At 54.7% G+C, this 57,671-nt stretch carries 52 protein-coding genes and 1 pseudogene (1 of these 53 running past the window's edge); 33 read left to right on the forward strand and 20 right to left on the reverse strand.

Annotation, left to right across the window (positions count from 1 at the left end; translation table 11 throughout):
* The first annotated feature begins 236 nt into the window (after positions 1-236).
* The 7 genes from C4520_13185 (at position 237) to C4520_13215 (ending at position 8,173) form a co-directional block, all read left to right on the forward strand.
* Positions 237-1,598, forward strand: a complete 1,362-nt coding sequence (locus tag C4520_13185) for a DUF362 domain-containing protein (GenBank protein RJP19138.1) — start codon at positions 237-239, stop codon at positions 1,596-1,598.
* Entirely contained in the window at positions 1,552-3,405 is a 1,854-nt protein-coding gene (locus tag C4520_13190; protein RJP19139.1) for an aldehyde ferredoxin oxidoreductase, read from the forward strand. The genes C4520_13185 and C4520_13190 overlap by 47 nt, the downstream gene beginning before the upstream one ends.
* Before the next feature lie 305 nt (positions 3,406-3,710).
* Positions 3,711-4,025: a hypothetical protein gene (locus C4520_13195; protein RJP19140.1), complete on the forward strand. Its 315-nt coding sequence runs from the start codon at positions 3,711-3,713 to the stop codon at positions 4,023-4,025.
* Entirely contained in the window at positions 3,946-4,908 is a 963-nt protein-coding gene (locus C4520_13200) for an NAD(P)-dependent oxidoreductase (GenBank protein ID RJP19141.1), read from the forward strand. Before C4520_13195 ends, C4520_13200 begins: the two co-directional genes overlap by 80 nt.
* Before the next feature lie 79 nt (positions 4,909-4,987).
* Positions 4,988-5,344, forward strand: coding sequence for a hypothetical protein (locus tag C4520_13205; GenBank protein RJP19142.1), 357 nt, complete (start codon positions 4,988-4,990; stop codon positions 5,342-5,344).
* Positions 5,345-5,570: 226 nt separating this feature from the next.
* Positions 5,571-6,728: an acyl-CoA dehydrogenase gene (locus tag C4520_13210; GenBank protein ID RJP19143.1), complete on the forward strand. Its 1,158-nt coding sequence runs from the start codon at positions 5,571-5,573 to the stop codon at positions 6,726-6,728.
* 488 nt (positions 6,729-7,216) lie between these two features.
* Positions 7,217-8,173, forward strand: a complete 957-nt coding sequence (locus tag C4520_13215) for a hypothetical protein (protein ID RJP19144.1) — start codon at positions 7,217-7,219, stop codon at positions 8,171-8,173.
* A 275-nt stretch (positions 8,174-8,448) separates the two neighbouring features.
* Here C4520_13215 and C4520_13220 read toward each other — a convergent pair whose 3' ends face one another.
* The 4 genes from C4520_13220 to C4520_13235 all read right to left on the reverse strand — a co-directional run bounded on the left by C4520_13220 (position 8,449) and on the right by C4520_13235 (position 14,012).
* Positions 8,449-9,879 carry a hypothetical protein gene (locus C4520_13220; protein ID RJP19145.1) on the reverse strand — a complete coding sequence of 477 codons (1,431 nt, stop codon included), beginning with the start codon at positions 9,877-9,879 and terminating at the stop codon, positions 8,449-8,451.
* A 101-nt stretch (positions 9,880-9,980) separates the two neighbouring features.
* Positions 9,981-11,120, reverse strand: coding sequence for a hypothetical protein (locus C4520_13225; protein RJP19146.1), 1,140 nt, complete (start codon positions 11,118-11,120; stop codon positions 9,981-9,983).
* Between the two features lie 67 nt (positions 11,121-11,187).
* The gene (locus C4520_13230; GenBank protein RJP19147.1) at positions 11,188-12,720 is read right to left on the reverse strand and encodes a sodium-dependent transporter; all 1,533 of its coding nucleotides are present in this window, start codon (positions 12,718-12,720) and stop codon (positions 11,188-11,190) included.
* Between the two features lie 98 nt (positions 12,721-12,818).
* A complete protein-coding gene (locus C4520_13235) occupies positions 12,819-14,012 on the reverse strand; it encodes a DUF362 domain-containing protein (GenBank protein ID RJP19148.1) in 1,194 nt (397 codons plus the stop codon).
* Between the two features lie 433 nt (positions 14,013-14,445).
* Here C4520_13235 and C4520_13240 point away from each other — a divergent pair, with 433 nt between their 5' ends.
* The gene (locus C4520_13240; GenBank protein ID RJP19149.1) at positions 14,446-15,294 is read left to right on the forward strand and encodes an HDOD domain-containing protein; all 849 of its coding nucleotides are present in this window, start codon (positions 14,446-14,448) and stop codon (positions 15,292-15,294) included.
* Positions 15,295-15,310: 16 nt separating this feature from the next.
* Entirely contained in the window at positions 15,311-17,137 is a 1,827-nt protein-coding gene (locus C4520_13245; protein ID RJP19150.1) for a PAS domain S-box protein, read from the forward strand.
* A gap of 24 nt (positions 17,138-17,161) precedes the next feature.
* On the opposite strand, the gene C4520_13250 is transcribed toward C4520_13245, so the two are convergent.
* The 7 genes from C4520_13250 to C4520_13280 all read right to left on the reverse strand — a co-directional run bounded on the left by C4520_13250 (position 17,162) and on the right by C4520_13280 (position 22,352).
* Entirely contained in the window at positions 17,162-18,013 is an 852-nt protein-coding gene (locus C4520_13250; GenBank protein ID RJP19151.1) for a 4Fe-4S binding protein, read from the reverse strand.
* On the reverse strand, positions 18,010-18,153 hold the full coding sequence (locus C4520_13255; GenBank protein ID RJP19152.1) for a thioredoxin: 144 nt from the start codon (positions 18,151-18,153) through the stop codon (positions 18,010-18,012). The genes C4520_13250 and C4520_13255 overlap by 4 nt, the downstream gene beginning before the upstream one ends.
* Positions 18,154-18,188: 35 nt before the next feature.
* A complete protein-coding gene (locus C4520_13260; protein RJP19153.1) occupies positions 18,189-19,139 on the reverse strand; it encodes a hypothetical protein in 951 nt (316 codons plus the stop codon).
* Positions 19,132-20,178 carry a DUF362 domain-containing protein gene (locus tag C4520_13265; GenBank protein RJP19154.1) on the reverse strand — a complete coding sequence of 349 codons (1,047 nt, stop codon included), beginning with the start codon at positions 20,176-20,178 and terminating at the stop codon, positions 19,132-19,134. Before C4520_13265 ends, C4520_13260 begins: the two co-directional genes overlap by 8 nt.
* 123 nt (positions 20,179-20,301) lie before the next feature.
* Positions 20,302-20,895: a hypothetical protein gene (locus C4520_13270; GenBank protein RJP19155.1), complete on the reverse strand. Its 594-nt coding sequence runs from the start codon at positions 20,893-20,895 to the stop codon at positions 20,302-20,304.
* Positions 20,896-21,027: 132 nt separating this feature from the next.
* Positions 21,028-21,576 carry a hypothetical protein gene (locus C4520_13275; protein RJP19156.1) on the reverse strand — a complete coding sequence of 183 codons (549 nt, stop codon included), beginning with the start codon at positions 21,574-21,576 and terminating at the stop codon, positions 21,028-21,030.
* Complete coding sequence (locus C4520_13280; GenBank protein ID RJP19157.1) at positions 21,573-22,352, reverse strand: alpha/beta hydrolase; 780 nt, start codon at positions 22,350-22,352, stop codon at positions 21,573-21,575. The genes C4520_13275 and C4520_13280 overlap by 4 nt, the downstream gene beginning before the upstream one ends.
* Before the next feature lie 215 nt (positions 22,353-22,567).
* On the opposite strand from C4520_13280, the gene C4520_13285 reads away from it, so the two are divergent.
* The 12 genes from C4520_13285 to C4520_13340 all read left to right on the forward strand — a co-directional run bounded on the left by C4520_13285 (position 22,568) and on the right by C4520_13340 (position 34,850).
* Entirely contained in the window at positions 22,568-22,966 is a 399-nt protein-coding gene (locus C4520_13285; protein RJP19158.1) for a hypothetical protein, read from the forward strand.
* Between the two features lie 167 nt (positions 22,967-23,133).
* A complete protein-coding gene (locus tag C4520_13290; GenBank protein RJP19159.1) occupies positions 23,134-24,105 on the forward strand; it encodes a PhoH family protein in 972 nt (323 codons plus the stop codon).
* Positions 24,102-26,402 carry an HDIG domain-containing protein gene (locus C4520_13295; protein ID RJP19160.1) on the forward strand — a complete coding sequence of 767 codons (2,301 nt, stop codon included), beginning with the start codon at positions 24,102-24,104 and terminating at the stop codon, positions 26,400-26,402. Before C4520_13290 ends, C4520_13295 begins: the two co-directional genes overlap by 4 nt.
* The gene (ybeY, locus tag C4520_13300; GenBank protein RJP19161.1) at positions 26,293-26,772 is read left to right on the forward strand and encodes an rRNA maturation RNase YbeY; all 480 of its coding nucleotides are present in this window, start codon (positions 26,293-26,295) and stop codon (positions 26,770-26,772) included. Before C4520_13295 ends, ybeY begins: the two co-directional genes overlap by 110 nt.
* A 22-nt stretch (positions 26,773-26,794) precedes the next feature.
* Complete coding sequence (locus tag C4520_13305; protein RJP19162.1) at positions 26,795-28,096, forward strand: HlyC/CorC family transporter; 1,302 nt, start codon at positions 26,795-26,797, stop codon at positions 28,094-28,096.
* Positions 28,093-29,415 carry an HlyC/CorC family transporter gene (locus C4520_13310; GenBank protein ID RJP19163.1) on the forward strand — a complete coding sequence of 441 codons (1,323 nt, stop codon included), beginning with the start codon at positions 28,093-28,095 and terminating at the stop codon, positions 29,413-29,415. The genes C4520_13305 and C4520_13310 overlap by 4 nt, the downstream gene beginning before the upstream one ends.
* The gene (locus C4520_13315) at positions 29,273-30,076 is read left to right on the forward strand and encodes a DUF502 domain-containing protein (GenBank protein RJP19164.1); all 804 of its coding nucleotides are present in this window, start codon (positions 29,273-29,275) and stop codon (positions 30,074-30,076) included. Before C4520_13310 ends, C4520_13315 begins: the two co-directional genes overlap by 143 nt.
* A 247-nt stretch (positions 30,077-30,323) precedes the next feature.
* On the forward strand, positions 30,324-30,842 hold the full coding sequence (locus tag C4520_13320) for a 50S ribosomal protein L10 (GenBank protein RJP19165.1): 519 nt from the start codon (positions 30,324-30,326) through the stop codon (positions 30,840-30,842).
* A 47-nt stretch (positions 30,843-30,889) separates the two neighbouring features.
* The gene (locus C4520_13325; protein ID RJP19192.1) at positions 30,890-31,267 is read left to right on the forward strand and encodes a 50S ribosomal protein L7/L12; all 378 of its coding nucleotides are present in this window, start codon (positions 30,890-30,892) and stop codon (positions 31,265-31,267) included.
* A 132-nt stretch (positions 31,268-31,399) separates the two neighbouring features.
* The gene (locus tag C4520_13330) at positions 31,400-32,833 is read left to right on the forward strand and encodes a cysteine--tRNA ligase (protein ID RJP19193.1); all 1,434 of its coding nucleotides are present in this window, start codon (positions 31,400-31,402) and stop codon (positions 32,831-32,833) included.
* A 153-nt stretch (positions 32,834-32,986) separates the two neighbouring features.
* On the forward strand, positions 32,987-34,141 hold the full coding sequence (gene nifS, locus C4520_13335; protein ID RJP19166.1) for a cysteine desulfurase NifS: 1,155 nt from the start codon (positions 32,987-32,989) through the stop codon (positions 34,139-34,141).
* 55 nt (positions 34,142-34,196) lie between these two features.
* The gene (locus C4520_13340) at positions 34,197-34,850 is read left to right on the forward strand and encodes a hypothetical protein (protein RJP19167.1); all 654 of its coding nucleotides are present in this window, start codon (positions 34,197-34,199) and stop codon (positions 34,848-34,850) included.
* On the opposite strand, the gene C4520_13345 is transcribed toward C4520_13340, so the two are convergent.
* From C4520_13345 to C4520_13365, 5 genes are all read right to left on the reverse strand, one after another.
* The gene (locus C4520_13345; GenBank protein RJP19168.1) at positions 34,807-35,307 is read right to left on the reverse strand and encodes a hypothetical protein; all 501 of its coding nucleotides are present in this window, start codon (positions 35,305-35,307) and stop codon (positions 34,807-34,809) included. The two genes, C4520_13340 and C4520_13345, sit on opposite strands and share 44 nt — an antisense overlap.
* Positions 35,308-35,445: 138 nt before the next feature.
* On the reverse strand, positions 35,446-35,991 hold the full coding sequence (locus C4520_13350) for a protease complex subunit PrcB family protein (protein ID RJP19169.1): 546 nt from the start codon (positions 35,989-35,991) through the stop codon (positions 35,446-35,448).
* A 202-nt stretch (positions 35,992-36,193) separates the two neighbouring features.
* On the reverse strand, positions 36,194-37,492 hold the full coding sequence (locus C4520_13355) for a radical SAM protein (protein ID RJP19170.1): 1,299 nt from the start codon (positions 37,490-37,492) through the stop codon (positions 36,194-36,196).
* Positions 37,493-37,505: 13 nt separating this feature from the next.
* Positions 37,506-38,372 (reverse strand): AEC family transporter, encoded by an 867-nt coding sequence (locus tag C4520_13360; GenBank protein ID RJP19171.1) that lies wholly within the window; start codon positions 38,370-38,372, stop codon positions 37,506-37,508.
* Between the two features lie 199 nt (positions 38,373-38,571).
* Positions 38,572-39,903, reverse strand: coding sequence for a replication-associated recombination protein A (locus tag C4520_13365; protein RJP19172.1), 1,332 nt, complete (start codon positions 39,901-39,903; stop codon positions 38,572-38,574).
* A 280-nt stretch (positions 39,904-40,183) separates the two neighbouring features.
* Here C4520_13365 and C4520_13370 point away from each other — a divergent pair, with 280 nt between their 5' ends.
* Positions 40,184-41,287, forward strand: coding sequence for a hypothetical protein (locus C4520_13370; protein ID RJP19173.1), 1,104 nt, complete (start codon positions 40,184-40,186; stop codon positions 41,285-41,287).
* A 211-nt stretch (positions 41,288-41,498) separates the two neighbouring features.
* Positions 41,499-41,938 (forward strand): annotated as a pseudogene (locus tag C4520_13375) (hypothetical protein).
* A gap of 26 nt (positions 41,939-41,964) precedes the next feature.
* On the opposite strand, the gene C4520_13380 reads toward C4520_13375, so the two are convergent.
* Positions 41,965-42,714: a 3-oxoacyl-ACP reductase FabG gene (locus tag C4520_13380; GenBank protein RJP19174.1), complete on the reverse strand. Its 750-nt coding sequence runs from the start codon at positions 42,712-42,714 to the stop codon at positions 41,965-41,967.
* A gap of 14 nt (positions 42,715-42,728) precedes the next feature.
* Positions 42,729-43,955 carry a radical SAM protein gene (locus C4520_13385; GenBank protein RJP19175.1) on the reverse strand — a complete coding sequence of 409 codons (1,227 nt, stop codon included), beginning with the start codon at positions 43,953-43,955 and terminating at the stop codon, positions 42,729-42,731.
* A gap of 545 nt (positions 43,956-44,500) precedes the next feature.
* On the opposite strand from C4520_13385, the gene C4520_13390 reads away from it, so the two are divergent.
* The 5 genes from C4520_13390 (at position 44,501) to C4520_13410 (ending at position 48,595) form a co-directional block, all read left to right on the forward strand.
* Positions 44,501-45,679 carry a type IV pilus twitching motility protein PilT gene (locus tag C4520_13390; GenBank protein RJP19176.1) on the forward strand — a complete coding sequence of 393 codons (1,179 nt, stop codon included), beginning with the start codon at positions 44,501-44,503 and terminating at the stop codon, positions 45,677-45,679.
* A gap of 28 nt (positions 45,680-45,707) precedes the next feature.
* Entirely contained in the window at positions 45,708-46,673 is a 966-nt protein-coding gene (locus C4520_13395) for a GAF domain-containing protein (protein ID RJP19177.1), read from the forward strand.
* Between the two features lie 38 nt (positions 46,674-46,711).
* Positions 46,712-47,221 (forward strand): GNAT family N-acetyltransferase, encoded by a 510-nt coding sequence (locus C4520_13400; protein RJP19178.1) that lies wholly within the window; start codon positions 46,712-46,714, stop codon positions 47,219-47,221.
* 74 nt (positions 47,222-47,295) lie between these two features.
* On the forward strand, positions 47,296-47,877 hold the full coding sequence (locus C4520_13405; GenBank protein RJP19179.1) for a flavodoxin family protein: 582 nt from the start codon (positions 47,296-47,298) through the stop codon (positions 47,875-47,877).
* Positions 47,878-47,935: 58 nt separating this feature from the next.
* A complete protein-coding gene (locus C4520_13410; GenBank protein ID RJP19180.1) occupies positions 47,936-48,595 on the forward strand; it encodes a hypothetical protein in 660 nt (219 codons plus the stop codon).
* A 112-nt stretch (positions 48,596-48,707) separates the two neighbouring features.
* Here the strand turns inward: C4520_13410 and C4520_13415 are convergent, their stop codons facing one another.
* Both C4520_13415 and C4520_13420 read right to left on the reverse strand, forming a co-directional pair.
* Complete coding sequence (locus tag C4520_13415) at positions 48,708-50,336, reverse strand: L-aspartate oxidase (GenBank protein ID RJP19181.1); 1,629 nt, start codon at positions 50,334-50,336, stop codon at positions 48,708-48,710.
* A gap of 166 nt (positions 50,337-50,502) precedes the next feature.
* A complete protein-coding gene (locus C4520_13420; GenBank protein RJP19182.1) occupies positions 50,503-51,417 on the reverse strand; it encodes a phenol degradation protein meta in 915 nt (304 codons plus the stop codon).
* Positions 51,418-51,678: 261 nt separating this feature from the next.
* Between C4520_13420 and C4520_13425 the strand changes: the two genes are divergently transcribed.
* The 5 genes from C4520_13425 to C4520_13445 all read left to right on the forward strand — a co-directional run.
* The gene (locus C4520_13425) at positions 51,679-53,034 is read left to right on the forward strand and encodes a TrpB-like pyridoxal phosphate-dependent enzyme (protein RJP19183.1); all 1,356 of its coding nucleotides are present in this window, start codon (positions 51,679-51,681) and stop codon (positions 53,032-53,034) included.
* Between the two features lie 150 nt (positions 53,035-53,184).
* Positions 53,185-54,645, forward strand: coding sequence for a hypothetical protein (locus C4520_13430; protein RJP19184.1), 1,461 nt, complete (start codon positions 53,185-53,187; stop codon positions 54,643-54,645).
* Positions 54,646-54,784: 139 nt separating this feature from the next.
* The gene (locus C4520_13435; protein RJP19185.1) at positions 54,785-55,669 is read left to right on the forward strand and encodes a type II secretion system protein; all 885 of its coding nucleotides are present in this window, start codon (positions 54,785-54,787) and stop codon (positions 55,667-55,669) included.
* A 125-nt stretch (positions 55,670-55,794) separates the two neighbouring features.
* Positions 55,795-56,622: an SDR family NAD(P)-dependent oxidoreductase gene (locus C4520_13440; GenBank protein ID RJP19186.1), complete on the forward strand. Its 828-nt coding sequence runs from the start codon at positions 55,795-55,797 to the stop codon at positions 56,620-56,622.
* Between the two features lie 124 nt (positions 56,623-56,746).
* A protein-coding gene (locus C4520_13445) for a phospholipid carrier-dependent glycosyltransferase (GenBank protein RJP19187.1) crosses the window boundary here: on the forward strand, positions 56,747-57,671 show its 5' portion. Its footprint extends 842 nt past the window's final position; 925 of the gene's 1,767 nt are visible here — the first part of the coding sequence; it begins with the start codon at positions 56,747-56,749; its stop codon lies off the right edge, out of view.

A 57,671-nucleotide genomic window follows, 5' to 3' on the forward strand; every position in this document is an offset into this window, starting at 1 on the left:
AATACCCTCTGCGACATTGCTCTATTCCTCTTTCACCATAAAAACCCTGTCTTTGTGCCCTTTCACTCACTTCCGAATGTCGGGTTGCGGAATCGCTGATCGGGGGCTGAATGAATTGCAATTAGTCAGTGAATCTGATATAGTGACACTGCGGTTTTTCCTGCCGATGGTAAAAACTGTCTCAACCAACTGTGGCGTTACTGGAAATAGATTCTCTTAATCTACGGAGGCGGGCTATGGCTTCAAAGGTTTACTTCATGGACGATCGCGCCAAGGCGATCCAGGACAGCCTCGTCGCTAAAATGCTGACTGTCTTCGAGGCCGCCGGATTGCAGAACATCGTCTCGCCCGGCGATATCGTCGCTATCAAGCTCCACATGGGCGAATACAATAATACCGCCTATCTTCGGCCGGTGTACGCGCGAGCTCTGGTGGACAAGGTGAAAGAGCTTGGGGGCGAGCCGATGGTTGTCGATACGACCACGTTGCCCTATACCCCCTTTGCCAGCCGAATCACCGCCCTCGATCACCTCAATACCATTCACCGCAACGGCTATACAAGCGCTTGCCTCGGGTGCCCAATCATCATCGGTGACGGGTTTCTCGGCTCCGACGACGTCAGAATCGACCTGCCCGAGGGCTTTATCCTGAAGGAACAATACGTCGCAAGCGCCATCGCCATGGCCGACTCCATGATCGTGCTCAGCCATTTCAAAGGACACCCGATGGGCGTGTATGGCGGCGCCATCAAGAACATCGGAGTCGGCTGCGCCTCCAAACGCGGAAAATACAATCTCCACATGGGCGGCCACCCCAAGTATGGGTTTAATGCCCGCCCGTTCTACCCGCAATTGTGCAAGGGCGCCGAGTGCCCGACCATGACGCTGTGCAATACCGTCTGTCCCGAAGACGCCCTTCACGTCAACGCCGAAGGAATCGTTTGGGAAGAGAAGAAATGCACCGGATGCCAGGCCTGCTTCGGCATTCTGGTCATCTGCGGCGTCGGCTTCATCCAGGACGATTACTTTGATTCCCAGGCCGCCGCCATGGCCGACAGCGCGCTCGCCGTTATGAAGACCTTCAAACCGGGCAAAGTGGGCTGCCTCAGTCTGGCAATCGACATGTCGCCCTGGTGCGACTGCGTCAGCTTCAGCGATCGCTCGTTCCTGCCGAACATGGGCGTGTTCGCGTCGATGGATCCCGTTGCGCTCGATGTGGCCTGCCTTGATAAGGCCACAGCCTCCTACGGAGTCCCCGGCTCGGCCGCCGAGGACAAGGGCGTGATGGAACCCGGCATGCGCAAAATGTCCCCCTGCGGTTCGGTCGTCGGCGTCGACGAAATGATTCAGCCGAATACGGCCGAAAAAATCGGACTCGGCACCAAGGAATACGAGTTGATCACCGTGCCGCAACCCGAAAATGTGCTCCCGTTCCTGCCCTCGATGAAGCCCGTGGGAATGAAGCTTCGCCCCCTGTACGGCCTGCAGCATGTGCTACCCGAAGGCGGTTTCAAACGAATGGAAGAAGTGAATCTAGAGGAGGTAAGAGGAAATGGCGTTGGGATACATGGGAAAACTCATTCGCACAAAGCTGACTGAGGGAAAGGTCGTAAGCGAACCCCTCAATATGGATGATGCCCGCGCCTTCATCGGAGGCGCCGGCCTCGGCACCAAAATCGTGTACGACGAGGTGCCTGCCTCCGCAGACCCGCTCGGCCCCGAAAATAAAATCCTGTTCATGACCGGTCCGGTTACAGCCACCAAATTCCCCACCAGCGGCCGCTACGAAGTCTGCACCAAGTCGCCCGCCACCGGCATGTGGGTCGACGCCAGTTCCGCAGGCTATTGGGCCGCCGAATTCAAGAAAACCGGCTTCGACGGCATCATCGCCGAAGGCGCCTCTTCAAAACCGGTGTACCTCTGGATATCCGACGGCAAAGCCGAACTGCGTGATGCCTCCCATCTCTGGGGCAAAGACAGCGTCCAGACTCAGGAAATCATCCAGAAAGAACTCGGCGATTCCAAAATCTGCGTCCTCTGCATAGGAGAGGCGGGCGAAAAAAAGGTGCTGATGTCCGCCGTCATGAACGACGAGGGCCGGGCCGCCGGGCGCGCTGGAGTGGGCGCCGTCATGGGCTCGAAAAACCTGAAAGCGATTGCTGTCCGCGGCAAACAGAACCCCAAACTCGCAAATCCTGAATTCGTTGGCGAGATGGCAAAAAAATTCTCGCACGAGCTCTCCACCAATCCGCTGCTCGAGCCGATGCGCGCTTACGGCACCGCCGGCAGCATGGATACCGCCTGGATCACCGGCGACATCCCCGTCCAGAACTGGCGCAAAGGCCTGTGGAAGGAAGGCTGCATAAGCATCGGCGGAAAAAAGATGGCCGATACCATCCTGAAACCGCACAAGGCATGCTATAACTGTCCCATCAGGTGCTCGCGCTGGATCAAAATCGATGAGGGAAAATTCAAAATGGAAGGGCCGGGCCCCGAGTACGAAACCCTCGGCAGCTTCGGCTCAATGTTGCTGAACGACGATCTCGAGTCCATTTGCCACATAAATGAGCTGTGCAACAGGTACGGGATCGATACAATCTCTGCCGGCTGCGCGGTCGCATTTGCGATGGAAGCATATGAAAATGGCGTCATCACGAAACAGGATACCGGCGGCGTCGAGCTGAAATGGGGCAACGTGGACGCCATCATCGAAATGACCCATCAGATCGGACAGGCCAAAGGGCTGGGCGCTTTGCTCGGACAGGGTGTCAAGCGTGCGGCAAAGCAACTTGGCAAAGGCTCCGAAAAATACGCCATTCATGTCAAAGGGCTTGAAGTCCCGATGCATGACCCGCGCGCGTTCCATGGCATGGCCGTAAATTATGCAACCTCTCCCCGCGGTGCGTGCCATTTGCACGGCGCCGCATTCATTTACGATATGGGCCTCATTGCGCCCGGCTTCGGCGTCAATTACAAGCAGGGCCGCTTCGACAAGAAAGGCAAGGGGCTCAATACGAAGGCGGCGCAGGATCAGGCTTCCTTCATCAATTCGCTTGTTGTATGCCAGTTCTGCGGACTCGGCCTCTCGCCGTTCCACGCCGTGCACCTGCTCGGCGCTATCACCGGGTTCGCCTATCAGTCAAAGGAAATCCCGCTCATTGCCGAGCGGATCACGAACCTGCAGCGCGTGTTCAGTCTCAAATGCGGAGTGACCGCAAAGGACGACGTGCTCCCGGAACGGCTGCTCACTCCGCTGAAAGAGGGAGGACATGCTGGTAAGGCCGCCGACCTCGAGTCGCAACTCGTCGAATACTACGATGTTCGCGGATGGAATAAGGAAGGCGTTCCCACAAAGGCAAAACTCGAACAGCTCGGCCTCGAATACGCGATTAAAGACTTGTACTGAGATCAATCGGCATCAGAGAATCCGAGTCACGACCGCATTGGGACTGTCCCAGAATTAGGGGTTGTGCCCTTGGGCTGCAGATTCGGGACTGTCACTCAATCCAACGGTCTCGACGCGCACTTCCCAGTGCGACGGGGACTGATTCCACTTACGGAATTCGCGTCTTTTTAGGCGAACGGGACTGACTCCATTTACGAAATTCACGTCTTTTTGAATTCGGAGAATGGTGTCTGTCCCCGTCGCAATGACCAAGCGACTCAATAGTGGACAGTCTCACTGTCCTCAGAACAGACAGCCAGCGGGGGATGACTGATCTGATACCAAACTGTTTCTCTATGAAAATCACCGTCAATTTTCTCGGGACCCTCTCCAGATATACCGGCGCCGAATCAATCGAAGTCAAACTGAAAGACGGCGCTCGGTTTGGCGATCTTCTCGACGAACTCAACAAGCGTTACGGGAAAAAACTCCCCCCAAAATGTTGGAACAAAGAGAAGGCCGAATTCATAAAACCGGTTTCCGCCATCGGGTCCGCCGGCGATCTCGAGGCGCGAGAAACCCCCCTTGCGGCCAACGAGGAAATACACATTCTCATCCCGATCTCCGGCGGAACTGCATAGTGAGGAGGAACCTGTGGCTACAATATTGGTAACCGGCGGTGCGGGCCGACTCGGCGCCAACCTCGCCTACGGGCTTCGTGAGAAGGGCCATCACGTGAGGGTGATGGATATCGAAGCGGCCGACTTCTCGCCATTCGAGGAACAAGACGATTTCGAGATCCTGAAGGGAGATATTCGCAATTTCAGCCTGGTGAAGAGAGGCGCCACCGGCTGCGCCTGCATCTATCACCTGGCCGCGCTTCTGCCGCCGGTGAGCGAGCGCGACAAAAAGGAAACGATGTCCATCAATGTCGACGGCACGAGCATCCTGCTCAAAGCCAGCCAGGAAGCCGGTTCTATCCCCGTCTTCTTCTCCTCCTCAGTCTCGACGTACGGCGATACCTCAAGAGAAGCTCCGCCGGTTCGGGTCGATCATATACAGCAGGCGCTGAACATCTATCCCGAAAGCAAGATCCATGCTGAAAAACTCGTCATCAATTCCGGCCTCCCTTATACAATCCTTCGGATCGCGGGGATTGCGGTGCCCGCTTTCCTCGATCCACCCGACCCGTGGCCGTTCATGCCTGAGCAACGCGTCGAATTCATTGCGCTCGGAGACCTGGTCACCGCCCTCGTGAACCTGGTCGATAATCGGGCCGCTCAGGGCAAAACTTTCAATCTTGCCGGCGGCCCCTCCTGGCAAATGCTCGGAAAGGATTACGCCCGCCGGTATTGCCAAACACTCGAGATTTCATTCGAGTCGCAACATTTCTCCGAAAAACCGGGATGGCTCGATTGGTACGATACCACCCAGTCTCAATCGATCCTGAAGTATCAGAATACCAGCTTCGACCAGTTCCATAAGATGCTGCGTTCGGCGATGGAGGCCGCACTCGAAGAATGAAAGACTTTTCGGCCGAACGTGTGATAAAATATGAGAAACTCACAAATATGATCGAATCCGGTAAAGGGGGTTTTTAGCAGTGAGTGAACCTGAAGCAAAACAGTATCTGCTGGACGCTATCGAGCATTGCCGTAAGGCGATATCTGCCTTGACGGCCGCGGGAGATTCAAAGGGAGACGCGCTGAAGAAAAGCCTCGAGGAAACTGTCCAACTCCTCGAAGGCCTTCAGGAAAAAGTCTTCTTTAAAACGAAGAAGGCCGTCGCTCCGACGTTCCAGGTCTGTGAATCGAGCCAGGCAGTCGCCGAACGCGCGGAAGACATGGAGGACGCTGACGACGAAGCGATAACCGAATTGAAAGACTTGGTCGGACAACTGAAAGACAGCGTCGCCACCCTGCAGGCGGCCTCGAAAACGCAGTCGGTTATCGTGACGTAAGGCGACGGGCGCGCCTCCAAAAACAACGGTGACCATGACTGCATCCATTCAGCGATCCTTTCCACTGAGAAAGGTGAGAGCCGGTCGTCGAGAAATGCAGGTCTGGCTATACAGAATGTAGGGGCGACCCGGCGGGTCGCCCGAACTTCTTTACGGAGCCGGTACGGTTTTCGCCAGCGCCCAAGATTATTCAGCACAACAAGTAGGCACTCCAGGAGAAGGCATAATGGACTTCAACATTCCCGAAGAAATCGAAATGCTCCGCCAAAGCTTGCGCAAATTCATCGAAAAAGAAGTGATCCCGATGGAGGAGAAAGCGCGCTTCGACCCCGACGACGGCGTTCCGCAAGAGCTTCTTAAGAAAGTTCGCAAGCGCTCCCACGAACTCGGCTTCTGGGCAATCGATCTGCCCGAGGAATACGGCGGCGGCGGCCTGAATATGCTCGGCACTGTCGTTCTCCGCGAGGAAGTCTCCAAATATTTCAGCTCGCTCACACAGGCCATCTTCGGCGGTCCCGAAGGCCCATCGAAAATCCTTCTCGCCGGTACGCCCGACCAGATACAAAAGTATCTTGTCCCGGTCATTAAGGCCGAACAGACCTGCTGTTTCGCCTTGACCGAACCCAATGCCGGCTCCGACGCCGCCAGCATCGAGACATCCGCCGTGCAGGACGGTGATCACTGGGTAATCAACGGACTGAAGCACTTTATCACCAACGGCCCGTATGCCGATTACGCCATCGTCTTTGCGGTCACCGACAGGGAAAAACGGGCGCGCGGCGGAATCACCTGCTTTCTGGTCGATCGAGGAACTCCCGGCTTCTCCGTCGGAATGCATCAGAAAACAATGGGCGGCGGCGATAATCAGTCCGAATTGGTCTTCGAGGATTGCCGCGTGCCCAGGGAAAACGTGCTCGGCCAGGTCGGCATGGGCTTTGTCACCGCCATGACCTTCCTCGGCGGCGGCCGCCTCAGCATCGCGGCGGGGGCCGTCGGCATGACCGAAAAATTGTTGAAGGCTTCAACCGAATACGCCAAGCAACGCGTCCAGTTCGGAAAACCCATCGCGACAAAACAAGCCGTTCAATGGATGCTCGCCGATATTGCCACCGAGCTCTTCGCCGCTCGAAACATGGTCTACAACACCGCCTGGCGTATCGACCAGGGCGAGATGGCCGTCAAGGAAATGGCCATGTGCAAGCTGTACGCGACCGAACTGGTGAATCGCGCCGCCGATGTCGCCGTACAAATACACGGCGGCATGGGTTACATGAAAGAACTTCCCATCGAACGTGTCTATCGCGGAGTTCGCGCCCTCAGAATCGTCGAGGGCACCTCGGAGATACAGCGCTACATCATTGCCCGCACCCTCATGGCGGAGTGACAAATGTCATCGAAATCTGTCACCTTGCAGCGAGCATGTCTCTTCCGTCCGTCCGACGGTCGCGATGGGGACTGTCTCGGTGCGATGGCTGACACATTTACTGAATTCACGTTTCAGTGACTTTTCCAAGTCTCGCTGACCGCGCGTTTCGCGCGTGAAATCCCGCGCCTCGCGGGATAGAATCGTGTCTGTACCCAGAGCAAGAACCAGCGAATTAATCGTCAAAGAGTCTTTCTGTCCCCCAATAAACATTCGCTCAATGTATATTGGGGCGTATCAGTTTCGTGAAGCGCCTGCTCTGCATGCGGATAGCAATGTGGCGCAGGCATCCTGCCTGCAACAAATGGTCATTTACGAGGTCCGCCGCCTGACTGAATGTATTGTGTACGCGTGGCTTTTCTTCCTGAACTGTTTAACCTCCCTCGTTTATTGCCCCACCACAATTACGATGTCAAAATTTAGAGAGAAAAAGTGCAGGAGCATTCAACATGAGCATAACCCTTCATAGGCCGGAAATCGTCGGGGACATGTGGATCAACTCGGCCCCGCTGAAACCGCATGATCTCGACAACAAACTCGTTCTCATCCACTTCTGGGCCTTCTCATGCACCCAATGCCGGAGCGCGATCCCATATCTTCAGAAATGGTGGCGCCGGTACAGGGATTTGGATTTCTTGATCATCGGAATTCATACTCCGCAGCTCGATTTCGAGAAGGAGCCGGGCGGCTTGAGGCAAGCCGTCAGCGAATTGGGGGTGCAATGGCCGGTCGTGGCCGATAACGATTACCTTAATTGGACCAATTACGCCGCCAACTCCTGGCCCGCATATTACCTCTTCGGCAGGGACGGCGGCTTGCTTTTCCACCAATTAGGCGCTGGATCATTGGACGAGATCGAGGTGGTTGTCCAGGGAAACCTGAGGCAGACGTTCGGCGACATCGTCCTCCCTACCGTTGACTCCGATGGGCATCTGCACGATGATTCCTGTTTTGTGCCGACTCCTGAAATCCATTGCGGTTACGCAAGAGGACGACTCGATAACTCCGAAGGCTACAACTTCGATATGCCCTTCAGATACCGCACATCCAACGGCCTCAAAAAAGACTCTATCGCGCTCCTGGGAACTTTTGTTGCCAAACCGGAATACGTTGAGTCGGCAGGGGAGGGGGCAACTGTGTTTCTGCAATTTCGAGCGACCGAAGTAAACCTCGTGTTGAAACCGGTCGAAGCTGAAGCAAAGGTGAAGCTGACGTTCAACGGGAAAACACTTCCGAAGCAAATCGCGGGACGCGACGTGAGCGAGAGCGGGGAAGTGCTGATTACAAAATCGACCGTTTATAACCTCATACTCAGCGATCATCCTCTCGATGGAATTCTGGGAATCACCAGAGAAAGCGGCGATTTCCAAGCCTACACGTTCACGTTCTCCGGCTGCAGAAGCTAGCCAGAGACTCCTTTCACCGGCAGGTGCGAATTCATTCGCACAATCGCAGCCGCAACATCTCACCGGCAGGTGCGATTCATTCGCACAGGCTCCGCCGCAATAACCCTACCGGTAGGTGCGAATTCATTCGCGCAGTCTCACTTAAGCAGCGCATCCTCACAACAGTGTCATTCTGACCCCGCGCTTCTCAGGGGAAGAATCTCTCTTCAGCCCTGACACTCTCACATCAGTCGCTGCAATATCTCTCTGTCAAGGCCAGGTAAGGTAGTCGGCCCCTACTTCCCGAAAAAACGCGGCAGATAATCCTTTGTCGCCTCGATCATCTCGTTCAGCATCTTTTCCGTATCGTCCAGATCTCTTACCAGCGGGTCGTTCAGGAGAATCTGCAGCGCCAGCTTTCTGTCTCCCTTCATCGCGACGTCAATTATCAGCTCCTGGTTCGCAATGTGGCGCCCCAGCAGGTTCTCGATTGAGGCCGGCAGCCGCATCTCGACAGGATGAATCCCGTTCGAATCGACATTCGCCATCGTTTCGACGACGCAATCCCTCGGCAGATTCGCTATCTGGCCGGTGTTCGGCCTGTTCACGATCGCCTGTACGGGCTTGCCTCCGCTGAGCGCTACCACAATATCAGACGCAAGTTCCTCGGACCTGTCGAGGTGCAGTGGCATCACGCCGGTGTTCCACCAATTCATCCAATTCTTGTACATGGCCCGGCTGTCGCGTTGCCACTCGATTGTATACGGGCTCATTCCGAAACGTTCGGCGGCATATTTCTCATCATGAAGCAGGTACGGATAAAATTCCGCAACATGTTTGTCACCTGCAGCCGGCAGGCAATCGTATATCCTGAACAGATCGAGCTTCAGCCGGTGGTTTTGCATCATCATGGACAGGCTGCCGGACTCGCGCTCTTTTTTCCCGGGAGGAGGAGGCATCGTCCGAACGAACTGCTCCGGGTCCGCCAGGAACCGCCGGAGTAAAGGGAAACCGTCCTGCCCGCGTACTCTGAGCTCACTCATCCAGATACAGTGATTGATTCCGCCCGCCTTGACCGACATCTCTCGCTGCCACAGGTGAGAGCCCGAGGCATCCAGCATCCGCTCTACGCCCATCATGCTCTCCGCAGCCAGATTCCTCTGGTCTTCGAGTCCAAAAACTTCCAACAGCAATTCCATTGTCCCGAAGAGCTCGTGACAAAGACCGACGGTTTTGATCGAGGTCTCGCGGAGGAACGTGCGCGTGAGGACCGACATTGGGTTCGAAAGATTGAGCATCCACGCCTTCGGGCAGTGCTTCTCCATCAAGCGCCCGATCTCCACGATTACCGGGATGTTTCGCAATGCGCGAACTAATCCGCCCGGGCCAACCGTATCACCCACTGTTTGGAAAATGCCGTACTTAGCCGGAATCGCAAGGTCGTGCTCCATCACGTCGTAGCCGCCCGTAGTGATCGACAGAATCGCAAAATCGGCGCCTTCAAAAGCGGCGCGCGCATCCGTCGTCGCGCTTACTTCAAATCCTGTTCCTGTCGCCTTCGCAATCTTCTGCATCAATTCGCACATGACAGGCAGCGGCTGCGGATCGATATCATACAGCACGAAGGTGCTGCCCCGCAGGTGCTCGTGCACCATCAAATCGCGTCCGATCACCGGAGTCCATTGATAACTGCCGCCGCCGACCATGACTATCTTCAGTTTCGGCAATCGTCCCTCCTTCTCTCATCTCACAAAGGAATCAATGGCAGGGATTGTATCAGACGCGCTTCAGTTCTTTCAACTGCGGATTGCCGCGGAACGGAGTGTCTTCAAAAAAGTCCTCTGAAAACGTGGACGAAGATGATATTTCTCAGGATATTCTGGAGATACCCGGCGCCCAAAGCGAGTAAGATCGCACTGTACCAGTCATACCCGTATGCGCTCATCAGAACGAAGATATTCAGGCACGCTCTCCAGATGAAGAAAGCGCCGAATAAGAGAGCCACAACGACCACCATCTGCGGGACAACCGCGGCCATGATTCCCGCCACGGCCGCAAGAAATACCAGCGAATAGATAAGGATTCGGGCAATGCCCTCGACGAAACCGAAGTAAACCAGCAACGTGAGAAAGTTCGCATCGTCGGCGAAAAAGTAGTTCACGATCGCGATGCTGGAGGTGTAGAGAAGCAAGCCCAACAAAATATTTAGGAGAACCGCCGCGATGTCTCCCTGCGCAAACATGCTTGCCCCAATGGCCGACCACAGCAGGCCGTCCGGCATCCGCAAAACTATCTCTTCCCCCACCAGCATGAAACCAATAACGGGCAGAAGACTCATAACATAGAAGAGGCCAACCTTCACCACTCCCGCCGGTGAATTCAGATAATCGTCGAATTCCTCGAGCGCCCGTATCGGATGTAACATCAGATTCAGCGCGTGATAAAGAAAACTCTTGCCTTCCTCCTTATCAACCAGCACCTTATCCGCCGCTGCCGTATCCTCGTCGGCCGCCTTCGGCGACTCACCGATCGGAAACATATCGGCCTCTCCAATGGGCATTTGCAGTTCTTTGGCGTCGCTGTCTTCTTTATCTTCATACACAAATGCTTCTTCCGGACGGAACCCCGGACTGTGCTCGATCCTGAATTCGGCATCGGCTGGGGGTTGAGGAACGGCTTGATCCAATCGCGCCTGCGAGGGTTCGGCCGGTTTGTCGGCTGACTCCTTTTGCGCAAGCGCCAGCTCTCGTTTGCGGCTCCTGAATTCCTCCTTCGCCAGGCTCATCAGAATGAGCTTCTCCTCGCTCACTTCGCGCCGATATTTGCGGCGCTTTTCGTGAAGCGGAATCTTCTCCTTTTTGATACGGGCCTTGATCTCCCTCTTGCGCAGGTCGAGTTTTCGCTGCATCCGCTCTTTGATCTGCTGCCGGATTTCCTTCCGCTGTGCTTGCAACTCTTTCTCGTCCATTGGCTCCCCGCTTTTTTCCGCCCGCCCGTAAATTAAATCAGATTTCATTAGGTGAAGAGATCACGTGCTACGGCAGGCTGCTTTCCGACTCGGCCAGAGATTCTTCACGGTGCGCCGTTTCCAGTCGCCTCCGAAAGATCCTCGAGAAAAAAATTCCGGCGCCGAGAGAGAAAGCCACGGCCCCCCATCCTCCAATGAGCAAAACCCACTGCGGATAATTCTCGTATGGCGCCCGCAGACTCTCGATCAGAACACTCACAATAATGGTCAAAAGAGCCGCGGGTGTTATAAACTTGATGCAGACATCCCACCACCGCCCGATCGCGACCTGCGAGACGCTGTTGATATAGCGCCGCATCTTGTCGGCGCCGAACAACCATCCGATCGCAATGCACTCAAAGAGCCCGAACAGGGTAAGCCCGAAATAGTTGATGTAGCGATCAACGACATCGAGCCAGTACAGCCCGGCCTGGGTCATATACAGCCAGCCGCCAACCAGCGCGATAAAGCAGGCGATAAAGCTCATTGTCTCGTGGCGCCACGGCAGGAAATCGCGGAATCCGGCAACAACTCCCTCGACAAGAGAAAACGCAGAGTCGATCGCAAGTGTCAGCAGCATCAAAAAGAAAAGCACCCCGAACAGGTTCGCCATGAACGGCATCAAACTGATCGCCGTGGGATAGGTGACAAATGCCAGTCCCGGCCCACTCGCAACGACTTCGGATACGGAAACTCCTTTTTGCATCGCGAGAAAACCAAGCACCGTGAAAACCGCAAATCCGGCTGTAAAGCTGATTGCGGCATCAAGCGCGGTAACCCATAGTGCATTTGCGTTGATATCCGAATTCTTGGGAAGATAACTGGCGTAAACGGGCATCACCCCAAATGCCAGGGTCAGACTGAAAAACACCTGCGAATATGCGGAAAGCCACACGTTCGGCTCGAGCAGCTTCCCCCACTCCGGCCGCAGGTAAAAGGCCAGTCCTTCGAAAGACCCGGGAAGGGTGAGACCGCGAATAATAAAAATGATGATGAGCATGATGGGCAGCGGAACCGTCCACATTACAATCTTGCCGACCAGCTTGGTCCCCTTGAAAATCGCAAAATAGATACTCAGCCACGCTATCAGCGCGCCGAGCATCACGACTGGAACGATCCCCCCTAGAGAGCCGGGACCTGAAGAAAGACGAAGCACATCTTTGAAAAAATATGCTTCCGCATCATTTCCCCAGCCAAGCCTGAATGACTTTGCCAGGTAAACGTAGGCCCACGCCATTACAATCGCGTAATAGCATACAATGATGAAGGCATTTGCAAGCGTCCCCCATCCAATCCAGCTCCAGCCCGGGTGTAACTTCCCGAATGAGGAAGGAGCGCCGCTGACATCCCAATGATCTCTTCCCCAGCAGCCGACCGCCATCTCCAGAATCAGCAACGGAAGACCCGCGGTAAGCAAGGCGATAAGCCAGGGAATAAGAAAGACCGCTCCTCCGCTGTCATAGACCACGTAGGGGAATCTCCAGAGATTCCCAAGGCCGACAGCGCTGCCGACCGCGGCGAGAACAAACGTTGTTCGGCTGCTCCATCGCTCCGTAGTCATAAGATAAAAATGCCTCCAACGCTACGGGAAGGTTACCACGAATTTACCTGAGAGTCAAATAAAAAACAAGACTGCGCCCGCCCAAATTCGGGCCCGCTTCACAGGCGAAGCAGTTTCGCCAGGGGACCGCTGCCTACGGTTATGGCTCCATGCGGGCACATCTCCTGGCAGCAAAAGCAGCGGATGCAGCCTTTGAGATCAAACACCATTGTATCATTGCGGCGGGTTATCACTTTCGCCGGACAGTTTTCCATGCAGACGAGACAAACCTGACATCTGTTTTTATCAAGGACGGGCCGGGTCGTCAGCCAGTTCCGAAAGGGCGCGCGAAGCGGTTGCGGAAGAAAATTCATCAGCTCGCTCGTTTCCGGGAAAATGAAATCGCCGACCCTGCTGTCATCAAGTTGTTCACCCGCAACAACGATCTTGTTCATGTTTGTCCGCCCGATTCCCATCTCTTCGGCTGCTAACAGCGTCGGCATCCGCTCCTTCCGCAGCCCCACAACTTCACATATGAGCGTATCAAGCGCGACCGCATCTTCGGACGCCAAAATAAGTCCTACTTTCTTAGGGACTCCATTCTGTGGACCATTACCGTGCATTGCAATCACGCCGTCCATGACGGTCAGGCTCGGTGAAACCTTGTGGTATAGGTCCACGAGCATACGAGCAAAATTCAGCCTGTCCGTTCCGGCAGCCAGGTGCCACTGCGATTTCCTGGTGCCGGGAATAACGCCAAACATGTTTTTCACGCCGAGCGTGAGCGTCATCTGCCCATGAGTCTTCAACTTTGGCAAATTGATGACCACGTCGGATTCGAGGACTGCACGATCTATTTTGAACTTCTTGAAGGTCGCCCCGGAACGATTGTCGACATCGACCGGCCGATTAAAGTTGATGATATCCACTCGCTCGGCCCGCGCAACTTCGCCGATCCCACATTTGGCGGCAACTTTTTCTGCACTTCCCATCGCCGGACCGTCGCCTATCACCGGGATGCCGCCGGCCTTCTTTACCAGGCGGATAACGGCGCGGACAACTTCCGGATCCGTGGTGACGTATTTGTCCCGCGTGCGCGCAATGAGCAGGTTCGCTTTCAAGAGCACCCGGTCGCCTTTTCTTACATAACGATCGATCCCACCGAGTTCATCAACGCAACTCCCGACAGACTTTGCAATCCTGTCCCCATCATAGTCCTTGCATCGGGATATGCCGACCCTCGAGATGGATTCGCTGTCGCTTTCCTTTATTCTTGCCAAACCGTATCCTCCGATTCTGCCAAATATGAACATTGCTGTGCGTCCTTCCGCCGCTGTGGCGCATCCTTTGCGTCAACGCCCGGCGAAATTCGGCTCCCCCGCCAGAGGGAACTCCTGAAACACTTCAGGAAAACCCGCACGCATACCAGGAAATACAGACTGATCGAACCGAAAAGAAGAATCTTCGACAACCACTGTAGGAAGACACTATCCATTGAGACAGAATATGTTACGCAGATCCTCGGGAGTCGGAACCTTTTGTTTCAGTTCTCATTATAGCATGTTGTAAAACGTACATGCGAAAATTTTTTTGTCGATTGCGATCCAATCGACGATAAGAGGCTATGGGAGCAGGCGATTACCATTATTGGCACGAAATTTTCATCTCTTTCCTCCGGGAATATGTGCCTGGAGCGCGGGACCTTCCGGAAAAAGCACTTTCTGCATAGCCGCATGAGGCACAAGAGTGAATCTTTCCATTAACCAATTCAAAAAGAAGTTGATGGAGATCCATGAGATCTCCACGTTGCCACAGGTCATGGCGAGGATTATCGAAATCGTCACCGATGAAAATTCCTGTGCCACCGATCTGGCCGCTGAGATCACCAAAGATAAATCGCTGACGGCCAAAATTCTCAAAATCGTGAACTCCGCCTATTATGGGTTCTATCGCGAAATCGTAAAAGTCTCAGACGCGGTCGTCGTCCTCGGATTCAATGAAATCAAACGGCTTTCGCTCGCCATGTCCGTTCTCGACATGTTCAGGAAGGATAAGCGAACCCAGCACCGCATCTCTCTGTGGAACCACTCCCTTGCCTGCGCGGCCATGAGCGACATAATCGAGAGGGAGCGAGGCCTCCGCAATCGAGGAGCATTCACCGCAGGCCTGCTCCACGATATCGGCAAAGCCGTGCTCGATCAATATTTCCCCCCCATGTTCGCCGCAGTCCAGGTCCTGGTGCATGAGCAGTCACTGCAATTCTATGAGGCGGAACGGCAGCTTTTCGGATTCGATCATTCGGACATCGGCTGCTGGCTGACGGAAAAGTGGAACCTCCCTCAGAACCTCATCGAGGCGATTCGGTGTCACCATCGACCGGAGACCGCACAAACCGAGCCCGAGCTCGCCAGAATTGTCTACCTGGCGAATCGCCTTTCAAACGAATTCGTCAGGATGAAAAACTCCGGCCTGACGGTCCAAAACGTCGCCCTCGAAGGCGACCCGGATTTCGCGCCCGAAAAAAAGGTCCAATTGTTGCTTGAACTGGAACAACGAGTAGCGGGATCAACCGCTGCAGATCTTATAGGATACTAGAAGGAGAACTCGGTCGGTGAAGCAGAAAAAAATGACTACCCACACCGACGGATTAAAGAAAGCTCTTGCGATACTTGACCGCTTTAGTCCGAAAGAACTCTATGCCGAGACCGGCGCCAAGAATGCCCTCAGCGATCAACTCCTCCAGCGGCTGAACTTTCTGCTCGACGACCGAAGAAACATGATTTCCCGCCTGGAGCGAATGGAAAAGGAACTGGCCGTCTTTCGAAATGTCAATGCGGAAGCAAGCCGCATGCTCGAAAAGAAAATCGAGGAGTTGTCGTTGCTCCGCCTCATAACCGACACAACCGGCCGCGCCATAATGGCCCACGACCCGTTCAAGCCTATACTCGATAAAGTAATCACCATCGTCGGCGCCGATGCAGGCCTTTTGTGCATTCTGAATCCCGAGAGCGGACGCTTCGAACTGCAAACCGCAAGCGCTGCAGGATTGTCATACCCAGAAGATATTCTGGTACAGATCATGGAAGACGTTGCAGGCCGAATTGCACCGGAGGCTATCCCCCTCCTTGTCGACGATCTACGGGCCGATGCCCGCTTCAGCGATTTGTTCTCCCGGCCCGAAACGCTGCGTTCGTTCGCCTCGTTCCCGCTCGTCGTCGAGCATAAAAGCATCGGCATCCTCATCGTGGCGAATCAGCATGCCAACGCATTCGACGCGGAAACCGACCGAATCATGCACATCATCGCCGGACAGATCGGCGTCACCGTCCAAAATGCTTTGCTTTATGCGGAAGTCAAGAAAACAAAAGAGTATCTGGAGAACCTGGTGGAACGCGCGGGAGACGCAATCTTCACCCTGGATCGCTCCCATATGATCGTGTCGTGGAACAACGGAGCACAAACCATTTTCAGGCGGGACAAGAAATCTGCGATAGGACGCTCCCTCTCTGACGTGATCTCGGCTGATTCCGCTTCGCTCCTGAAGCAGCACATCGAGAGCATCATGAACTCGGAAAATATTGTGACGACAGAGATCGACGTCGCCGGCGACAACGGGAAAGCGGCTCAAATCGCGCTGACGCTTTCTCCTATTCGTGGAGCCGACGGCGAAGTCATAGGAGTATCCGGTATCGCCAAGGATATATCCGAACAGAAACGAGTGGAAGAAGAGTTGCGGCGATTGAACGATGCAAAATCCCAATTCGTTTCAACCGTATCTCACGAACTGCGGACCCCGCTAACCTCCATCAAGAGCTACGTCGAAATTCTTCTCCATGAGATGAACGCTCTGCCCGAAGATACCATTTTCCGGTATCTCACCATCATGAATGAGGAATGCGACCGGCTGTCCACCCTGATAACGAACGTGCTTGACCTCCAGAAACTGGAGGCCGGACGGCTGCAGGCAAGACTCGAACCGCTCCTCTTCGCGGATGTCGTCCGGGTCGCGAGGGAACTCTTTCACGGGGTCGCCGTCCCCAACCGGATCGAGCTTTCGAGTGAATTCATCGTGCCCGACCACATGACTCGCGTGCGCGGAGACCGAAAGCGCCTGATGCAGGTGCTCTCGAATCTGCTTTCAAACGCCTTCAAGTTCGCAAAGGTCGGCGGACATGTAGGCATCTGCCTCAATAAGGATGAAGAAGGCGTCCATTTGGTTGTGACAGATGACGGGATCGGGATACCGGCAAGCGAAACAGAGAAGGTCTTCGAAAAATTCTATCAGGTGGACAATGAAATAACCCGCACCAAGGGCGGCACAGGCCTGGGTCTGTCGATCACCAGAGATTTGATTCAACTGCATGGCGGCCGTATCTGGGTCGAGAGCAAGGAGGGCGAAGGTTGCGCTTTCCACGTCGTCCTCCCGCCCGACGAGTAACCGCCGAACCTGCGCGCAAAGCCTCTACGAAAGTTTCTCGACAACAGCCGGGGGACGATGCAGTTTTCGATGGGAGTATGCTATCGAGCCGGTCGGACAGTTATCCCGGCATTTGAGACAGCGAATACAGTTGAGTGAATTCGGCTCCTCATATACCTTCAGCCCCATCGGGCACTGCTTGTAACACTCGTCGCACTTCGTGCAGGTGACTGCGTTCCAGCTCATGCTGTACAGACTGAAGCGGTTGAACAGTGAATAAATAGCGCCGAGCGGGCATGTCGTGCGACAGAAAGCCCGGTGGCTGACGATCATCCACCCAACAAAAAAGACCAGAATCGACATCTTCAACATGTAGATGCCGCCTAACTGATCTCTGATGGCCGGCTCGAGCAGCGGAATCGGAATCCCGCCTTCCAGCGTGCCCGCCGGGCAGATCAGCTTGCAGAAATAGGGTTCGCCCACACCGAATTCGTTCACCAGGAAAGCCGGCAGCAGAATAACCATTATCAGCAGGAATCCATATTTCGCGTAGTTCAGGAAGCGCGGAACGCCGAACTTCGGCGATGGGATCTTATACAGGTATTCCTGCAGCAGCCCGAAAGGACAGATCCATCCGCACGCCATCCTGCCGGCCACTGCGCCCACCGCTCCCAGAATCCCGATCGCATAAAAAGCAACCTGATACGCCATTCCCGCCGCAACGGCCTGCATCGCGCCGATTGGACACGAAAATACGGCAAGCGGGCAAGAGTAACAATTGAAGCTCGGGACGCAGAAATACTTTAGCGGGCCTCGGTAAATGAGCTGCCCCACAAAAAGCCCGTAAAAATAGGAATTCGTGATGAGGGTGCTTGCGATTTGGAAGGAGCGCCTCATCCTATACCTATGCATTCGAGGCAGATGGTGCGCGCCTTCTCAAAGACATCAACCGCCTCTCCCCGAAGTATGCCGAAAACCGTCAAGGCGAGAAAACACACCAGAAGAATCAGCCAGAAATACCTTCGTGCGATTTGCATACCCTGTCCTGCGACTGCCGCCGTTCCCTGCCTCCTTATGGCAGGCGGTCAGAGACCTTCGCCAGCATTATCATCGCGCTATCGCTGCTCTCGGCGTCAGGGATGACCACCAGGTGCCATTCCCGCTTGCCTACTGCAATATATTTGCCCGGCATGACCGAAGCGGTAAACCGGTTGTCTACTTCGTCATCGCTTCCGTTGAAGTGGTTCAGAAAACGGGAATATGCCCGATCACACGATTCCCGGCTGAGATACTGCGCAATAATCAATGAGAGCCCCGGCTGCTGATAGCGCGCAATCGCTGCCGCTTCGTTTCCCTGCAGCCCGAATAAATCTTCCTCGGCTATATACACTTGATTATTAATGCCAAGCCTTCCCTTCACGAAGACCTCGCTCCTCGGAACCCGGTTTTCTTCTGGCAGCAGATCCATAAGAGGAGGCGCCACTGCGGTCGCAGAAATTTTTCCGGAAACCGCCCGGGCCAGATCGAGAAATTCTTCGGACGACACACGTGCCGATCCAAGCTGTCGCGCATGAACAAAAAAGGAATCCTGCCAAAAGAACAACCCACTCGAATGAACGGTGGCGTCAGTTCCGACTTCGATGCGAGAGAGTGAGGGATGCCGGCTGTAAGAGTAAATGCCAAATGCCGCCGGAACGCCGTTCATACGATAGATTTCCAGCGATACGGCCTTTTCTCCTTTATTATATTGTTGCACGGCCAGGGCGCCAAATCCATATTCATAATAAATGTCCGCCCCCCCATTAATATGATTGAATAACTCTTCACCTCTGAACACCGCCGGTTCGCCCGAAGGAGTCCATCCCGCTGATTCCTCGGCTGTCGGAATTGACGATAATACCGCCCGCGCTTCGCTTTTGGCGGAATCCGCATCCGGCGCGCGCGCACCGCGGTCGCAGGAGATCCCTCCAGCGGCCAGCATCATGAAGAGAACAGCATAACGGGAAAAGGAGCGTTTATGCAACGATTTCCTTAATTGCAACATTGCGCAAATCTCTTATTCCGAGCCCCAGTCGCTCGGCCGCATCCAGTTGATTCTCGATCATGTCGGAGGAATAACTGTCATCATGTTCCTCCATCAGTTTGGAACAGTACACTTCGGCCGCAAGCATATCACCGCACAAGATGATCCTGTTGACCCCTTCTTTGATCTCAGCTCTGCCGGACAAAGTTGGACCGCTCCGAATCAGCAGCGTGCGGCCGTCGACGATGTTCAATTCCGGGCGAACGGCGTCTGCAAATTCCGCCAGCGCTCGATCAAAATACTGCTCGCCGCCCTCGGCTTTCAGCTTGTTGTGGGCGACAAAACGCAACGGCCCATACACCGAACCGAAATGATTTTTCAAGGCGCAAGTGAATCTGGAGGCGTCATGACGCTTGATCATCGGAAGATTGATTACAACATCCGCCTCATGCAGGGTTCGCACAACCCCTATCTTCGGATGCGCCAACCATTGCGGCTTCTGAACAAACACATGCGCCAGACGGTCTCCAAAATCGACGGCATCCAGCGCTATCCCGGCTTCCTTCAATCGTGCGGGAAAACCGAGAGCATCGAATTTGCCCGCCTTGCTGACGCCGCTACTGTTGGCGTCGCACGCCGTAAGGGACAAAGCGCCCTCTCGTCGCGTCATATCTCCTACTGCCAGCAGCAAATCCACGTCCGTTGTGACCGGCGGCGGCTGCGAGGCAACAACGTTCGGTTTGAGGACCACTTTCTTGCCGGAAACCAGCTTTCGTAAACCTCCCAGAGCTTCGATCCCGGCCTGCAGCATCCTCTGAAGATCGCCGCCCTCCACCACAATGAGCAACGGCTTATCGCCTTGCATAAACAGGTTGCCTGCGCCTGCGCGCGGTACCGCGGTCGCCGACGAACAGGCGCTCAGCGGGCCCGCAAGCGCGATCCCGGCTGTACCGGCGGTCGCAGCCCGAATAAATTCCCGCCGCGTCCACTCTATACTCGAGAAGCCGTCACAATAGCTGCCAGCTTTTTTCGTCGCCATACCTTCCCTCTCTGCTAACCTCGATCCCCGCGTATGTTAAACCCCCGAAATCTTCAGCGCCCGCCATGAACGCGAAACCCCGACCCAAAACGGTTTCTTCCCATGCCGCAGTTCAATACCGGCTTATGCCTGAGCCTCCTGCACCGCCACCGCTTCTCCCCTCGATCTGCGGGCAATCACCATCGCCAGCATCGTGGCCAGTGCACATGCAAAGTTGATAAAGAATCCCGCGCACAGAAGGGAAACCTCTCTCAAATAATAAAACAGCGGAAGATTGGGCGCGGAAATCGTTAAGAAACCGGCGATGTCGCCGAATATCCCGAAAATCAATCCGAGTATGAACCCGGAAGCGCCTCCGGTTATGCGCGATGAGGCCGCTTGCCCCGGAAATCGCCGGATTCCGGCAGTCATGCCGATAAACGCGCCGGTTATCGCCCAATGGCCAAGAGGGACACCGCTTGCTGACTTCGAGATCGCGAGTCCTACATGCGCGCCCACCTGATAGCCGATCACCGCCAGAAGGGCTCCCCCGACTATCTTTCGCGCTGATCGTTCCGCTATACCGGGAACGAGCCCGATGCAGAGCGCCACAATCAGTTCGCTTCCGCCGAACAAACGAAGGATTGCCATGGCAACAAAAGCGGCGGCGATCCCAAGAATGAGCTTTACGCCCAGCAGTTTTAAACCATGCCTTGCAGCAGGCTGTGCACCTTGCATCTCGTTGCCCTCCCCCTCAATGCTTATGTTCCCGAAGCCCCTGAATCACCCATGACCATCAGGCGCGCGAATGAGACGGCGGAGATTCGAACTGCGAGAGCGATACAATCCATCAGGAGCCCAAAAGGAATACTATGCGCGGTACCTGCGAAGCCGCTTCTTGCGCTTCTTGGCCGTGCGCTTGATTTCCTGGTTCTTGCCGACATGGTGGGCAAATGCTTCGGCAAACCTCTCACCGCGCGAGGTGCCATAGTAAACGGTGTCCAGACTATGGCCGATCTCGTGAAGCAGGATGTGATTCAAGATGTACTCCCGCAGGTTGTCTCTGTCCCAGCACAGGAACCACCCCTCGTCGGTCGTTTGCCAATAGGCGCCAAATTCCAGCCGTTCCTGCGCGCACGCCGGATTCGGTTTCCTTTTCCCGTAATACCATCTCAGTTTCTCGGGGACCGGATATATGCGGATATCGGAGCCGTCATAAATGTGGGCGTCCACCCCCGGATTCATTTTCACCTGGTTGCATAGATGAATGGTCGATATGTTGCGAAGCATTTCCGGCGCAAGAGAATTCAGCTTTTGCTTGATATCCTCGATTGTGCATGGATACACGTACCCCTTGGGGAGCGGGTCCTCCATGAAACGGATTTTTACCATTTGGCCGATTCGGCGCTTGCGCGTCATGGCTTTCCTCGGCGAACCTTCAGGCTCTCTATGAATTGCGAGATGCGTTCGTTAAACCGCCTGTCCTGCTCGAGCATCGGCATGTGACCGCACTCATCGAGAATCGTCAGTTGGCTGCCCCATATCTTCTCGTGCAGAAGCGCGGAGTATTTTGCGCTCGTCAACCTGTCCTCCCGTCCGCAGATGATCAGAACGGGCAGTCGAATAAGACCAACCTTATCTATTATATCAAACGAGTCACATGCCATGAAATCCTTCAGCAATAAGTCGGGCGCATTACCCGCAAGCGATTGCCTCTCTTCCTCAATGAGGACCCCAGGCGCCGCAGGCCCAAATTCAAATGCCGCCATCCCTCGAACGGCTGACGCGAAATCCTCACGAATCAGGTTGAAAAGCGCTGGAAGCACTCGCAGCTTCGCTCCCGTGCTCACCAGGATCAATCCCTCCAGAAACCCTGGTTCCCGCAGAGCGATCTCCTGCGCAACTGCGCCCCCCATGGAATGACCGCACACAAAGACGCGGGGGAGCCGGTTTGATTTGATAAAATCAATAACCGCGTCGGCGTATCGCGCTATCGTGGTTTCGCCCGTGCCTGCAGACCGCCCGTGGCCCGGCAGGTCGCATATGAGCAAGCGGTACTTGTCCGAAAGAGCGTGCTGGCGGCGCCAATCGTCGGTCGTGCCGCCGGCTCCGTGGATGAAGAGAATTGTGGCCAGAGCTTGCTGCGAACTGGATTGCAAATCAATAAAATGCAATTTGAGGAAAGATAAACTGATAGGCTTCCCCCTGGTTTCGGACCAGCGTTACCCGTTCGCCCCAACGGCGGAGAAGCGAGGGAGGGAGTAAGTGAAGCTTATTTTATCAAAAGAATAATCCACAAGTCAATCGGTTTCGCCTGGCGCGTATATTTGACATGCATTTTAAATTCATGGTATATTTATAGGTAGATTTCGCCATGAAGTATACCCGTACAGCAGGGGAAAAACGGAGAATGTGGCAGGTGCTTTTTGCCCGTAAATGGGCGATATTTTTTTTGCTTTGGCTGACTGTCGGGCTGAGCGGAATCGCCCTGATTGGCTGCGCTCGCAACTCGAGCATCATCGCCGGACAAGAAACCGAGACACAAGTCTCTGCTCCTAATGCCCCCACGGCCGAGGTGATCAAGGCGGTATCGGAAAACCCGCCGCCGGCGCCCAGACGTAATGTGCGGCGCGATGTGGAAGAAGTCGAAGCCGAGCTGGAACGGGAGCGAATCAACAATCAGGCGTTAAAGGAGGAAAACGACTGGCTCCGAGTCCAGGTTATCCATTTACAGCAAGAATTGATAACTGCAAACCAGAATATTTACTCGCTCAACAGAAAGTTAGACGCGATATTCAAGCCGAACTGAAGAGGGGCGTCGCGTTCAGATCTTTCTCGTCTTGTTCCGTCCGACCCCGAAGTCGGAGCGGACGGCTTCCCGTGCAATCGACGCCCGATTTTCCCTTTCACAACGGTTGATTGTAAGGGAGAAAAGCAGGACCGGCAAGCGGCGGGGCGAGGAGCCGATTCAACAATATGAGCAATTCATCAAAGCAAATACTTTTGCGCAATAAAGAAGAAGCAATTCGACTCTTGGGAAAAAATCACGAACACGTTAAGCTGGTTCAGAGTCATTTCCCCGTGAAAATTGTGGACCGCGGAGAAAAGGTTCTGGTAAGCGGACCCGATCGCGACGTGGAGATTGTCCAAGGCATTCTCGGAGAGGTCCTCCAGATGGTGCGCCGCGGCAACCAGGTGGGGACCGATGATATCAGGTATGCCTTGCGTTCCGCCTCCGATCCGGTGCAACCGTCTCTTTCTTCCGTAATCGAAGATACCATAGCCGTCTCTTCCGGAAGCCCGCCCATTCGTCCGAAGAGTAAAGGGCAGAGCGTTTATGTCGAGGCGATCCGCGAGGCCGACGTCGTCTTCGGAATTGGACCGGCGGGAACGGGCAAAACGTACCTCGCGGTCGCAATGGCCGTTTCTTCATTCCTCCAGCGGAAATACGAGAGAATGATTTTCACGCGGCCCGCTGTCGAGGCCGGAGAAAAACTCGGGTTCCTTCCGGGCGATCTCCAGGAAAAAGTCAACCCTTACCTGCGGCCCCTCTACGACGCACTTTATGATATGATGGAGGCCGATACCATCAGCCGCCTGTTGAGCAAGGGACAGATCGAGGTCGCGCCGCTTGCGTTCATGCGTGGACGCACTCTCAATCATTGCTTCGTGATTCTGGATGAGGCTCAAAATACCACGCACGAACAGATGAAAATGTTTCTGACGCGGTTGGGGCATGATTCCAAGGCCATTATTACCGGAGATATTACCCAGATCGATCTCCCCGCGGGAAAAGGATCGGGACTCGTAGAGGCACAGCAGTTGCTGAGCGACATCGAAGGCATCAGATTCGTCTACTTCACTACGCAGGATATCTTTCGCCACCCGCTCGTGGCCAAAATTGTGGATGCTTACGAGCGCCAAGAGCTTTCCAGGCGCGGGGAGTGATTCCGCAGATGGCTAATCACGTGCAGCGGCCCAAAAAAAAGCCGCCTCGATCGGGGCTCGACGACCTGCGGCCGAAAGTTTCTTCAAGCGGATTCTTTACGCCCAGGACCCTTTGCTTTTCCCTGCTCTTCCTGGTGATCCTCTACCTGATCTCACCGGGCCTGCGGCTTCCCTGGATAAAGTTCAAAGAAGGCGATTTCCCCGACAAATCCATCCTTGCCGAAGTCAAATTCGATGTGATCGATCTTGAGGCAACGAAACTTGCCCGTGATCGAGCCGCAAGCCTCACACCACCCGTTTACATCCTCGATCAGGAGGCGATACAGTCATCTCTCGCCGAAGCAAAAGAACAGTTTGCAAAACTCGAGCAGGACGTGCTGAATCCCGTCTTCACCCGGGAAGAACGCATCGCCCTGATCTCAAAATACCTCCCCACAACCACCTCGAGCGAAACGATCTCCTTTCTTGCAGACCTGGACAAGGAAAAGTTCGATAAGCTCCGCTCCGCCACGCTCGAGTCGCTCGGCGAGGTATTGGCAAAAGGAATTCTCAGCGACGTGCCCGGCAGCGCAAAGGAAATAACTATTTTCGACAAGGTCAGCCGCAACCGCGTCAGCGTAAAGGTCGATCAGGCCATAACTCTCAAAAAAGTGCCCGTCGTTCTTGAGCAGATCGCGGCAAAAAGATCGCCTGGTTCGAATCGCGCCCAGCGGGTGCTGAGAGAATTGATCAGTCCGTTCATCAGGAGCACATTAAGCTTTGAGGATAAGGTCACGCAACTCGTCCAGGAAGAAAACCGGAAAATCACACCGCCGGTTTTGAAGACGTTTAGCAAAAACCAGGAAATCGTTCAGGCCGGGCACCGGGTGTCCGACCAGGATCTCGTGGAGCTCGAGGCGCATGAACTGGCGCTCAGCAAAGCTAATCGCCTCCAGATATACATCGGAAACGCAATCCTTCTGCTTCTCGTTTTCGGATGCTTCCTGTTTTATCTCCACCGCTACCGTCCGGAGATCGCCCGAAACAACAAGGCGCTCGCCCTCATCGGTTTCATGGCGTTCATTACGCTCTTGACCGGGCGCGTACTCCTTCTGCTGAACTTGCCCAACGTCTGGCTGTTCCTGGTCCCTGTAGCCGCCGGGGGAATCCTGCTTTCCACCCTCGTCGACGACCGTCTAGCGCTCATTTACGCCTTCTTCATCAGCATTCTCTACGCCGTGCAGGGCGGAAACAGGTTTGACCTGTTCCTCGTGGCCGCTCTGGGAAGTCTCGCGGGCGTCTACTATATGCGCACCATCAGAAAACGAAGCGACATCTTCTGGCCCGGCATCGTCGTCTCTGGCGTAAACGCCGCGGCCATCATCTCCTTGAACTTCATCGGCATCGTCGGCAACGAGTTTATCTCCGCGATCACCGCGGGCGTGTTGAACGGCCTGATAACCGCCATCGGGGTCGTGCCCGGCTCGCTGATCCCGCTGGAGGCTGTTTTCGGGATCGCAACCAACATCCGCCTCCTCGAGCTCTCCGATCTCAACCACCCGCTTCTCAAGCGCTTGGCGATGCAGGCGCCCGGCACGTACCATCACAGCCTTATGGTCGGAAACATGGCCGAGTCGGCCGCCGAACAGATCAACGCAAACAGCCTCCTCGCGCGCGTGGGCTCGTACTACCATGATGTGGGCAAAATGAGCAAGCCGCTGTACTTCAGCGAAAATCAGCAGGGAGGGAAAAATCGGCATGACGATCTGACGCCTACCATGAGCGCTTTGATCCTGATCGCGCACGTGAAAGAGGGCGTCGAGCTTGCGCGCGAACACCGATTGAATCTGCCGATCATCGAGTTGATCAAACAGCATCACGGCACCAGCCTGATGCCATATTTCTACCAGAAAGCGATGGAGCAGGACCCGGCGCGCTCCGTCGATGAAGAGAATTTCCGGTACCCGGGACCGAAGCCGCAGACGCGCGAAGCCGCAATCTGCATGCTGGCCGACAGCGTCGAGGCGGCCGCGCGCACTCTCGTAAACCCGACACACGGCCGCATCAAGGGACTTGTCGAGAAGATCATTAACAACAAATTCGTGGACTCGCAGCTCGATGAATGCGATCTCACGCTGAAAGACCTCCACAAAATCGCCGACAGCTTCGTCCGGGTCCTCGCCGGCTACCTGCACTCGCGCGTCGAGTATCCGGAAGAGCAGACCATCCCGGAGATTAAGGGAAAATTTGAAAGTATCGATACGAAAGTCGCCGCAAAGGCTAACCATAAAAACCGCGCAGGTTCGCGAAGCGATTGAACGAACACTGACGGGCGAAAAACGGGATAGCGCGGAAGTGAGCGTCCTGATTGTTACCGACGCCCGCATCCGCGAGTTGAACAGGACCTACCGCGGAATCGATTCGTCCACCGATGTTCTCGCTTTTCCGATGGCGGAAGGCAAGTTCGCTGCGCTCAATCCCGACCTCATCGGCGATATCGTCATCTCGGCTGAGCGCGCACGCGTGCAGGCCCAGCAGGCGGGACACGATCTCATCGACGAGCTCCGGCTGCTTGCCGCGCACGGAACACTGCATCTGCTGGGCTATGAGGACGAAACTTCCCGCGGGCGCGCCCGCATGCGCAGGCTTGCACAAAAGTACGCCATGAGCGCCGAAGGCCGGAGGTGAGGGCCCGCTCCGGGCGAACGTTTTGGATAACAACCTGCTTGACCATTCCATTCTCCTCGCAATCCTGCTCTGCCTGTCGTTCTTTTTTTCAGGTTCCGAAACAGCTCTCTTTTCTCTTCCTCGACTCGTTGTTGAAAGATTGAAGCAATCCTCCTCCAGCGGAAAACACGTGGCCAACCTGCTGGAGGAACCGAACCGGCTTCTCGTTACCATCCTTTTCGGGAACCTTACTGTAAACATCCTGATATCCGCAATCATAGGAGCATGGGTTCTCAGATTGTTTGAATCCCTCGATTATTCCGTCTACCTGGGGAGTTTTGCAGCCATCGCCATCACCACCGCGACTATCCTCTTCTTTGGAGAAGTGGCTCCGAAAACTCTCGCAATTAATAATGCAGAACGGTTCGCCGCGAAGGTGGCTTTTCCGCTGAGCCTTGCCTCGAAAATCCTGTATTTCCCTTTGCGTTTTCTGCTGACGCTTACCGATTCCGCCCTCCGGCTCTTCGGAATTCAGCAACGGCAGCGGGACGAGATGATGACGGAAGAAGAGCTGAAGACCCTCGTTGCGATGGGAGTTGAAGAGGGCGTTCTGAAATCGACCGAGCGCCTCATGATCCATCGCATCTTCGAGTTCGGCGATACGCTCGTGCGCGATGTCTTTGTGCCGCGCACCGAGATGATTCGGGTGAAATTCGATATCACGGTCGAAGAGCTCTCGCGCATTATGCGAGAGACCGGCCACTCTCGCTTCCCCGTCTATGGCAAAACCGTCGACGACATCAGGGGAATCGTGTACGCCAAGGATCTGTTCCCCTATTTCTGGCGCGGGCAGTTGAACATTCCGATATCCTTGTTCATCAGGTCGGCCTATTACGTTCCGGAAACAAAAAAAGTGCGTGATCTGCTGAGAGAATTTCAGAGCGGACATATTCATATGGCCATTGTGGTCGACGAGCATGGAGGCACCTCGGGCATCGTGACGCTCGAAGACCTGATCGAGGAGGTCGTCGGCGAGATTTTCGACGAGTACGACATCCGCAAAAAGCAGTTCGAACACCTGCCGAACGGCATTCTGCGAGTCGACGCGCGGTTGCGGTTGGACGAACTCTCGGACCTGCTGGAAACCGATATTCACGCCGCCGAGGTGGATACCGTAGGCGGCCTGATCTATGAACTGCTTGAACGAGTGCCGACGCCCGGCGAATTCGTCGAGCATGAGGGCTACCGGTTTGCGGTTGAAGATATGAAGAACCGCCGCATCAGGACCGTTCTCGTGTCTCCGCTCCCCGGCGATGGCAACGTCAACAGGAAAATCCTTTCATGATGAATTTGGCTGACATCACCCTTCTGTGCATTCTGCTCGCGACTCTGCTCGGGTCGGCATTCTTCTCCGGCATCGAGACGGGCGTAATCTCGCTGAGCAGAGTCCAACTCAGGCAGAGTGAGGAGAAAGGAGACAGACGCGCCCGCGTCATAGCCGGCTTGCTCCGCGCTCCGGAGCGCTTGCTCACGACGGTCCTGGTGGGCAATAATTTGGTAAATGTAACAGCCACCGTCGTTTTCCTGTTGTGGGCCGAACGAATGTGGGGTATCGAGCGCGCGGAATTACTGGCTCCGCTGCTGCTAACGCCGCTCATCCTGATCTTTGGAGAGATACTGCCGAAGGCGGTCTTCCGCCACAAGGCCGATACGCTCGCCGTTCTCTTTGCCGACCCGTTGAGGGTGGCCTTCATATTGTTCGCCCCGGGAGTTCACCTCCTCATGCAGATAAGCGGCCGGCTCACCCGCTTTTTGGGCGGACCCGAAAAACCTTGCCCCTTCATCGGGCGGGAAGACATTCGCCTGCTGTTCATCGAGGATGACCAAACGGGCGTCATTGAAAAAGAAGAGCGTGAAATGCTGAAAGGCGTTATCGATTTCGGCACCACTACGGTCCGGGAAATTATGGTCCCTCGCATTGACATCGTGGCCGTTCGAGACGATGCCCCCTGGGAAGAAGCATGCGAAACCTTCGAAAAATCAGGACATTCCCGCCTCCCCGTCTATCACGACAAAATAGACGATATTGTCGGAATCATCTATGTCTTCGACATCATGCGCGCCGGCGCCCTCCCCCAGGGGAAATCGATTCGCGAATTCATGAGAACCGTCGAATTCGTCCCCGAATCCAAAAAAGTGCACGATTTGCTCCACGAGTTCCGCCGCAAACAGATCTTTATGGCCATCGTGGTAGACGAATATGGCGGCACCGGCGGATTGGTCACCCTCGAAGACCTGATCGAGGAGATCTTCGGCGAAATCCATGATGAGTATGACGTGCAAAGACAGCCGGTCACCGACCTGGGCGAAGGGCTCTATGTCCTCGACGCGCGGACCCACAGGGAGGAGGCCGAAGAACTGCTCGCAACGAAGCTGACGGAAGGCGAATACGAGACCCTCGGCGGCTTTGTTCTGGAACAAATCGGCAGGATCCCCAAAAAAGGCGAAACCTTCAGGTATAATGAATTCATCGTCACCGTTCTCGATGTCACCGAGCGGGCTGTGCGGCGCGTGCAATTCCGGGTCGACCCCGAAAGCGAAGCGACATGGCGTGAAAACGGCAATTCAAGGAGAAGTTCCTTTGGAAAAAAAAGAAACAATTAAATTGAAAAGCTCAGGCTCATACTTTTCGTCAATGCGCCGGTACCTCATTACGGGCATCGTGGTTATCTTGCCTTCCGTCGTTACCATCTGGGTGCTGTGGAGCCTGTTCTCCTTCATCGATGGACTCGCGAAAAAAGTGCCCGGCCATCCATTCGATAGCATCCCCGGCGTCGGAGTCATATTCTTTTTCGCGTTTATCCTGTTCGTCGGCATGTTTGCGAGCAACGTCATCGGGAGGCGCATGATCGGCTTTGGCGAGAGCATCATGGCCAGAATCCCGTTTGCCAGTAAAATCTATAAGGCGGTTAAGCAGATCAGTTCGGCGGTTCTAGGCGGAAAGGGAACCATTTTCAACACCGTTGTGCTTGTGGAATATCCGCGCAAAGGCATCTACAGCCTCGGGTTCGTTACATCCGAGGCCGAAGGAGAAGTGCAATACATAACCGAACAGCGAGTCGTTTGCGTCTTTATCCCAACAACGCCCAACCCGACCTCAGGCCTCCTGATATTCGTGCCAAAGGAAGAATTGATCTATCTGAAAATGAACACCGAGGACGGCCTGAAGTTGGTTATTTCCGGAGGCGTGGTCAGCCCGACTTATTCCGCCGGCCCATCCCCTGCACCTGTGAAACCATTGGAAACCCCTGATCAAGTAGGGTAACATGCGGCAACGCCGTTCTTGAAAGACAAAACAGGCCGCGGGACTTGACAAAAAGTGTTCGGTGGAGTATTCTATTACCAACTTGATGTCTTAACGTCTGAGACAGAGGGTGTCCCCCCCGGGGACTTAATGAACGCCTTCCGAGACGCGGGCACCGGCTGAAAAAGAGTTTTTTCAACCTCTGCCGCTGAGGGCGGCGGGGGTTTTTTTTCTTTCGGATGAAAGTGCAAACCGAGGGAGCAGTTAGATGGCACGGCCTGAAAAAGAAAAACTGGTTGATGAATTAAAGCAGCGCCTGACGGACAGCGAAGTCTCGATCCTGACCGAATACACCGGCCTCAACGTTCAGGCGATGACCGACCTGCGCAATCAGCTGCGAAAAGCGGCGGTCGACTACCGCGTATTCAAAAACACGCTGGCACGGATCGCAGCCCAACAAACCGGATTGGAAGAAGTACTCCAGTTTATCCAGGGAGCGACGGGGTATGCATTTTCCAATGATCCGGTCGCTACGGCCAAGGTGTTGGCCGATTTCAGCAAGGCCAACCCGAATATGAAGATAAAATGCGCCGTCCTCAAGGGAAAAGTGGTTGCGGGCGAACGCGTTCAGGCAATCGCAAGCCTGCCCCCGAGAGAAGTGCTGCTGGCGCAGGTGCTGGGACAGATGAAAGCTCCTATGACGGGGCTGGTCAACGTATTGAGCGGTCCGATCAGGAATCTCATTTACGCGATCGAGGACCTGAGAAAGAAAAAGGAAGCCGCATAGGCCTTCCCCAAAAAAACCTGTAAGGAGGAACAGCAACAATGGCAAAGTTGGAAATGGACCAAATTTTGAGCGCAATCGAGGAAATGACCGTTCTCGAGCTTTCCGACCTGGTCAAAAAACTCGAAGATAAATTCGGCGTCAGCGCGGCCGCGCCCATCGCGATGGCGGCTGCACCTGCTGCAGCGCCCGCGGCTGCCGCGGAAGTCGAAGAGAAGACCGAATTCAATGTCCTGCTGAAGGAGGTCGGACCGGAAAAAATCAAGGTCATCAAGGAAGTCCGCGCACTCACCGGGCTTGGCTTGAAAGAGGCCAAAGCGGTTGTGGATGAGGCTCCAAAAATGATCAAGGAAGCCGTTTCAAAGGAAGAAGCCGAGAAGATCAAGGCGAAGCTCGCTGAAGTCGGCGCAACAGTCGATATCCAGTAAGCGACAGGCTCTGCAAATGGAATAACGGGCGGCGTTTTGCTATAGCGGTTGAATCTGCCATTCGGCCGCCCGAAGCCGATAGGCTGCTGCCGACGGATCAATCAGCCAAACCTGCCAGGGGACGACATGGCAATTTATGTCTACAATACCCTTACCCGAAAAAGAGAGCCGCTGGAGCCGATCGAGAAGGGCAGGATCGGCATGTACACCTGCGGCCCTACCGTCTATAACTTCATCCATATCGGCAACGCCCGCGTGTTCGTTTTCTTCGATGTCGTCCGCCGCTATCTTCAATATCGGGGCTATATCGTCAGATACGTACAAAATCTTACCGATGTTGAAGACAAGATAATCAAACGGGCCAACGAAGAAGGAGTCTCCGCGGCAGAAATCGCTGAGAAATATACCCGCTCTTACTTCGAAGATGCCGATGCGCTCGGCATCCAGCGGGCTGACTACCATCCCCGCGCAACCGATTTCATCCCCGAAATGATATCCCTCATCGAGAAGCTCCTCAAGGAGGGATACGCCTACCAGGTGAACGGCGACGTCTATTTCGAAATCAAGAAGTTCAAGGATTACGGCCGCCTCTCGCAACAGAATCTCGATGAATTGATGGAAGGCGTGCGTATCGAGGTCGATTCCCGTCTGCGCCACCCGCTCGATTTTGCCCTCTGGAAATCCGCCAAACCCGGCGAGCCCAGTTGGGATAGCCCCTGGGGCAAGGGCAGGCCGGGCTGGCACATCGAGTGCTCGGCCATGTCCAGCAAATACCTCGGCAACGAATTCGATATCCATTGCGGCGGGCACGACCTGATCTTTCCCCACCATGAAAACGAAATCGCCCAAAGCCGCGCCGCAACCGGGAAGAATTTTGCCCGCGTCTGGCTGCACAACGGCTACCTCAATATCAGCGGACAGAAGATGTCAAAATCTCTCGGGAACATCACGCTCGTCCGCGACCTGCTTCAGAATGCCGCTCCCGAGGCCATTCGCCATTTCCTGCTGTCGGCTCACTATCGACGCCCTCTTGATTTTGAGGAAGGCTCGCTCTCTGAATCGGAATCCTCTCTGCAGAGAGTCTACCTTGCGCTCGCCAAGGCCGAACGGCAGGCCCGATTGCTCGAAAAACGGAAAGAAAGCCTTCGGGCCGAAATCCCCGTCGATGACCTGCATAACCAATTGACGACGGAATTCGAGGAGGCAATGGACGACGACTTCAATACTCCCCGCGCTATAGCCGCTTTCTTTAATATGGTGAAAGGCCTGAACAAAATTCTTGATGGGCCGGATGCCTGGAAATGCTCTGCTGAAGACCTGCGGAAACTGGTCAACCGGACCAAAGAGCTCGGCGCCGTGCTTGGCCTGTTCCAGAAATCCTTTGCCGGCGCCGATTCGGCTCTCGCCGAAAAGCTCCTCGACTTGCTCATAAGCCTGCGGGCAGAGGCCCGCGAGCGGAAGGATTACCAACTGGCCGATTCGATTCGGGCCCGGCTCGACTCGATCGGCATTGTCATCGAAGATACCCCCGACGGCACTTTCTGGCGCGCAAAGGAAGTCGGGTGACTCGCCCGGAGAACCGGGAAATGATATAATATTTGAGGACCCGCCCTCCAAGATGCGCGGGCGCTTCTTTTTCTGTGTGAGGTATCTTCGCCGCCCGTGCGATGTGGTAATGCCGCATTATTAACAAGAATGAATTGATAAGGAACCTGCCGAATGAAGCGAATATATCTTGATCATAATGCTACCGCTCCTATCAACCCGGACGTTCTCAAGGCGATGCTTCCTTTCTTCGACCAGTATTTCGGCAACCCTTCGAGCGTCCACAGCTTTGGCCGAGAGGCGAATGAAGCCGTCACAAAAGCGCGAGAGCAGGTTGCCACTCTGATCGGGGTCGAGCCTGCACAAATCGTCTTTACCAGCGGGGGCACTGAATCCGATAACTTCGCCATCAAAGGCATCGCATATGCGAACGAAAGAAAAGGCAAGCATATTATCACCTCCCAGATCGAGCACCCCGCCGTCCTGAGCACGTGCAAGTTCCTCGAAAAACGAGGTTTCGAGGTCACCTACCTGAAAGTCGATAAGTATGGAAAAGTGGACCTGGATCAATTGCGCGATTCGATCCGCGACGACACCACCCTCATTTCAATCATGCACGGAAATAACGAGATCGGCACGATCCAGGACATCGATCAGATCGGAAAAATCGCGGCTGAAAAGGGAATATATTATCATACCGACGCTGTCCAAACGTGCGGCAAAATTCCCGTCGACGTCTCCACTTCGAATGTCACCCTGCTCTCGATGTCAGGCCACAAGATATACGGCCCAAAAGGAGTCGGCGCCCTCTTTATCAAAAAAGGCACCCGAATCCTCCCGCAGCAGCACGGCGGGCATCACGAGTCAAATCGTCGCGCCGGCACCGAAAACGTTCCCGGTATCGTCGGCTTGGGAAAAGCTTGCCAACTTGCGCAGAAATCCATGACCGGCAATTATCGGAAACTGGTCGACCTGCGCGACCGCCTGCAAAACGAACTCAGCGCACGCATAGAAGACACCATTGTCAATGGTCATCCGACCGACCGCCTGCCAAATACGCTTAATATGTGTTTCAGGTATGTCGAGGGAGAATCAATGATCATGATGCTCGATATGAAAGGGGTCGCCGTCTCAAGCGGGTCGGCTTGTACCTCGGGCTCCCTCGATCCCTCGCACGTGCTGCTTGCCATCGGCCTTTCTCATGAAATCGCCCACGGCTCCCTCAGGTTCTCTCTTGGAGTCGAGAACACGCGAGAAGATATCGATTATGTCGCCGAAGTGCTGCCTGAAATCGTACAGCGGTTGAGAAAAATGTCGGCCCTGACATAGTCTCGATTCACCGGTTCTTTCTGCCGCCTCCAACATTCCGACAAGGGGGACCCTTATGAAGATTCCATTTCTTGCCTTTCTTGCGATTCTTATCATTTTCCCGACACGCACCGCGGCAGACGAGGAGGATGTTTCTTTACCCCCTGAGAAGATTCACCTGATTTATGAGGCGCTTCTGCCGCCCGAAGGTGAGCATCAAAACAAAGAGCCCGCAAAGTCCGCCGCCGCAAAACAGTCCGTTCGGGAAATCGCGCCGGCCAACCGGGTTGTGCATCTGCTGGAAAAGAAAGGCATTATCCTTCAGGGACAGTCGGGCCAGTGGAGTTTCCGGTACAAAGATCACCAGGTTTTCCTGGTTCTGGACGGCGAGAATGTCCGCCTTCTTGCTCCCGTCGCCCATTTGGAACAGCTTCGCTCAATGAAAGGCTTCGAGGAGCTGTCCCTTTATGCAAGAATGCTGAAGGCGAATTACGTCACGACGGCAGAGGCTCGTTATTGCCTGAACCGGGATGTAATCTGGCTGGTCGTCGTCCAACCTGGCGCGACGACCACCGAGCAGGATCTGTTCAGTCGGCTCGACACACTGGTCAGCTTGACCGAACAGACGCTCCGAGAGAAGGCCGTTGCTTCAAAAAGCGGCGACACCGCGGATGCGCTAAAGACGACTACCGATCACCAAGTTCCAACAACAGATATTCCCAATCCATAAGGACCGATAAATCGCCAAATGGCAGCGTCTCGCATCGCAGCCGGTTCTGATACTTCTCCAGGCACATCCCAAACCTGCTCTCGTACAGGCTGATCCGGTGCTCGATCAGCACTGTCGGGAAACTGGAATAGTCAATCACCCGCTCCCACTCGCCCTCGCGAAGAAACAACTTTAACTTCCCGCTTTCGGGCCGGCTGGACGCCCTGCAATGTTCAATCTCAAACTCCATCATCTCGTAAACGGACGTGTCCAGCCGCGAAACTCCCCTCAAATTAATATGATAATGTGCCCTTCGCTCGATTTTCCCGAATTCGCGAACATGCGAGTGATACGTGATTTCATCGATGAGCCCGTTCGGCCATTTATAGTACAGTTGAACCGCAATTTCCTCATGGAATCCGATCTTTCCCGCCTTGATCGCGTACTGCGTGATCCAGGTTGGAATCCTCAATGCCATGTCTCTCCTTCCTGCCGGACAGCCCCGGAACCGAATGGAGAATCAGCATGCACTTCATCAAGAATTCGTACACTCTTCTCATCCGTCAATCGGCCGCACATTCACCGCACGTCGTCTAAAACGCCCATGAAATGCACGTCAGAAATCGTCGTGCGCCTCCAGTTCGAGTCTGAACTCGATTTCCTGGTCCGTCTTCGGGATGAGGACAGCGTCATACGGATAAACGATCACCTGAGGGTACAGGCGGCTTGGATCCGGCTCGGTCTGTACGGCATGAACCACTACCTTGCCGGCTTCTTTTCCCGCACGGGTAATCTTGATCGAATGGCCCGGATTCGGTTTCTGTCCCAAAAAAATCGCTACCAGGGTATACTCCTCGAAATCGATCTCGGGCGCAGGCCGAAAACTGTGTTGCGCCCAAAAATCCGTCCACTCCTCCTGCGTCCGTACTACCAGCCAGCCCATCGGGACGTTCGAAGGCCGGATGCCATTGAGTATCATCGGCCTCAGCTCGAAGAATTCTCCCTCCTGAGTGGAATTCCCCGGCCCCCCCGTGGCGCATCCCTGCGCAATCAGCAGCCATAAAAGAAGCACTACGAGGTTCTGGGTAACGTTCGATCGGACATAATGGCTCATTCCCCACCTCTCATTCGCTGTCCCCCAATATCGTTTTTGTCCAGCCATCGTTTTCCTAATTGTGTCATCCTTCTCCCCGGATCGGCATGGGTCCTATACTCTAACTTTTACGCTCCTCCACCCGTCCGACAGGTCAGGCCTGTCCGATGGAAAATATAGGGACAGAGACCATATTTAAATCGTTATTAGATTTTAGTAATCATAAATAAAACCAATGGCTCCGTCTCCAGCGTCCCAGTTTCCCAGCCCCTTACGGCTCATTGTGCGCGAGCGTCCAGTTCGAATGGCGCGAGCAGGCCTCGCGCAGATACTCCTCGATCCACTCCCTAACATCGCCGCTGCAATAAAACCGAGGCTCCATCAGCGGATCGTCCGGCGCAATCACTCCCTCACGCACCGCGATATCGGCGAGATCCGTGTGCGGCATGATCCGTATACCCGCGCAGAAATCAAGCAGGAACGGATTCAGCGGCTCCAGAAACCTGATTGTTTCCTCGACCGTCTCTCTGTTCTCGCCCGGGCCGCCGATCAGCAGCGAGAGAATGTAATTCATCTCCATTTCCTCGAGCGAACCGATGGCTGCAGCAAGCTGATCCTTCGTGAACCCTTTCCGCAAAGTCTTAAGCATCTTGTCCGAACATGAATCACAGCCGAGCGAAATCAGGATACAACCGGCCTCGCGCATGTGAGAAAGCAAATGCCGGTCGATGAAGGCGGGATGAAACGAAGCAACCCAGCGAATCCCCAAGTCTCGGCGCTTGATAGCTTCGCATACTGCTTGCGCATGTTCGGCAGGACAATTGAATATGGGATCGGAAAAGTAGGCCATGCTGATCCCATCATCCTTTTGCATGATTTCAAGCTCGTCGGCCACCCGCTCCGGCGATTTCATCCGCCAGCGCCGCCCCAGCGTAAAGGGACTATCGCAGTACAGGCAATTGAAAGCGCAGCCTTGCTTCACCACAATGTTGGCAAGCCCGCGCTCGAAGGCATATCGCTCGTTATCGAACAGGTCGCGACGCGGCAGTCGCAGGGCATCCAGGTTCTCGATGAACTTCATTGGATTTGAACGAACTGCCTCATGCTCCCGCCACACGAGCCCGGGGATGTCGCTCCAGTCTTTTTTGGCCTCCAACCGCTCGACAAGCTCGGAAAAGGCGATCTCACCTTCGCCGGCTATCCCGAAATCGGCTTTCAAATAGGCAAGAACGGCCTGCGGACTAACTGTGAAGGCAGGTCCGCCAATCACGATAACTGCACTGCAGTGCCGGCGGCACAGTTCAATCAGCGCCTTTGCCTCCGGCAGGAAATATTCGCTGTACAAGGAAGACTGGTTATCCAGATTGCGAATCGAGATCGCTATCAGGTCCGGCCGATAATCGGATAACGTTTCTCGCAATTCCTTTTCGGGCTCATCAAGGAACATCAGGTCAAGCACCCGGATTTGATGGCTTCCCTCATCGATCTGCGCTATAACGCTCGCCAGACCCAATGGCATCGGCGGCATTACCCGCTTCAATCTGTTCGACGAGATAAACAGTATCTTCACAATATCCTCCGGTTTATGTGGCAAAGAAAAGATACAGCGGCGTCACCACGACGCTCAACAACGTCCCAATCACTATCGCGGAAGCGACCGCGTCCGGATCGGCAGCATATTTCTGAGCGAGCACCACGTTAAAGACCGCGGGCGGCATCAGTGAATCAAGAAAAATAACCTTGCGACTCAATCCCCCGATCCCGAAAAGCAACACAAAAAGAACTGCAATCAGGAAGCCGCCGCCCATCCTGATGCTTACTCCCGCTACCGCGTGGCGCACCGAGCGCACGCGCAAGCTGTGAAGCTGAATCCCCAGCGCGAGAATCATCAGCGGGATAGCCACATTCGCCAGCATCTCAACCGGCGTGAAGAGAAAGGAGGGAAGCTGCACCCGAAACAGCGATGAGACAAGTCCCGCGAGCGCGGCATAAATCAGAGGAAGCCTGAAAATCTCCTGGAACCCGCCGCGCCCTTTTGCAATGAAAACACCGATCGAATAGTGCAGCAGCGCCACCGTAACGTAGAAAATTATCGCCATGTCGAACCCGGGAGCGCCGAAGGCCAACAGCGAAAACGGCAGCGCCATGTTTCCCGAATTCATGAACATCGCCGGCAGAAAAAGACCCCGTGATCGGATCGCCGCCGCCCGCTGATACAACTCCATCAGCACAGCCGTTCCGAATATTATCGCGGCAGCGGCTCCGCCCATAACAAGCCAGTCGGCGGCAACTATCTCCCGTTTTGCAATCGAAACATACACCAGACACGGACTGGTTATATTCACCACCAGTTCCGACAGCGTTTTCGTGTCCAGATGTGTGAACCGCGCGAGAAGGTATCCGAGCGCGATTATGGCAAATACGGGAAAAACTACTTCGATGATGAGCAATCTGTGCTCCGGAGATGAAAGATACTATTTAGATAAGCCTTCCTTTTCCGATCACTCAAAAGCCGGACTACGTGAATAAGCGTGCACATGGTAGCATATGGCCCGCCAAAAATTTAACGAGCAGGAGTATCCATCTATCGCAAAAAAATTTCGGAATCTTAAGCACGCCGACTCCGCGATCTCCCAGTTAATGCTGTGCTCAAGTCTCATTTTCTTCCTGCTCCCGCTTCCGTAATTCTCCCAGCCTCTTCTTTATTTCGACTTCTTCACCCTGATCCGATGGCCGGTAAAACTGCTTATCCGGCGGGCCGTACACCTGCTTCACATAATGCCCGGGATAGTCGTGCGCATACTTGTAGTTTTTGCCGTGACCGAACCGCTTCGCGCCCGGATAATTAGCATCGCGCAAATGCTTGGGAACAGGGAAAAGCGGCTGCTCGCGAACGTGCTTTCGCGCTTCCTCCACAGCCATGTAACTCGCGTTGCTCTTCGGAGCGCACGCAACGTAAATCGTTGCCTGCGCCAGCGGAATCTGGGCTTCCGGCAACCCGACGAATTCGCTCGCCTGCATCGCCGCCGTCGCAACCACGAGCGCCTGCGGGTCTGCGTTGCCCACGTCTTCCGCCGCGCAAATCACAATGCGCCGCGCTATGAACCGAATGTCTTCGCCCGCCTCGAGCATCTTCGCAAACCAATATATGGCCGCGTCCGGGTCCGACCCGCGCATGCTCTTGATGAAAGCCGAGATGGTGTCATAATGTTCGTCCCCCGTGCCGTCATACACAATCGCCTTGCGCTGGATCGATTCCTCCGCCGTCTCGAGCGTAATATGGATAACACCTTCCGCATCCGGCGACGTGGTCACCGCGGCTATCTCGAGGGCCGTCAAAACGCGCCGGCCGTCGCCCTCGGCCGCAGTCAGCCAGTGGGCCCGGGCCTCGTCCGTCAGCTCTATGTTCATGTTACCCAAACCGCGCTCCTTGTCAGTGAGCGCGCGGTCGAGAAGGGCGCTCAAATGCTCGGGTCTCAGTGGCTCAAACTTGAATATCTGCGAGCGTGAGACCAGCGGCGCGGTCACCGCAAAGAACGGGTTTTGAGTGGTCGCCCCGATGAAGGTGATCGTGCCCTCCTCGACGTCCGGTAAGAGCGCGTCCTGCTGCGCGCGATTGAACCGGTGGATCTCGTCGACAAACACAATCGTCTTTCGGCCCGACGACAGCATCCGCTGGCGCGCACCATCAATCAACTGGCGTAAATCGGCGACGCCCGACGTGACTGCGTTCAGCCGCTGGAATGAAGCGCGGGAAGTGTTTGCGATTATCCGCGCAAGCGCCGTCTTGCCCGTGCCCGGAGGACCATAGAATATCGCGGTCGAGAGCCGGTCGCCCTCGATCTGACGCCTCAACAGCTTCCCCTCGCCAAGCAACTGTTCCTGCCCGACAAACTCATCGAGCGTCCTCGGCGCCATCCGCCACGCAAGCGGGGCATTCTTCTGGCTCAGCCGCTTCTGTTCTTCATCAAACAGCTCCACGGCGCTCCTTGCATAAATTGAGTATCATAAAGCATCTATACAACTTCCTATTCGCATTATACCACCCGCCGAAGACCGCACGCAATCCGTTGTGGCGCGCTTTTGGTGTCAATCGAAAGTCGTTGCGTTCCATTCCTGATCACGACCGCGTGGACCCAAGACGTTCGTCATTCCCGCTCCGCCTGCGGCGCTGCAACCACGAAATTGACGAATCGGGTCGCAATGATATAATATCGCCGGAAACGATTCTTGTATCCCGAAAGATCGCTGTTTCTCTAAAATGAAGGAAGATCTGATGACCGGACGAGAACGGATTCTTACCGCACTGGCTCGCAGGCAGCCCGACCGGGTGCCGGTATTCGAGTTGGCGTATAACGAGCCGAGCATTATCGGCATAGCCAGACATTTCACCGACAAGCTTCCTCCTCTTAAACCCGCCAGTGAAATGAGCCCCGAGGAGCTGTTCCAGATTTTCGACGCGCTCGTTTGCTTTATCGAGGAACTCGATATCGAGGGCTTAACCACCCGCGTGCTCGAACACCTGGAACCTTTGGGCAATGGCTACTGCAGAAACTCGTGGGGCGTTGTGGTGAAGGCCAACCCATTCGGACTGGCTTTCCCGATGGAGGGCCCGATCAAGTCGCCGTCTGACCTGAGGAACTATAGCCTGCCGAAAGTGGACCCGGATATCGACCTGATGATGCTGAGCATGGCAAAGGCGCGGCTGGGCTCAAAGCGCTCAATCGTCTTTGCAACACACGACTGTTTCGGCCCAAGTTGGAGGCTGCGGGGAAGCCTGGAAAGGCTGCTCATCGATTACTTCGAATATCCGCAACTCGCGCACGACCTGGCGCGGATGACGGTCGAGCATCATAAGGAACTGGTAAGTGCGGCAATCGAAGCCGGCGCGGACGCAATCGTGCTCGAAGACGACCTTGCCTTCAATACGAACACGCTGATGTCGCCGGCCCAGTTCGACGAGTTCATCGGACCCTATCAAAAGGAAGTCGTTGACCTCGCGCATCAAAAAGGCGCCAAAGTCATCAAACATTCCGACGGCAATCTCTGGCCGATCCTCGATCGCCTCATCGCCAACGGATTCGACGGTATTCATCCGCTCCAGCCGCAGGCGGGAATGGACCTGAAACGGGTGAAGACTTACTGCGGCGACAGAGTCTGCCTCCTCGGCAATATCGATTGCATCGATCTCCTGCCCTCCGGTACAGAAGAGGAAGTCGAGCAGGCCGTGAAACAGGCGATCGCGGATGCGGCTCCGGGTGGCGGCTACATCATCACCTCGTCAAATACCATCCATCCCGGCTGCAAACCCGAAAACTACATCGCCATGGTGCGCGCCGCCCGAAAATACGGCGTTTATTGCTGACCGTGGGCTCTGAGTCGATTGCATTTCTGCAGAGCCTGCCATATCATAAGGAACATCAATGAACAGGCCCAGTGAACGGAAATGATTGATAAGGTTGTCAAAAAACTTGATTTAAAAAGTGGTTCGTCAAAAAGGGAAGCCCTCGCCTACTGGCTCAGTAAGACTCCGCGAGAAAGTATCGCCGCTATTGAAATCCTGAGAAAACAACACCATGGAAGCTCAGTAAGACTTCAAAGTTGCTCGCGTTAATCAGCAAACACAATGAGTACATCATCCGGGGCCTATGCGCTGGGGTTTCATGGAGTGCCCCGATTTACCGGCGACCTGGACATCTTTGTGAAGCCGGAGCCCGTTAATGCAAATAGAATCATGCAGGTCCTGCGCGAGTTTGGCTTCGGGTCGGTTGGCCTCACAGCAGCGGATTTTGAGATGAAAGACAGGGTCATCCAACTCGGATTCCCGCCAATCAGAATTGATATTCTAACATCCATTACCGGGGTCTCGTGGGAACAGGCGAGATCCGGCAGAGTAATCGGTTCCTTCGGAGATTTGAATGTCCCCTACATCGGGCGACATGATCTCGTATCTAATAAAAAAGCCTTAGGCCGAAAACAGGACCTTGCCGACCTTGAGGCAATTGGAAAAGATTGAACGCCGGTCCGACCCTTCTGCCGCTTCTATTTTAAAATAAATCCTCCGTCCACCATAAGTGTTTGCCCGGTGATATTTCTGGAATCGTCCGACGCAAGAAAGAGCACAACATTGGCAATATCTTCCGGAAGGTTAATCCTTTTCAAAGGTATTTTGGCTGAGAGTTTTCTCAACTCGTCGGCTGACTTGATAAATGGCAACATCTGTGTCTTCGTAAAGCCCGGAGCTATGCAGTTCACCCTTACATACGGAGCCAATGTCAGAGCAGTAGATTGAGTAAGGTAAATTATCGCTGTCTTTGATAAACCATAAACGATACCGTGCCCTTTTTTCGGCATGAATGCCGCATTTGAAGAAATATTAATTATTATTCCGCGCTTCTGCTTTACCATTTGCTTTCCAGCGAATTGAGAGCAGAAAAAAGCGCTCTTGAGATTGGTGTCTATTACTTTATCGAAGAGTTCCTCGCTGCAATCGAAAAAGCCCTCCCGGAGGTATACCGACGCATTATTAACCAGAACATCGATTTTCTTGTATTTCTTGATGATCTGATCCACCATCGATAAGGCTTCATCAGGTTTGGAAATGTCCGCCCTTATCAGATAAGCTTCTGATCCTTTACTTTCAATCGCTTCTTTGAGATTTAAAGCTTCCTTATGATGACCCAAATAATTGATAACTATCTTTGCTCCGTGTTCTGCAAAACTTAATGAGATAGCATTACCTATCCCTTGAGAAGCTCCGGTTATGAGCGCCACTTTGCCATGTAATTTCATGTTATTGTGAGAGATTACAAAAAATAATCTCCCTTTTCCTCTGAAGGCTTGAGCTCTGAAACTCCTTTATGTCGGATAAGTTCTTCAATATATTTATTGGTTGGACTGTAGAGACAGGTTACGTCCCGGCATTTCAGCTTGGCATTAAAACTGTGTATATGCCTCGCGCGCTGAACCATGGTCGCGCCATAATTTTGGTCTCCAGCGTAGGAGTCCTTGCCTCCAAAACTGGCGCCCTCCATGCCTCTGCACGCGGGACAATTGAATAGCCCAAAAGGACTCAAAACATTCCTGAAATGAGTCATATGACAGTTTTCCGGCTGATCTTTATAGGCTTCTAAACTATCGTCCTTTAACGCTCTTAAGTTCGAACTTACCAGAACCCTGAAATTGTCCGTCTCTAATTCTCGAGCAACCCGAATCGCGGTCCCGATTTTCTCGATTGTCTCGGAAAATTTGGAAGGAATTCCAACGACTTCCGCGGAAGAAGGGTCTCTTTCCAAGATCGGTTTGATTGAAAAAAAATTGAACCCGTGCTCTCTTGCCAGCCTGGCGGCAATGGCAATTTCATTGATATTGGGGGTTATCTCTCTTCCTTTTATATTAACCCCTTCCCAGGTAATTACATAAGAAAACCCTATCACCACATTCGGATGATGTTGCTTCAGAGATTTGACATCCTGGCATATCTGTTCCAGGCTGATCGCGGCGTGAGGCCTATGCATTGCTCTGAATGTCTCGTTGGTTCCGGAATCCAGGGAAAGCCTTAACCAGTCTTTCTCACCAAATAAATGAGCAATCTGACCAACTTTTTGCATATTGCTTCCATTTGTAACAACAGCAACATCGGCCCCCCTGGATTTCAGAAGACTGACCACCTCTTCAAATCCGGGATAAAGAGTCGGCTCGCCACCGCCAATCAGGATTACCGACCTCATTCCTTTTCTGCAGAGTGTGTCAAGGGAAGATAATAAATTTTCATGTTCAAACGCAATCGACCTGTTTATGATTCTCGAATCTACGCAGTGTCCACATCTGTAGTTACAGGCAGTCGTCAAATCCAGATTGATCGAGATCGGCGCATCATTCGGTGGGACTGAATCAATTCCCGCCCTGACATCTCTCTGCCAGGCGACATAAGACCTTAACTTTTCAATGAGAGATGGTTGCAACAACTTCTGAGCAAAATTATGAACCTTTTCGGTATCATTTTTGCGCGGTGTATTCTTGTCAGATTCCATCTTCAGGCGTAAACAACTTTCTTCCTGCTTTATGCCATGGTTTGTTCGTTCGTCGAATGGACAGGTTCGCCCGTTTCCACTCGCCCCGCTTCTCCTGTCTTTCTCATATGACAACCCAAATTCGTCGTAGTATAACGTTTGAAGCCCCCTACCGTCAAGTTGGACCGCCCGAAAAATGGGGACAGAGCCCAATTATTCTTTATAAATACTTTTAAACAAACTGGTTATGAACGCGACTCTTGTATATAAATGATAGATTTCATTGCTTATTATTTGTCTCGCTCCAAATGTCCCGGTTTCCTCAGTTCTTTCAACTGCTTTACACCTCGTCCGCTGCCCCTCCTTTCTTCGTCCGCTATTGTAAAGGGGCGCTGGTGGAAGATTTCCCTACGCTCTATGTGTATCCCCCAGTAGATGAACACATTTGACAGCGTCCGGCGACCATGTTAGACTTATCGCACTTTAGTGGATGCCGTTTTCAGCGAGGGGACCTGCGCCGCCGAAACACCGACAATTCCCAGAGCCAATAAAGAGGGATTCCCGCCATGGATATGGTCGAAATTCTGAAACAAACCGTTGCAAGGAAAGCGTCCGATCTGCACCTATCGATCGGTCGTCCGCCGATGATGCGGATACATGGCGAGCTCGAGCCCCAAAAAGATTGGAAGGTGCTCGAGGCCGCAGACACCGAGCGACTCATCATGCAGATCATCTCCGAAGACCAGCGCAAGGAACTTAACGAGACGCTCGAGCTTGACTGCTCCTATTCGATTCCGGGCACATCGCGTTTCCGCGTCAACGTTTACTGGCGCAACGGCGGCATGGGCGCAGCAATCCGCACCATCCCCAATAAGATTCCCACGATCCAGGAACTCGAGCTCCCGCCGGTCGTCGAGCGCCTCACGCAGGCCAAGAATGGCCTTATCCTGGTAACCGGCCCGACGGGCAGCGGCAAATCAACCACGCTTGCCGCCATGATCGACATGATCAACCGCACGCGAAAAGACCACATCATGACGATTGAGGACCCAATCGAGTTCGTCTATGAGCACAATAAGGCTCTCATCAACCAGCGCGAACTCAACGCTCACACGCTCTCTTTCACGAACGCGCTCAAACACGTGCTCCGGCAAGACCCTGACGTCGTTCTCGTCGGCGAGATGCGCGATCTGGAGACTATCGCCTCCGCCATCACCATCGCGGAGACCGGCCACCTCGTGTTCGGAACGCTCCATACTATGGGCGCAGCGCAGACCATCGACCGCATCGTGGACGTATTCCCGTCATACCAGCAGCAGCAGATCCGTATGCAGCTCGCCGGTGGACTGAGGGCGGTCATCTCCCAGACGCTGCTGGCGCGCAAATCCGGAGGCCGCGTGGCCGCGCGTGAGATCATGATAGTCACGCAGGGTATCAGTTCCATGATCCGCGAAGGGAAAACACATCAACTCTACGGGCAGATACAGACCGGCGCCTCCGAAGGAATGGTAACCCTCGAAATGGACGTCGCCCGACTTCTCACACGTGATACCATCACGTACGAGACCGCCATCAGCGCCGTCAACGACGTCAAGACCTTCCTCACGATCATCGAGCGCGTCCCCACACAGCCGGCCCCGCCGCAGCACGCGAAGCCGGCGGCCCCGCAGCCGGGCGCGCACAAGCCGCAACCTCCTCCGCGTCCCACCCCGCCGAAGGATCAGAGGGGCTCGTGGTGGAAATGATGCCGGTCGCGGCGAAGGAACCTTTTTCATGCTGAACATAGATGAGCTCAAAGACATTCCCCTCCTCAGGGGTTTAAATGTAGACGACTTACGCGCTTTAGCCGAGGCCGCTGAACAGCGCGAGTTTCCTCCCGGGACCGAAATCTTCTCCGAAGGCAGCCAGGACAATTCACTCTTCATCATCCTTTCAGGAGATGTTCGAATCTCGAAGTCGACTGCATCGGGAGAAGAAAAATCCATCGCCCTTCTTTCCCAAGGTGGATTTTTCGGAGAAATGGCTCTTTTTGACGATTATTTCCGCTCGGCGACCGCCACCGCAGCCGGCCATGTCCGCGTTCTACAGATCAGCAAAGACTCATTCACAAAATTGCTTTCAACGGCAGCCGGCGGCGCATCCAAATTGCTGCTCGAGATCATGAAGACCCTCGCCCCTCGCATCCGCCAGACCAACCTCGAATTGGTTTCTTTGTACGAGGCCGGCCGCATTATCGGCAAGGGCGGCGAACCCGGAAAAATCCTTTCGGGCTTGCTTTCGGTCTTGCATGAGGCGACTTTGTGCACTCGAGGCGCTGCTTTTCTCATCAATCAGCCCGCCGCCAGACTGGAATGCCGGGCCGCCTTCGGATATGATGCCGATCCTTCAAGCTGGACCGAGCCGCTTGAAGGCGGAGTCGCGGGTGAAATACTGAGCGCTGAAGGAGCAACGGTCATCGATGATTACCAGAACAAACCGCTCGTCCACGAGATCGGTCCGATCGGCTACGAAACATCCTCAATGCTGGCCGTCTCCCTGCGAATTCAGGGACAGCCGATCGGCATGATCGTCCTGTCCGATAAAACAGGCAGTGACGGCAAACCCTCTCGCTTTACTGCAGGCGACATGAATATTCTGGCCGGCGTCGCGGCACAGGCGGCTGGCGCTATCGAGAGTGCACGCCTGCATGAGGAAGCCCGCGAAAAGGAAAAACTGGATCGGGTATATTATCGGTTTTAGCCCGATCGATCTCTGCTGCGAAATACATCGATCTCTCAATGAAACAAAGCACACTCACCACCGAAATCCGTAAGACCCGGGCATCGGATGTGCCCGCGCTGGTTCAGATGTGGCACGAGTTTTCGCGCGAGCACGAGCGAATGGTTGTCAAAAAGACCAAAGCGTTCCGCTCCTTTTATGCCAGAAAGGCGGACGTCCTCGAAACAGTCAATCGTTTCTTCCGAAAGAACGTGAGGTCGCGCAATTGGGCCGTCTTCATCGCAGAATCTTGCGGAAGGCCAGCCGGATACCTCTCTATCACCATAAAAAAGAACCCGCCAGTCTACAGGATAGACAGGATCGGCTACATCGATTCCATTTTCATCCGCAAGCCGTACCGTAATTCCGGCCTCTCTTCTGTATTCAAAGGTGCCGCCGTGGAATGGTTCCGCCGCAAAGGGCTGAGCCACATGTCTATCAATGTCGCGCCGGAAAATGCGCATGCGTATTCGATCTATAAGAAGTGGGGCTTTCTCGATTTTCATACTGAGCTCCGGGCGAAAATTTGAAGCCTCTAAAACGTGCAACGCGGACCGCATCCGCGATTCTGGCAACCGTGAAACAGGAGAAGGGATAACGGCATATGAAAGTCATTGCGATCAACGGCAGCCCCCGCAAGAATGGAAACACCGCCACCATGCTTCAGGAAATCCTCGCAGGCGCGGCGGAAAAGGGCGCCGAAACAAGATTCATTCATTTGAACGATCTGAACATGAAGGGCTGCCAGGGATGTCTCGTGTGCCGGGAGAACCTCGGCACGTGCGCATACCAGGATGATTTTCAGGATATCCTCGAAGAGATGAAAAAGGCCGATGCCATCGCTCTCGGAACCCCCATCTATGCATTCAACGTCACCGGACAATTCAAATGCTTGCTCGACCGCTGTTTCTGCTTCACGGAAGCCGACGAGGAAACCGGCTACCGCAGCGTGCTGCCCCAGGGAAAGAAAATCGCGCTCGTCACTTCTCAGGGAAATGAAGACGCCGAAGCCTATCGCAACATCATCGACTACCTGCAACTCCTGTTCTCGTTCCTGAGCAGTTCCTCACCTCAATTGATCGTGCAGGCCGGAACTGAAGACAAGGACTCCGCTCGCAAAGATGTTTCCATCCTGAATCGGGCAAGGGAAATAGGCGGATCATTTTTCCCGAATGAGGGGATGTGATGGATGGAAGAATGTAATACCGAAAGGTGAATTCTGCTGAAAAACCGGGAGGCGCGGCATGAGTCTTTGGTCCAGGCTTAAGGGTGGCGCAAAAAGAGAATATTCCGAATCCGAGCTGGCAACAGAGGCCGATTTTTTCCTCCGTCAACTTGAACAGGAAATAGTCGCCGACACAAAATCAGCCATCAAGCGGATGATCAAACGACCGAAGCATCTCGAGCCGCTCTTCGACTTCAATGGGCCGCTCTACGATCGCTTCGCCGGCATTGTCCTAACCGGCGCCTTCTGTAAACGCCGCGACACCGCCATTGTCCAGAAAAGCCCGGACGATTTGCCTTCCGTCCAGGTGATTACCGATCATGAAGCCGCCACTCTGGGGCAGGTACTTCAACGCGCAGCCAAATCCGAGGCGGAAGTCATCTTCATCCGCTTCATCAAAGAATGGCCGCCGGACGTCCTTGCCGCCGTCGAGGCTCTCTACGAACTCGCTATCGATCCGGACGCCCTCTTCTGTATCCATTCCGGTCCCGACAACGTGTTTGTTCGAAAGAACTTTCTTCTTTCCGCCGCGCCTGCTGTCAAAGGCGCCGCTCCCGCACAAAAAGCGGCTGAAGAACTCTTTCTCTACGGCGAGGCGCAACCCGATATTGAATATGATGATTATGTCCTGAGCGCCTTCGGATATGTCTTTTGTAAATTCTTCAGGAAGGAAAGCTGACCGGTTTCACTATGAACAGGGGCCGAGCCAGGGCCGAGCCCGGTTTGAACTTTCCGCGATGTCTCGGACTCATGTGCGCCACAAGGGAACCGGATGCTGACAGCCCGCGCCCCTACACCCGTTGCGAAGCCTTCTCCGGCTCTTCGATAACCGTATCTTTTAGCCAGCTCGCATCGTCCCGCGCCGGATAATCGAGCGTATAATGCAATCCGCGACTCTCCTTCCGGCTGAGAGCCGACCGGATGATCAATTCGGCGACAATGGCGATATTTCGCAGTTCGAGCAGATCGGCCGATACCAGGAAATCCCAGTAATACTCGTTGATCTCCTCCTGCAGGTTCTTGATCCGCCTGAGCGCGCGCGACAAACGCTTGTCCGTTCGGACAATTCCGACATAGTCCCACATGCAGCGGCGCACCTCATCCCAGTTGTGCGAAATAACCACGGTCTCATCCGGGTTGACCGCATGACCCGCACGCCACGGCGGCAACTCGGGACGTCGTATCGTGCGCGCCTCTTCCAGCAGACCCTTCGAGAGGGCGGCCGCCCGATCGGCGAATACCAGCGCCTCGAGCAGTGAATTCGACGCAAGCCGGTTTGCTCCGTGAAGCCCGGTACAGGCTACCTCGCCGCATGCCAGAAGCATCTTGATGCCGGTCTCGCCATCCTTGGTTGTCGGCACGCCTCCGCACGCATAATGAGCGGCAGGCACGACAGGAATCGGCTCCTTTGTGATGTCGGCGCCAAATTCAAGGCATTTCTCATAAATGTTGGGGAAACGATCCATGATTTTCTTGGCCGGCAAATTCGTGATATCTAAAAACACGCAGCGTGCGCCGGTCTTCTTCATCTCGTTGTCGATTGCGCGCGCAACAATGTCCCGCGTGGCAAGCGAACCGCGGACATCATACTTGTGCATGAAGGCCTGGCCCCGCGCATCCACCAGTTGGCCGCCCTCGCCCCGTACGGCCTCCGAGATCAAAAAATTCTTCGCCTCGGGATGATAGAGACAGGTGGGGTGGAACTGAATGAATTCCATGTTGGCGACAGGCGCGCCCGCACGAAATGCCATGGCGACGCCGTCGCCGGTGGCGATATCCGGATTTGAGGTGTAGAGATATACCTTGCCGAGCCCACCGGTGGCAAGCATCGTCACGCGCGCTGAAAAGATGTGAACGTCCCCGCTGCGACGGTCGTATACGTATGCCCCGAAACATGCGTTCTTTTGAGCCTGCGCACGCTCAAGCTTTGCATTCGTCAGCAGGTCGATTGCGACATGGTTCTCGAATATTCGGATCTTTGAATTACCGGACGCCGCATGAAGCAGCGCGCGCTCGACCTCGCGTCCGGTCAGGTCCTGCGCATGAACCACCCGATTCGTTGAGTGTCCGCCCTCGCGGCCGAGATCATATATCTCGCCGTCGCTCTTTCGCGACCGCGTAAAAGTCACACCCAGCGCCACCAGTTCCTCGATCAGGCGCGGCCCGCTCTCGACCACCAGTTCGACCACGTCCTTGTGGCAGAGCCCGTCACCTGATTCGAGCGTATCCGAAATGTGAGACTCGAAACTATCGGTCGAGCTCAGGACCGCGGCGATGCCGCCCTGCGCGTAATTTGTGCTCGATTCAGCCCGGTCTTTCTTGGTGACAACCGCCACACTGCCATACCTGCTCGCCTTCAGCGCATACGTGAGCCCGGCTATGCCGCTGCCCAGCACAAGGAAATCTGTTTCAATCTTCATAGAGAACGCTCAAATTAAAGTCTCGACTCTTGCTTTATTAACAGTATTCTCTCATATCGGCCGCGTTCTTGGCAACCAGACACCAAAGACAAAAAAGGGGCAGCGGGTATTTCACCGGCACCGCCCCTTTCACAAAATAAAACCCAAATAGGGTTAGTACAGCCTCTTACCAGAACTTCCAGATCAGCCTGAGCGTCGAACGAATCCCGTCGGGCCTGTTCTCGACTTCGGTCTCGAAATTGACCGCGCCCATAAAGGTGAGGTCTTTTGTGATATGCCACACAAGACCGGGACCGATCGCGAAAACTTCCTCTTCGGTATCATCAATATTGTCGCCGTCAAATTCATCTTCTTCAAGCTGTTTCAAATAATAACCGGCCACGCCGAGCCTGAGAAAATCGGTCACCGCGTACGCCATCGCGTAATTGAAATGTATCGCCTGGCCCGCCTGAACGTCGAAGGGGCTCGGATGATCGTCGTTCTCCTCGGTCCACAAATAGTGGAAACGAAGGCTGGTTGTCAGCTTGGGGGTGAGGAAATATGTGAACGCGTAGTAAGGATTGATCTGCCAGACGTTGGCGCCGGGATTGAGCCCATAACTATCACTGTACTTGCCCGTTGGGGCGACCACTTGAAACTCGAAACGGTGAAAATACGGCCGGTCAAGCAGCATGTGCGGGCCCCACTGAATGAACGGGCCCACCAGAATATCCCCAAAACCGCCATCGTTTGCAGTCAGGCCGGGAACGTCCGAATCGACATCAACGTCAACAAGAGGAACAATAATATCAAGGCCGGGATTGCCGCCAAGGAAGGTGATATCAGACTGGTAAATGATCTGATTCAGATTGACGAACAGATCAAGGTCGAGATCATCATCCAACGTCTGCCCGTTGTCGCCCTCGAGGTCGTCCGCATTATAGAACTGAAAATACTCGGTCAGGTACCAGCCCGGCCCGGGCGAAGCGCCGTCAAGAAAATTCGTGAAACCAAGATTTACCGGCGGCTGGTTCAATGCCAGTGCAGGAATACTAAACAAAATGAGTGTGATTACTAGTAAAGATCCGGCGAGCCTCTTCATGTCGTGCTTCCTCCCCTGTCTCCCTCTTCTCCCATTCGATTCTACACGCACCAGGGCCGAAACTTCCACACATGCTAACAGAAACTTTTTGGGATTGCAAGAAAAATTTCAAGTGCGCCCCGCATAAGTCTCGCGCGAACAAGACCTTCTATGTCCGATTTCGCGCCCCCCCTTCAATTTTTTCTTGCGAAATCAGCCCCGTTTCGTGTATGATTGCCCAAGTATCACACAGGGGAGATTGCGCGAAGGAGAGCGACTGCTATGGAAGAAAACAAATTCTTATTGGCAACCAAGGATATTCCCAAGACGTGGTATAACATCTTGCCGGACCTGCCTCGCCCCATGGATCCTCCATTGAATCCGGCCACAAAGCAGCCCATCGGACCCGAGGCGCTCGCCGCCCTTTTCCCGATGGGACTGATCGAGCAGGAAGTTTCCGGGCAGGCAGAAATCGCAATTCCCGCCGAAATTCTCGACATCTACGCTCTGTGGCGGCCGACCCCTTTGCGCCGCGCGTTCCGACTCGAAAAAATGCTCGACACGCCGGCAAGAATATACTACAAAGACGAAAGCGTCAGCCCCACCGGCAGTCATAAATTGAATACCGCTGTCGCCCAGGTCTACTACAATAAGAAGGAAGGGACCAAACGCATAACCACCGAGACCGGCGCCGGACAGTGGGGGAGTGCGCTTTCTGTCGCGTGTAAGATGTTTGACATCCCGTGCCGCGTCTATATGGTCAAGGTGAGCTATCAACAAAAACCTTACCGCCGTTCGCTCATGCAGGTATACGGAGCGGAGGTAATTCCGAGCCCCAGCAAGCTGACCAAATTCGGCGAGCAGATACTAAAAGACGATCCCGATTGCAGCGGATCGCTCGGCATCGCCATCAGCGAAGCCATCGAGGATTGCGTCACCTCGAAAAACACCAAGTACTCGCTTGGGAGCGTTCTGAATCACGTGCTGCTGCACCAGACCGTCATCGGACAAGAGGCCCGGAAACAGATGCAGATGGCCGGCGCATATCCCGATTACGTCATCGGATGCGTCGGCGGCGGCAGCAACTACGCAGGATTGGCATTGCCCTTCATGCGTGACAAGCTCAAGGACGGCAAGAAAACCACGTTCATCGCCGTCGAGCCCCGAGCATGCCCCACCATCACCAAGGGAAAATATGCCTACGATCACGGCGATACCGCAAAAATGACCCCGCTGCTCAAGCAGCACACGCTCGGCCACATCTTCGTTCCGCCCGCAATCCATGCAGGCGGACTGCGGTATCATGGCATGGCGGGAATCATCAGCTTCCTGTGCAACGAAAAATTGATGAACGCGATCGCTTTCCATCAGAATGAGGTTTTCAAGGACGCTATCGTCTTCGCGCAGGCTGAAGGCGTGATACCGGCCCCGGAGACAACTCACGCCATATCCGCAGCGATGAGCGTCGCCAGGGATTGCAAGAAGACCGGCGAGAAGAAAAACATCCTGTTCAATTTCAGCGGGCACGGCTACTTCGATATGGCCGCATACGATGCCTATCTCGCGGGCAAACTCGACGACTTCGAATACCCGCAGCACGAGATCGAAGAAGCGCTGAAGTGCCTGCCGCAAGTATAATCGGTTGAAGAAGGGGGCATCACTGATAATGATGCCCCTTTTCTCTTGAAAATTTCACCGAAATCTACTACAATCGCATATCCACCTCTCTCTTGAGGAATTCTGCCCGAGCAAGAACTCCACCTGCTGAGTTTTATACACGGAGTCTTTATGGCATTTGATCGGCGTCTCGATGCTCTGTTTCAACCGCGTACCGTAGCCATCATCGGCGCCTCGACCAATCTGGCCAAATGGGGATTCAACTTCATGCTGCACTTGCAGCACGGCGGCTACCGCGGCACGTGCTATCCCATCAACCCGGGCGGCGGAGATATACTCGGCCTGAAATCACACCCCAGCGTCTTGGATGTGCCCGGCGAAATCGATCTCGCTTTCATCCTCATCCCACCTGGACCGGCAGTCGAAGCCGTGCGACAGTGTGGGCGGAAAAAAATACCAACCTGCGTTGTTGTTGCAGCCGGCTTCGGCGAAGTCGGCGGCGATGGGGCGCGCCTGCAAGATGCCCTGCGACAGGCCGCGCTTGAGGCAAACATCGCGCTGGTCGGCCCGAACTGCGCCGGAATCGCTTCGCCCGAACCAATGAGCCTTTACTGCACAATGCAGCCGAATTTCCCGCCCGCCGGCCGCATCGCCATTTTCTCGCAGAGCGGCCAGATCGGAGGCTCGATCGAACGCATCTGTGAGAAACACGATATCGGCATCAGCCGCTTCGTCAGCACCGGCAATGAGGCCGTCTTGAAGGCGCCCGACTATCTCGATTATTTTGCAAATGATCCCCTGACGACGGTCGTGGTTGGATATGTCGAAGGTATCTCCGAGGGCCGCCGGTTCCTCGTCGCCGCCAGAAATCTTACGAAAAAAAAGCCGCTCGTACTGCTGAAAGCCGCACGCTCCTCGGTCGGCGCCGGCGCGGCAAAATCGCATACCGGCGCAATGGCCGGATCCGATGCCGTCTTCGATGGACTGTGCCGGCAAGCGGGCATCATCCGCGTCTCGAGCCTCGATGAAATGTTCGACGTCGCCTCCGCGCTCGCCTCTCAGCCGCTTCCCGCCGGCAACCGCGTCGGCATCGTCGCCAACGGCGGCGGCTGGGGCGTGCTCACCGCCGATGCCTGCGTCGAGGCCGGACTCGATGTCGTCCCGCTGCCCGAAGAGACGCTGCAGGCCCTCGATAAACGATTGCCTCCCTGGTGGAACCGGGGAAATCCCGTGGATATGGTGGGCGGTATCAGCCGCGGCTCTTACTTCAAGGCGCTCGAAGCACTTGCCAAATCGCCTGCCCTCGACGCCGTCATCGGGCTCGGTTTCGGATATGCCGATAGCGTCGCGTCCGTTTTCCGCAACGCATCATGCCTGGGCGACACCGGACAGAAGGTGGCGGATGATATGGTCGCCTCAGACATGCGCGGCCTGAATTTCATCATGGACATTATCGCGCACGAGCGCAAACCGGTCATTCTCGCCTCCGAAAACGCCTACGGCGCCGACCGCGACCAAAATCAGGCCATCCTTGAATTCCGCAAACGCGGCGTCATCGTGTATCCCTCGCCCGCCCGCGCAGCCCGCGTCCTCGCCAAAATGTGTCAGTATCGCCGATATCTCGAATCCTGAAAAATGCCGGCAATTTGTAAGTTTCCTTTCGCTTCATAAATTCTACCCTGAAGCTGTTCCAGGTCGATTTGCTTTTCGTCCCGAATCGTTTTAGAATAACTTATCTTCTTCTGAACCACTAGATGGGGGGGAAATATTCATGAGCACTCAGAGGAGGGGATTCACGCTTGTCGAGTTGCTCGTGGTTATCGCCATTATCGGCATCCTGGCCGCGTTCCTGTTGCCGGCCCTTGCGCGGGCGCGCGAGGCGGCGCGCCGCACATCCTGCGTCAACAATCTCAAACAGCTCGGCATGATATTTAACCTGTACGCCTCGGAACACCGGTCTTCATATCCGCCGATCGAAAATATCAGCGAGCGCTTCATGTTCGATGCCGATGCCCTGTATCCGGAATACCTTTCAGATGCCCTCATCGCCGCCTGCCCTTCCGACCCCTCGTACGATCCGAAAAACAATTTCCGGCTCGCAGTGGATACGACCTTAAGCGATAATTCTTTCGGCGCCGCCTCGCGGCCGTTTCGCGCCGGAACGGTGCACCCCAATTGTATCGGGCCCTCCAGCTACATATATCTCGGGTGGATGATAACGAGCGACAGCGATATGCTTGCTGGCGCAGCCATCTATACATGGGTCGACACGATTATGCCAATCAGCCACAGCCACACTGACGGCTGGAGAGCCCACAGCACAAATATCGCCTCGTTCGGATTCGCCGGTTCCGGCAGCGCCGGCGGCAACTACCACCACAGGCTCTCGGCAAATGTCGATCGGTTCCTTATTACTGATATCAACCAAATCCTGACCGGAACCGCCGGAGCTGCTTCAGTTCCCATCATGTGGGACCAGATCTCGACAAGCCTCAATGACTTCAATCATATTCCCGCCGGACTGAACATCCTCTATCTCGACGGCCACGTCGAATTCAGCCGGTACGACAAGAACGAATTTCATTTTCCCGTCTCGCCACTGTATGCCGCCCTGAACAGCATGGCCAGAGGCACCCGCGTCAGTTACTGCCCCTGATCAGGCGCCACCGGCAAGAAAGCGCCCTCAATCCCTTGCCGGCCGTCATTTGACACATGTTCCAGCCTCCTGCTAATCTGAACGCATGAACCAATCCGGAAACACCTCGTTTGCAGGAGAGCAAGATGGATCTCAGAGGCAAATCGGCAATCATCACCGGCGGCTCGAGCGGCATCGGAAAATGCCTGGCAAAACTGTTGGCGCAGCGCGGAGCAAATATATTTATTATCGCCCGCAGGGATGACGTGCTCACGGCGGCATGCAGCGAAATCAGCGCCAATGTCTCCGAAAAGTCGCAGAAGGTCGGCTGCTGCGTTGCCGATGTGTCCGACCGGTCGGCTGTTGCGCAAGCAATCGCGCGCGCCCAGGCTGAATGCGGGCCCGCAGCCATGCTTGTAAATTGCGCCGGCTACGTCAACCCAGGCTATGTCGAGCACCTGAGCGTCGACAGCATGGAAAAAGAGATGCGCATCAATTATTTCGGGACGATCTACACGGTCAAAGAAGTGCTCGACGGCATGATCCAGCGGCGATGCGGGTGGATACTCAATGTGTCCAGCCTGGGCGGCCTCAAGGGCATTTTCGGATACACCGGATATAGCGGCTCCAAATTCGCCGTCGTCGGCTTCTCCGAGGCGCTTCGCAGCGAATTACGGCCCTACGGAATCAGCGTGGCCGTGCTCTGCCCGCCCGATGTCGACACGCCAATGTTCGAGAATGAAAACAAGAACAAGCCGCTCGAAACTCTCAGAGTGTCCGAAGGCACGAAATTGATGAAACCCGAGGATGTCGCCGCCGCCGCACTCAAAGGGCTCGAACAACAACATTTCCTGATCATACCAAATCGTTCCGGCAAAGTGTTTGCCCTCGTGAACCGGCTTGCGCCCTGGCTCGTCGACCATTTCCTCAACAAAACTATTAATCAGGTGCGAAAAGAGAGAGGCCTACAGTAGGAAGGCTGGCACGCCCGCCCCGCAAACCATGCAAGCTGGGCACCCTCGCGATCAGGCCGATCCGATTGACTGCGTCTTTCCGAAAAAGCTACAATAAAAGCAGCTTTTTGTCGTTTACTTTCCTATGAAGGCGTCATTGAAAAACCGTTCCACCATGCGTTGGGCCGCCGTGCTTGTGGCGGTACATATTGCGCTCGCCCTTATGAGTATGCGCGGGCTCTCGCTCACATGGGATGAGCCCAGCTACATCGGCGCCGGCTATCAGTTGTTTAAAACCGGGAATCCGCAGATCATCCCCCTGCAGCTTCACCCGCCGCTCTCGTATTACGTCAATAGCGCATTGCTCCTGCCGCTCCAGCTCGATGCCGACCGGTTCGGCGGCGATCAATACATTCATCGCGAATACGCAGGCTTGCCGCTGATTTTCGAAACCGATTACCCGCCGGCCCTGCTCATGTTCCTTTCGCGGGTCCCCTTTGTTTTATTGTCGGCTCTGCTCGCGATCTTGTTGTGGCAGTGGAGCCGAAAACTCTACGGCGACTCCGCCGGCCTGCTGACATTGTTCTTGTACACGCTTTCCCCGCTCGTCCTCGCCAACTGCAGACTGGCGACTCCGGACATCGTGCTCGCGCTGACATCAACCGCCGCATTCTTCAGTTTTCATCAATATCTCCTTCAACCATCGAAAACACGCGGGGGAGTGACCGGCATACTTCTCGGGCTCGCGCTTCTCTCAAAATTCACGGCGCTGCTCCTCATCCCGGCTTTCATATTTGTCGCCGTCGTATATCGCGTGAGGCATGATGAGTCTGAGAGGAAAAACAAACCAATAGACGCGCTCTCGGGGGTGGCGCTCATTTGTTGCATAGCCTTTATCGTAGTCTGGGCCGGCTACGGATTTCAGTTCGCCGTCCCGTTCGTTCCCGAATGGCTTGAACCCGAAGCTGACAGATTGATGGAGGAAAAACCCTTCTGGCGGATGGTGGGACTGCTTCAAGCACGAGATATTGCCATACCTGCCTATTCTTATCTATTGGGAATATATACTC

Source organism: Candidatus Abyssobacteria bacterium SURF_5, assembly GCA_003598085.1.
Lineage (GTDB): Bacteria > Abyssobacteria > SURF-5 > SURF-5 > SURF-5 > SURF-5.

What these genes read in the sequence shown, in the direction of transcription:
- C4520_13435 (RJP19185.1), top strand. Translation starts at nt 54,785, where the DNA reads ATGAGCACTCAGAGGAGGGGATTCACGCTTGTCGAGTTGCTCGTGGTT.
- C4520_13370 (RJP19173.1), top strand. Translation starts at nt 40,184, where the DNA reads ATGAAGGAAGATCTGATGACCGGACGAGAACGGATTCTTACCGCACTG.
- C4520_13310 (RJP19163.1), top strand. Translation starts at nt 28,093, where the DNA reads ATGATGAATTTGGCTGACATCACCCTTCTGTGCATTCTGCTCGCGACT.
- C4520_13320 (RJP19165.1), top strand. Translation starts at nt 30,324, where the DNA reads ATGGCACGGCCTGAAAAAGAAAAACTGGTTGATGAATTAAAGCAGCGC.
- C4520_13210 (RJP19143.1), top strand. Translation starts at nt 5,571, where the DNA reads ATGGACTTCAACATTCCCGAAGAAATCGAAATGCTCCGCCAAAGCTTG.
- C4520_13190 (RJP19139.1), top strand. Translation starts at nt 1,552, where the DNA reads ATGGCGTTGGGATACATGGGAAAACTCATTCGCACAAAGCTGACTGAG.
- C4520_13395 (RJP19177.1), top strand. Translation starts at nt 45,708, where the DNA reads ATGCTGAACATAGATGAGCTCAAAGACATTCCCCTCCTCAGGGGTTTA.
- C4520_13430 (RJP19184.1), top strand. Translation starts at nt 53,185, where the DNA reads ATGGCATTTGATCGGCGTCTCGATGCTCTGTTTCAACCGCGTACCGTA.
- C4520_13440 (RJP19186.1), top strand. Translation starts at nt 55,795, where the DNA reads ATGGATCTCAGAGGCAAATCGGCAATCATCACCGGCGGCTCGAGCGGC.
- C4520_13250 (RJP19151.1), bottom strand. Translation starts at nt 18,013, where the DNA reads ATGAGGCGCTCCTTCCAAATCGCAAGCACCCTCATCACGAATTCCTAT.
- C4520_13420 (RJP19182.1), bottom strand. Translation starts at nt 51,417, where the DNA reads ATGAAGAGGCTCGCCGGATCTTTACTAGTAATCACACTCATTTTGTTT.
- C4520_13400 (RJP19178.1), top strand. Translation starts at nt 46,712, where the DNA reads ATGAAACAAAGCACACTCACCACCGAAATCCGTAAGACCCGGGCATCG.
- C4520_13195 (RJP19140.1), top strand. Translation starts at nt 3,711, where the DNA reads ATGACTGATCTGATACCAAACTGTTTCTCTATGAAAATCACCGTCAAT.
- C4520_13215 (RJP19144.1), top strand. Translation starts at nt 7,217, where the DNA reads ATGAGCATAACCCTTCATAGGCCGGAAATCGTCGGGGACATGTGGATC.
- C4520_13405 (RJP19179.1), top strand. Translation starts at nt 47,296, where the DNA reads ATGAAAGTCATTGCGATCAACGGCAGCCCCCGCAAGAATGGAAACACC.
- C4520_13315 (RJP19164.1), top strand. Translation starts at nt 29,273, where the DNA reads ATGAATTCATCGTCACCGTTCTCGATGTCACCGAGCGGGCTGTGCGGC.
- C4520_13385 (RJP19175.1), bottom strand. Translation starts at nt 43,955, where the DNA reads ATGGAATCTGACAAGAATACACCGCGCAAAAATGATACCGAAAAGGTT.
- C4520_13345 (RJP19168.1), bottom strand. Translation starts at nt 35,307, where the DNA reads ATGGCATTGAGGATTCCAACCTGGATCACGCAGTACGCGATCAAGGCG.
- C4520_13425 (RJP19183.1), top strand. Translation starts at nt 51,679, where the DNA reads ATGGAAGAAAACAAATTCTTATTGGCAACCAAGGATATTCCCAAGACG.
- C4520_13225 (RJP19146.1), bottom strand. Translation starts at nt 11,120, where the DNA reads ATGGACGAGAAAGAGTTGCAAGCACAGCGGAAGGAAATCCGGCAGCAG.
- C4520_13390 (RJP19176.1), top strand. Translation starts at nt 44,501, where the DNA reads ATGGATATGGTCGAAATTCTGAAACAAACCGTTGCAAGGAAAGCGTCC.
- nifS (RJP19166.1), top strand. Translation starts at nt 32,987, where the DNA reads ATGAAGCGAATATATCTTGATCATAATGCTACCGCTCCTATCAACCCG.
- C4520_13270 (RJP19155.1), bottom strand. Translation starts at nt 20,895, where the DNA reads ATGCAAGGTGCACAGCCTGCTGCAAGGCATGGTTTAAAACTGCTGGGC.
- C4520_13290 (RJP19159.1), top strand. Translation starts at nt 23,134, where the DNA reads ATGAGCAATTCATCAAAGCAAATACTTTTGCGCAATAAAGAAGAAGCA.
- C4520_13275 (RJP19156.1), bottom strand. Translation starts at nt 21,576, where the DNA reads ATGACGCGCAAGCGCCGAATCGGCCAAATGGTAAAAATCCGTTTCATG.
- C4520_13340 (RJP19167.1), top strand. Translation starts at nt 34,197, where the DNA reads ATGAAGATTCCATTTCTTGCCTTTCTTGCGATTCTTATCATTTTCCCG.
- C4520_13380 (RJP19174.1), bottom strand. Translation starts at nt 42,714, where the DNA reads ATGAAATTACATGGCAAAGTGGCGCTCATAACCGGAGCTTCTCAAGGG.
- C4520_13185 (RJP19138.1), top strand. Translation starts at nt 237, where the DNA reads ATGGCTTCAAAGGTTTACTTCATGGACGATCGCGCCAAGGCGATCCAG.
- C4520_13230 (RJP19147.1), bottom strand. Translation starts at nt 12,720, where the DNA reads ATGACTACGGAGCGATGGAGCAGCCGAACAACGTTTGTTCTCGCCGCG.
- C4520_13285 (RJP19158.1), top strand. Translation starts at nt 22,568, where the DNA reads ATGTGGCAGGTGCTTTTTGCCCGTAAATGGGCGATATTTTTTTTGCTT.
- C4520_13235 (RJP19148.1), bottom strand. Translation starts at nt 14,012, where the DNA reads ATGTTCATATTTGGCAGAATCGGAGGATACGGTTTGGCAAGAATAAAG.
- C4520_13255 (RJP19152.1), bottom strand. Translation starts at nt 18,153, where the DNA reads ATGCAAATCGCACGAAGGTATTTCTGGCTGATTCTTCTGGTGTGTTTT.
- C4520_13410 (RJP19180.1), top strand. Translation starts at nt 47,936, where the DNA reads ATGAGTCTTTGGTCCAGGCTTAAGGGTGGCGCAAAAAGAGAATATTCC.
- C4520_13350 (RJP19169.1), bottom strand. Translation starts at nt 35,991, where the DNA reads ATGGCTGGACAAAAACGATATTGGGGGACAGCGAATGAGAGGTGGGGA.
- C4520_13415 (RJP19181.1), bottom strand. Translation starts at nt 50,336, where the DNA reads ATGAAGATTGAAACAGATTTCCTTGTGCTGGGCAGCGGCATAGCCGGG.
- C4520_13265 (RJP19154.1), bottom strand. Translation starts at nt 20,178, where the DNA reads ATGGCGACGAAAAAAGCTGGCAGCTATTGTGACGGCTTCTCGAGTATA.